Source organism: Thermostichus sp. MS-CIW-36 (assembly GCF_054059035.1).
Window position 1 is genome coordinate 1 of sequence record NZ_JBSSBR010000008.1, and the last position, 55835, is coordinate 55835.

Annotated in this window: 54 protein-coding genes, 1 tRNA gene and 2 pseudogenes (1 of these 57 running past the window's edge); 27 read left to right on the forward strand and 30 right to left on the reverse strand. The window is 58.4% G+C overall.

All coding sequences use genetic code 11. The features are described 5' to 3' along the window. Positions 1-344: 344 nt before the first annotated feature. Both ACVWVQ_RS05260 and ACVWVQ_RS05265 read right to left on the reverse strand, forming a co-directional pair. Positions 345-1409: a Gfo/Idh/MocA family oxidoreductase gene (locus ACVWVQ_RS05260; protein ID WP_457507274.1), complete on the reverse strand. Its 1065-nt coding sequence runs from the start codon at positions 1407-1409 to the stop codon at positions 345-347. Between the two features lie 109 nt (positions 1410-1518). Next, positions 1519-3096, reverse strand: coding sequence for a phospholipid carrier-dependent glycosyltransferase (locus ACVWVQ_RS05265; RefSeq protein WP_457507276.1), 1578 nt, complete (start codon positions 3094-3096; stop codon positions 1519-1521). A 212-nt stretch (positions 3097-3308) separates the two neighbouring features. Here ACVWVQ_RS05265 and ilvB point away from each other — a divergent pair. Further along, positions 3309-5108: pseudogene (ilvB, locus tag ACVWVQ_RS05270) on the forward strand (biosynthetic-type acetolactate synthase large subunit); the annotation flags it as partial. Positions 5109-5342: 234 nt separating this feature from the next. Here ilvB and ACVWVQ_RS05275 read toward each other — a convergent pair. The 4 genes from ACVWVQ_RS05275 to ACVWVQ_RS05290 all read right to left on the reverse strand — a co-directional run bounded on the left by ACVWVQ_RS05275 (position 5343) and on the right by ACVWVQ_RS05290 (position 10000). Next, on the reverse strand, positions 5343-6950 hold the full coding sequence (locus ACVWVQ_RS05275) for a glycoside hydrolase family 57 protein (RefSeq protein WP_457507278.1): 1608 nt from the start codon (positions 6948-6950) through the stop codon (positions 5343-5345). Positions 6951-7107: 157 nt separating this feature from the next. Further along, complete coding sequence (glgA, locus tag ACVWVQ_RS05280) at positions 7108-8583, reverse strand: glycogen synthase GlgA (protein ID WP_457507279.1); 1476 nt, start codon at positions 8581-8583, stop codon at positions 7108-7110. A 545-nt stretch (positions 8584-9128) separates the two neighbouring features. After that, the gene (locus ACVWVQ_RS05285) at positions 9129-9554 is read right to left on the reverse strand and encodes a DUF2996 domain-containing protein (protein WP_457507281.1); all 426 of its coding nucleotides are present in this window, start codon (positions 9552-9554) and stop codon (positions 9129-9131) included. A gap of 80 nt (positions 9555-9634) precedes the next feature. Beyond that, entirely contained in the window at positions 9635-10000 is a 366-nt protein-coding gene (locus ACVWVQ_RS05290) for an NAD(P)H-quinone oxidoreductase subunit M (RefSeq protein WP_011432289.1), read from the reverse strand. Between the two features lie 101 nt (positions 10001-10101). On the opposite strand from ACVWVQ_RS05290, the gene ACVWVQ_RS05295 reads away from it, so the two are divergent. Continuing rightward, entirely contained in the window at positions 10102-11190 is a 1089-nt protein-coding gene (locus ACVWVQ_RS05295) for a radical SAM/SPASM domain-containing protein (protein WP_457507283.1), read from the forward strand. A gap of 78 nt (positions 11191-11268) precedes the next feature. On the opposite strand, the gene ylqF is transcribed toward ACVWVQ_RS05295, so the two are convergent. Further along, a complete protein-coding gene (gene ylqF, locus ACVWVQ_RS05300) occupies positions 11269-12120 on the reverse strand; it encodes a ribosome biogenesis GTPase YlqF (RefSeq protein ID WP_457507285.1) in 852 nt (283 codons plus the stop codon). A 175-nt stretch (positions 12121-12295) separates the two neighbouring features. Here ylqF and ACVWVQ_RS05305 point away from each other — a divergent pair, with 175 nt between their 5' ends. Further along, entirely contained in the window at positions 12296-12781 is a 486-nt protein-coding gene (locus ACVWVQ_RS05305) for a 2Fe-2S iron-sulfur cluster-binding protein (RefSeq protein ID WP_457507287.1), read from the forward strand. A gap of 165 nt (positions 12782-12946) precedes the next feature. Further along, a complete protein-coding gene (locus tag ACVWVQ_RS05310) occupies positions 12947-14332 on the forward strand; it encodes an FGGY-family carbohydrate kinase (RefSeq protein WP_457507289.1) in 1386 nt (461 codons plus the stop codon). 436 nt (positions 14333-14768) lie between these two features. Here ACVWVQ_RS05310 and ACVWVQ_RS05315 read toward each other — a convergent pair whose 3' ends face one another. Next, positions 14769-15650 carry a Tab2 family RNA-binding protein gene (locus ACVWVQ_RS05315; RefSeq protein WP_457507291.1) on the reverse strand — a complete coding sequence of 294 codons (882 nt, stop codon included), beginning with the start codon at positions 15648-15650 and terminating at the stop codon, positions 14769-14771. An 18-nt stretch (positions 15651-15668) separates the two neighbouring features. After that, on the reverse strand, positions 15669-16145 hold the full coding sequence (locus tag ACVWVQ_RS05320; RefSeq protein WP_414382198.1) for a VOC family protein: 477 nt from the start codon (positions 16143-16145) through the stop codon (positions 15669-15671). A gap of 299 nt (positions 16146-16444) precedes the next feature. On the opposite strand from ACVWVQ_RS05320, the gene ACVWVQ_RS05325 reads away from it, so the two are divergent. Beyond that, positions 16445-17578: an energy transducer TonB gene (locus ACVWVQ_RS05325; protein ID WP_457507293.1), complete on the forward strand. Its 1134-nt coding sequence runs from the start codon at positions 16445-16447 to the stop codon at positions 17576-17578. 46 nt (positions 17579-17624) lie between these two features. Here the strand turns inward: ACVWVQ_RS05325 and ACVWVQ_RS05330 are convergent, their stop codons facing one another. The 6 genes from ACVWVQ_RS05330 to thrC all read right to left on the reverse strand — a co-directional run bounded on the left by ACVWVQ_RS05330 (position 17625) and on the right by thrC (position 24176). Beyond that, the gene (locus ACVWVQ_RS05330) at positions 17625-19574 is read right to left on the reverse strand and encodes an NHL repeat-containing protein (protein WP_457507295.1); all 1950 of its coding nucleotides are present in this window, start codon (positions 19572-19574) and stop codon (positions 17625-17627) included. A 322-nt stretch (positions 19575-19896) separates the two neighbouring features. Next, positions 19897-21129 (reverse strand): peptidase C39 family protein, encoded by a 1233-nt coding sequence (locus ACVWVQ_RS05335; RefSeq protein WP_457507297.1) that lies wholly within the window; start codon positions 21127-21129, stop codon positions 19897-19899. Positions 21130-21292: 163 nt separating this feature from the next. After that, a complete protein-coding gene (locus ACVWVQ_RS05340) occupies positions 21293-21871 on the reverse strand; it encodes a DNA-3-methyladenine glycosylase (protein ID WP_011434357.1) in 579 nt (192 codons plus the stop codon). A 26-nt stretch (positions 21872-21897) separates the two neighbouring features. Then, on the reverse strand, positions 21898-22173 hold the full coding sequence (locus ACVWVQ_RS05345; protein ID WP_011434358.1) for a ubiquitin-like small modifier protein 1: 276 nt from the start codon (positions 22171-22173) through the stop codon (positions 21898-21900). Positions 22174-22209: 36 nt separating this feature from the next. After that, positions 22210-22731, reverse strand: a complete 522-nt coding sequence (locus ACVWVQ_RS05350) for a fasciclin domain-containing protein (protein WP_011434359.1) — start codon at positions 22729-22731, stop codon at positions 22210-22212. Between the two features lie 104 nt (positions 22732-22835). Further along, the gene (gene thrC, locus ACVWVQ_RS05355) at positions 22836-24176 is read right to left on the reverse strand and encodes a threonine synthase (protein ID WP_457507299.1); all 1341 of its coding nucleotides are present in this window, start codon (positions 24174-24176) and stop codon (positions 22836-22838) included. A 497-nt stretch (positions 24177-24673) separates the two neighbouring features. Between thrC and mnmG the strand changes: the two genes are divergently transcribed. Then, complete coding sequence (mnmG, locus tag ACVWVQ_RS05360) at positions 24674-26605, forward strand: tRNA uridine-5-carboxymethylaminomethyl(34) synthesis enzyme MnmG (protein WP_011434362.1); 1932 nt, start codon at positions 24674-24676, stop codon at positions 26603-26605. Here the strand turns inward: mnmG and tsaD are convergent. After that, positions 26569-27663, reverse strand: coding sequence for a tRNA (adenosine(37)-N6)-threonylcarbamoyltransferase complex transferase subunit TsaD (gene tsaD / locus ACVWVQ_RS05365; RefSeq protein ID WP_457507301.1), 1095 nt, complete (start codon positions 27661-27663; stop codon positions 26569-26571). The two genes, mnmG and tsaD, sit on opposite strands and share 37 nt — an antisense overlap. Positions 27664-27859: 196 nt before the next feature. Between tsaD and ACVWVQ_RS05370 the strand changes: the two genes are divergently transcribed. The 3 genes from ACVWVQ_RS05370 (at position 27860) to ACVWVQ_RS05380 (ending at position 29165) form a co-directional block, all read left to right on the forward strand. Then, positions 27860-28405, forward strand: coding sequence for a Photosystem I reaction center subunit III (locus tag ACVWVQ_RS05370; RefSeq protein ID WP_414342216.1), 546 nt, complete (start codon positions 27860-27862; stop codon positions 28403-28405). A 52-nt stretch (positions 28406-28457) separates the two neighbouring features. Then, positions 28458-28577: a photosystem I reaction center subunit IX gene (locus ACVWVQ_RS05375; RefSeq protein WP_011434365.1), complete on the forward strand. Its 120-nt coding sequence runs from the start codon at positions 28458-28460 to the stop codon at positions 28575-28577. 99 nt (positions 28578-28676) lie between these two features. Next, positions 28677-29165: a photosystem I reaction center protein subunit XI gene (locus ACVWVQ_RS05380; protein WP_457466516.1), complete on the forward strand. Its 489-nt coding sequence runs from the start codon at positions 28677-28679 to the stop codon at positions 29163-29165. Positions 29166-29171: 6 nt separating this feature from the next. Here the strand turns inward: ACVWVQ_RS05380 and ACVWVQ_RS05385 are convergent, their stop codons facing one another. Further along, on the reverse strand, positions 29172-29372 hold the full coding sequence (locus tag ACVWVQ_RS05385; RefSeq protein ID WP_457502999.1) for a CsbD family protein: 201 nt from the start codon (positions 29370-29372) through the stop codon (positions 29172-29174). A 207-nt stretch (positions 29373-29579) separates the two neighbouring features. Here ACVWVQ_RS05385 and ACVWVQ_RS05390 point away from each other — a divergent pair, with 207 nt between their 5' ends. The 7 genes from ACVWVQ_RS05390 (at position 29580) to ACVWVQ_RS05420 (ending at position 34122) form a co-directional block, all read left to right on the forward strand. After that, complete coding sequence (locus ACVWVQ_RS05390; RefSeq protein ID WP_414427940.1) at positions 29580-30011, forward strand: ribonuclease III domain-containing protein; 432 nt, start codon at positions 29580-29582, stop codon at positions 30009-30011. 33 nt (positions 30012-30044) lie between these two features. Continuing rightward, positions 30045-31187 carry a 23S rRNA (guanosine(2251)-2'-O)-methyltransferase RlmB gene (rlmB, locus tag ACVWVQ_RS05395; RefSeq protein ID WP_457466515.1) on the forward strand — a complete coding sequence of 381 codons (1143 nt, stop codon included), beginning with the start codon at positions 30045-30047 and terminating at the stop codon, positions 31185-31187. A gap of 16 nt (positions 31188-31203) precedes the next feature. Next, positions 31204-31461, forward strand: a complete 258-nt coding sequence (locus tag ACVWVQ_RS05400; RefSeq protein ID WP_011434370.1) for a DUF1816 domain-containing protein — start codon at positions 31204-31206, stop codon at positions 31459-31461. Then, on the forward strand, positions 31461-31778 hold the full coding sequence (locus tag ACVWVQ_RS05405; protein ID WP_011434371.1) for a 2Fe-2S iron-sulfur cluster-binding protein: 318 nt from the start codon (positions 31461-31463) through the stop codon (positions 31776-31778). Before ACVWVQ_RS05400 ends, ACVWVQ_RS05405 begins: the two co-directional genes overlap by 1 nt. A gap of 516 nt (positions 31779-32294) precedes the next feature. Beyond that, on the forward strand, positions 32295-32489 hold the full coding sequence (locus tag ACVWVQ_RS05410) for a hypothetical protein (protein WP_457507303.1): 195 nt from the start codon (positions 32295-32297) through the stop codon (positions 32487-32489). A gap of 173 nt (positions 32490-32662) precedes the next feature. Then, complete coding sequence (thiD, locus tag ACVWVQ_RS05415; RefSeq protein ID WP_457507305.1) at positions 32663-33529, forward strand: bifunctional hydroxymethylpyrimidine kinase/phosphomethylpyrimidine kinase; 867 nt, start codon at positions 32663-32665, stop codon at positions 33527-33529. A 26-nt stretch (positions 33530-33555) separates the two neighbouring features. Beyond that, positions 33556-34122: a GDYXXLXY domain-containing protein gene (locus tag ACVWVQ_RS05420; protein ID WP_457507307.1), complete on the forward strand. Its 567-nt coding sequence runs from the start codon at positions 33556-33558 to the stop codon at positions 34120-34122. Positions 34123-34348: 226 nt separating this feature from the next. On the opposite strand, the gene ACVWVQ_RS05425 is transcribed toward ACVWVQ_RS05420, so the two are convergent. The 3 genes from ACVWVQ_RS05425 to ACVWVQ_RS05435 form a co-directional block, all read right to left on the reverse strand. Continuing rightward, complete coding sequence (locus ACVWVQ_RS05425; protein WP_457507309.1) at positions 34349-35044, reverse strand: alpha/beta hydrolase; 696 nt, start codon at positions 35042-35044, stop codon at positions 34349-34351. A gap of 39 nt (positions 35045-35083) precedes the next feature. After that, positions 35084-36097 carry an oxygen-dependent coproporphyrinogen oxidase gene (hemF, locus tag ACVWVQ_RS05430; protein ID WP_457507382.1) on the reverse strand — a complete coding sequence of 338 codons (1014 nt, stop codon included), beginning with the start codon at positions 36095-36097 and terminating at the stop codon, positions 35084-35086. 146 nt (positions 36098-36243) lie between these two features. After that, entirely contained in the window at positions 36244-36486 is a 243-nt protein-coding gene (locus ACVWVQ_RS05435; protein WP_414358294.1) for a Ycf34 family protein, read from the reverse strand. 214 nt (positions 36487-36700) lie between these two features. On the opposite strand from ACVWVQ_RS05435, the gene ACVWVQ_RS05440 reads away from it, so the two are divergent. Together ACVWVQ_RS05440 and ACVWVQ_RS05445 are read left to right on the forward strand one after the other, a co-directional pair. Further along, positions 36701-36997 (forward strand): hypothetical protein, encoded by a 297-nt coding sequence (locus tag ACVWVQ_RS05440; protein ID WP_414348680.1) that lies wholly within the window; start codon positions 36701-36703, stop codon positions 36995-36997. 601 nt (positions 36998-37598) lie between these two features. Beyond that, on the forward strand, positions 37599-38870 hold the full coding sequence (locus ACVWVQ_RS05445; RefSeq protein WP_457507311.1) for an MDR family MFS transporter: 1272 nt from the start codon (positions 37599-37601) through the stop codon (positions 38868-38870). Between the two features lie 106 nt (positions 38871-38976). Here ACVWVQ_RS05445 and ACVWVQ_RS05450 read toward each other — a convergent pair whose 3' ends face one another. Next, complete coding sequence (locus ACVWVQ_RS05450; protein ID WP_414374683.1) at positions 38977-40299, reverse strand: dihydroorotase; 1323 nt, start codon at positions 40297-40299, stop codon at positions 38977-38979. A gap of 139 nt (positions 40300-40438) precedes the next feature. Here ACVWVQ_RS05450 and ACVWVQ_RS05455 point away from each other — a divergent pair. After that, positions 40439-40512, forward strand: a tRNA-Arg gene (locus ACVWVQ_RS05455). A gap of 33 nt (positions 40513-40545) precedes the next feature. Here ACVWVQ_RS05455 and ACVWVQ_RS05460 read toward each other — a convergent pair. The 3 genes from ACVWVQ_RS05460 to ACVWVQ_RS05470 all read right to left on the reverse strand — a co-directional run bounded on the left by ACVWVQ_RS05460 (position 40546) and on the right by ACVWVQ_RS05470 (position 42742). Next, positions 40546-40980, reverse strand: a complete 435-nt coding sequence (locus tag ACVWVQ_RS05460; protein WP_457507313.1) for a type IV pilin protein — start codon at positions 40978-40980, stop codon at positions 40546-40548. Between the two features lie 428 nt (positions 40981-41408). After that, positions 41409-42221: an FAD binding domain-containing protein gene (locus ACVWVQ_RS05465; protein WP_457507315.1), complete on the reverse strand. Its 813-nt coding sequence runs from the start codon at positions 42219-42221 to the stop codon at positions 41409-41411. A gap of 89 nt (positions 42222-42310) precedes the next feature. Further along, entirely contained in the window at positions 42311-42742 is a 432-nt protein-coding gene (locus tag ACVWVQ_RS05470; protein WP_414358272.1) for a DUF1818 family protein, read from the reverse strand. Between the two features lie 89 nt (positions 42743-42831). Here ACVWVQ_RS05470 and ACVWVQ_RS05475 point away from each other — a divergent pair, with 89 nt between their 5' ends. Continuing rightward, positions 42832-44511, forward strand: coding sequence for a SpoIID/LytB domain-containing protein (locus ACVWVQ_RS05475; protein WP_457507317.1), 1680 nt, complete (start codon positions 42832-42834; stop codon positions 44509-44511). An 85-nt stretch (positions 44512-44596) separates the two neighbouring features. Here the strand turns inward: ACVWVQ_RS05475 and ACVWVQ_RS05480 are convergent. After that, positions 44597-44692: pseudogene (locus ACVWVQ_RS05480) on the reverse strand (IS5-like element ISSoc13 family transposase); the annotation flags it as partial. Positions 44693-44704: 12 nt separating this feature from the next. Beyond that, positions 44705-45982 carry a cysteine desulfurase gene (locus tag ACVWVQ_RS05485; RefSeq protein ID WP_457507319.1) on the reverse strand — a complete coding sequence of 426 codons (1278 nt, stop codon included), beginning with the start codon at positions 45980-45982 and terminating at the stop codon, positions 44705-44707. A gap of 184 nt (positions 45983-46166) precedes the next feature. Between ACVWVQ_RS05485 and ACVWVQ_RS05490 the strand changes: the two genes are divergently transcribed. Together ACVWVQ_RS05490 and psb35 are read left to right on the forward strand one after the other, a co-directional pair. After that, positions 46167-46385 carry a hypothetical protein gene (locus ACVWVQ_RS05490; protein ID WP_414374672.1) on the forward strand — a complete coding sequence of 73 codons (219 nt, stop codon included), beginning with the start codon at positions 46167-46169 and terminating at the stop codon, positions 46383-46385. Between the two features lie 140 nt (positions 46386-46525). Continuing rightward, complete coding sequence (gene psb35 / locus ACVWVQ_RS05495) at positions 46526-46834, forward strand: photosystem II assembly protein Psb35 (protein WP_041437432.1); 309 nt, start codon at positions 46526-46528, stop codon at positions 46832-46834. A 172-nt stretch (positions 46835-47006) separates the two neighbouring features. Here psb35 and ACVWVQ_RS05500 read toward each other — a convergent pair whose 3' ends face one another. Both ACVWVQ_RS05500 and ACVWVQ_RS05505 read right to left on the reverse strand, forming a co-directional pair. Further along, positions 47007-47954: a hypothetical protein gene (locus ACVWVQ_RS05500; RefSeq protein ID WP_457507321.1), complete on the reverse strand. Its 948-nt coding sequence runs from the start codon at positions 47952-47954 to the stop codon at positions 47007-47009. An 85-nt stretch (positions 47955-48039) separates the two neighbouring features. After that, the gene (locus ACVWVQ_RS05505) at positions 48040-48714 is read right to left on the reverse strand and encodes a response regulator transcription factor (RefSeq protein WP_414408845.1); all 675 of its coding nucleotides are present in this window, start codon (positions 48712-48714) and stop codon (positions 48040-48042) included. A 207-nt stretch (positions 48715-48921) separates the two neighbouring features. Between ACVWVQ_RS05505 and ACVWVQ_RS05510 the strand changes: the two genes are divergently transcribed. Both ACVWVQ_RS05510 and ACVWVQ_RS05515 read left to right on the forward strand, forming a co-directional pair. Beyond that, positions 48922-49668, forward strand: a complete 747-nt coding sequence (locus ACVWVQ_RS05510) for a rhomboid family intramembrane serine protease (RefSeq protein WP_457507323.1) — start codon at positions 48922-48924, stop codon at positions 49666-49668. A 65-nt stretch (positions 49669-49733) separates the two neighbouring features. Next, positions 49734-50330 (forward strand): Uma2 family endonuclease, encoded by a 597-nt coding sequence (locus ACVWVQ_RS05515; protein ID WP_457507325.1) that lies wholly within the window; start codon positions 49734-49736, stop codon positions 50328-50330. A gap of 69 nt (positions 50331-50399) precedes the next feature. On the opposite strand, the gene ACVWVQ_RS05520 is transcribed toward ACVWVQ_RS05515, so the two are convergent. Then, complete coding sequence (locus tag ACVWVQ_RS05520; RefSeq protein ID WP_414331642.1) at positions 50400-52004, reverse strand: NAD(P)H-quinone oxidoreductase subunit 4; 1605 nt, start codon at positions 52002-52004, stop codon at positions 50400-50402. A gap of 235 nt (positions 52005-52239) precedes the next feature. Between ACVWVQ_RS05520 and ACVWVQ_RS05525 the strand changes: the two genes are divergently transcribed. The 3 genes from ACVWVQ_RS05525 (at position 52240) to ACVWVQ_RS05535 (ending at position 55265) form a co-directional block, all read left to right on the forward strand. Then, positions 52240-53118, forward strand: coding sequence for an isoaspartyl peptidase/L-asparaginase (locus ACVWVQ_RS05525; protein ID WP_414390902.1), 879 nt, complete (start codon positions 52240-52242; stop codon positions 53116-53118). 116 nt (positions 53119-53234) lie between these two features. After that, on the forward strand, positions 53235-54269 hold the full coding sequence (locus tag ACVWVQ_RS05530) for an adenosine deaminase (protein ID WP_457489334.1): 1035 nt from the start codon (positions 53235-53237) through the stop codon (positions 54267-54269). Between the two features lie 192 nt (positions 54270-54461). Further along, the gene (locus ACVWVQ_RS05535; RefSeq protein WP_457507327.1) at positions 54462-55265 is read left to right on the forward strand and encodes a M55 family metallopeptidase; all 804 of its coding nucleotides are present in this window, start codon (positions 54462-54464) and stop codon (positions 55263-55265) included. Here the strand turns inward: ACVWVQ_RS05535 and mnmH are convergent. Further along, positions 55258-55835: the 3' portion of a tRNA 2-selenouridine(34) synthase MnmH gene (gene mnmH, locus ACVWVQ_RS05540; RefSeq protein ID WP_457507329.1), read on the reverse strand. The gene runs 487 nt beyond the window's last position; 578 of the gene's 1065 nt are visible here — the last part of the coding sequence; its start codon lies beyond the right edge, outside the window; its stop codon occupies positions 55258-55260. The two genes, ACVWVQ_RS05535 and mnmH, sit on opposite strands and share 8 nt — an antisense overlap.

Genomic DNA, 55835 nt, shown 5'->3' on the forward strand with positions numbered 1-55835 from the left:
GTTTTACATACCTAGCCATACCAAGCAGCCATACTGAACATACTGTACATTATTTTCAGTATAGTCCAGCATATCATTGACTAGAGTCATGCTCCACAGTGCCCCAGAATCGGCGGTAGAAGTGCTGAGCCCTGGAGCTCGCAATATTGGCCAAGATAAGCAAACTAAGCTCAAGCTTTACAGTCGGCTTGGGCTACAGGAGTATTGAGTGGTGGACTGGCAACAGCAACAAATAGAGCTGCACTCCGCGGGCGCGAATGTCGCTTTTTCTTCCCCAGCCTGATGCTGGAATGGCTATGGGCCAACAACAGGGCTCTGCCCCCATCTGGGGCTTGCGTTAAAGACTAGGATAGGAGACTACGGCGGGGCTTGGCTTCGCTCCAGGCACATCCATCCAAAGCAATCCGCTCTACCTCCGAGGCCAGCCTCAATGCTTTCAGGGCCTGTTCCCCACCCACAGAAGGTTGGTTGCCCCCCCGCACGCAATTGATGAAGTGCTCCAGTTCGGCATACAGCTTGTCGATGTTGTCGGTGTGGACTTTCTCAATCAAACAATCCCGCTGGTAGGGCATTTGGCCGTAGTCGCTGGTGCTGCCGACGGATCCCTGGCGGTACACCGAGATCTCGTTGTGTAGAAAATCTGCTTCTACCAAGGCATTCTTGCAGTGGACGGCAATTTTGCGCACCTTGCGGTGGGTGACCTTGCTGGCAGTGAGGGTGGCGATGGCACCGTTGGCAAAAGTGAGAGTAGCCGTGACGTAGTCCAGGTAGCCCAGCTTGGAGATGCGGTTGCCGCTGGCGGTAATCTGAGTCACGGGAGATGGGATCAGCTCCAGCAACAGATCGATGTCGTGGATCATCAAGTCGAATACCACCGACACATCGCTGGCGCGGTCGGAATAGGGGCTGAGACGGTGAGCCTCGAAAGCCAGAGGTTCTTCACTTTGCAAGACTTGGCCCAGCTTTTGGAAAACAGGGCTGAAGCGCTCGATGTGCCCCACCTGCAAAATACAATTGCAATCGGCAGCTCGGTTCACCAGCGATTCTGCTTCGCTGATGCTGGCAGCGATGGGCTTTTCGATCAGCACATGTACCCCGGCCTCCAGGCAGGCCATACCCACCTCGTGGTGCAGAACCGTCGGCACGGCAATGGCCACGGCAGCTACATGGGGCAGCAGATCGCGGTAGTCCTCATAGAAATGAACGCGGTGGCGGCTGGCCACATCCAATCCCCGTTCCACGTTGATATCCGCTACCCCCACGACCCGCACATCCTTCATCAGGCTGAAAACGCGGGTGTGGTGCTGGCCCATGTTGCCTACCCCGATCACCCCAACCGGGACAGCTTGCTCTGAATAAGCCAGTGGACGGCGGGGAGAGTTGGCAGAACTCGGGCAAGATCGGGCCATGACGTTTCCACTACCTCCACCACAAGGGTTTCGCGAACCTCGCTCCATCTTTCGGTAACGGAGCGCCGCATTTCACGAAACAAACTTCACAAAGCTTACCATGCCTCCCTTAGATCCAGTTCAAGCCGGGGATGGGCGGCAGGTGCAGCGGGGGCTGTTGGCAGGATTGGGGGCTGAAACAGAACAGCGGCACCGGGCTAGAGCGAAACCACATGCGGGCGTAGAATCCGCTTGGACTGAGGGGCAGGCCAAGCCAAACGGGGAAAAAGAAGACAAAGGACGCCAAAACCAAGGCCACCGCCGTGATGCTCGCCCCGCGCCAAAAGCGGCGATAGCTCTGCCAGCCCAGCAGCACCAACCAAGCCAGGGCTAGGGTGCTAAACGCCAGGGCGCTCATGTAGTGGTAGATAAAAACGCAGCGGCTGACCCTAAACCAAGGCAGGTAATTGGCCGCATAGCCAATCAAAATGAAGGCTTCGAGACCGTGAAAGCGGCGGATCCCCCGCCAGACGAGCACCAAGATGGATCCCGTGCCCAGCCACCACAGCCAAGGATTGCCCAAGCCATGAACAGCTTGCCAGAGGTTGCCCTGACTGCCGAAGTAGTAGGCCACGGGGCGGCCCAGAATTGGCCAGGACCAAGCTCCTGCCGAGGCCAAGGGCGTAGTCAGCCAAGGACGCAAAGCCGGGAACCAAGCCACCAGGGATCGCAAGCTGGTGGAGCAGTAGGGGTGAACAGGGGTCTCTTCGTCCACCACCAGGTGGGCCGCCATGTGTCCGCCGTAGATGGATTGGTTGATGAGTACCAGGGATCGGAAATAATTCTGGATGCCCGTCCAGCTCCAATCCAGAGTTAGTCCCTGTTGGGGATTCAGCTGCAGGTGCGGGATCCACTGAATGGCATAAAAGGCCAGCGGAGCGAGGACGAAGCAGAACGCATAGTGCCACCAGCGCAGATGACGAATCTGGCTCAAAATGCCCAACCGTGGGATCCACTGCGGGCGCAGCCAGACCACCCCCCAGACGAGGATCCCCAACAGAGCAAACATGAAGGTAAACCAGAGGCCATTCCACTTCACCGAAGCTGCCGCCCCCAACAGGATCCCGGAGCAAGCAAAGTGAGCAGCCCGTCGCCAACCTTGGTTTTCTAGACCTCTGAGCAACAGAATGGTCGCTGCCAGCCCAAAGGCTACCAGATACACGTTGATCAGGCCAAAGCGGGATTCCACCAGAAACACCCCATCGGTCAGCAGCAAAACCCCGCTCAACAGAGCAAAGCCTACGTGGTAGGTGAGGCGGTAGGCTAAGCCGGTCAGCAACAGAGGGATCAGGGATCCGCAAAAAGCAGTGGCGAAGCGGAATCCCCACTCGTTGCGGCCAAACACCCGAATGCTGAGGGCAATGAAGTACTTGCCCAAGGGGGGATGCACATCGTAAAAAGGCTTGCCATCCAGGTAGTTCTGGGCAAACTCCGGGAAGTACACCTCATCGAACACAGGTGCCGGGAACTCGTCCAGCCGCCATAGGCGGAGCCCCAGGCCCACCAGAAAGATCCCCAGCGCTCCCCATACCAGCCACTGTCGGGATCCCACAGCACTGTGCGGGGATCCGAGGATGGGCCCAGACAGCAGCAAGCTGCCCTGAGACCGCTCGGGCCCGGAGTCAATGGGTGTTGGCTCTCCAGTCATGGATGGGGCACCTTCAACACATCCGGCCAGGATCCCCAGGGATCCCCAGTGTTACTTTAGCCGACCGTGAAAGTCTAAGCGATTCCAAAGCAAACCACTGCTAGACTGTAGAATTGAATACAAAGTTGGCCAACTTCTGGCCAGTACCCTGTCTGCGCTGGCGCTCCTGAGAGCGGGCGTTTGACGTTCGGTCATCTCAGTGGGGAGGAGACACCGTGGCGACTGGTGGATATGCGTTGGTGGACAGCCTGCACCGGCATGGGGTGCAACACATCTTTGGCTATCCGGGGGGAGCCATCCTCCCCATCTACGACGAGCTGTACAAAGCCGAGTCTCAGGGGCTGCTCAAACATTACCTGGTACGCCACGAACAAGCGGCTGCCCACGCCGCCGACGGATATGCTCGCGCCACTGGCAAGGTGGGGGTGTGTTTTGCTACCTCTGGCCCAGGGGCGACCAACCTGGTGACGGGCATCGCCAACGCCATGATGGACTCTGTACCCATGGTGGTCATCACTGGGCAGGTACCTCGCCATTTGATCGGCACCGACGGCTTCCAGGAGACGGACATCTTTGGCATCACCCTGCCCATTGTGAAGCACTCCTACGTGGTACGGGATCCGCGCCAAATGTCTCGGATCGTGGCAGAGGCTTTTCACATTGCCGGGACAGGGCGGCCCGGGCCGGTGCTGATCGACATCCCCAAAGATGTGGGCCTGGAAGAGTTTGACTATCAACCCGTCAGCGAGATCAACATCCCCGGCTACAAGCCCACCGTGCGAGGCAACCCACGGCAAATCCACACAGCGGCCAAGCTGATCCTGCAGGCCAAGCGGCCCTTGCTGTATGTGGGAGGTGGGGCGATCATCTCCGGTGCCCACGCGGAAATTGCCGAGCTGGCCCACACCTATCGGATCCCGGTGACCACCACCCTCATGGGCAAAGGGGCTTTCGATGAGAACGATCCCCTGTCGGTGGGGATGCTGGGCATGCACGGCACGGCCTATGCCAACTTCGCCGTCACCGAGTGCGACCTGCTCATTGCGGTGGGGGCCCGCTTTGACGATCGCGTGACCGGCAAGCTAGATGAATTTGCCAAGCACGCCAAAGTCATTCACATCGACATCGACCCAGCCGAGGTGGGCAAAAACCGTGCGCCCGATGTGCCGATTGTAGGGGATGTGCGCACTGTTCTGGTGGAGATGCTGGCTCAACTGAGCAAAATGCCTTCTACTCCAGGCCTAACTCAGGCCTGGCTGGATCGGATCGAGCGCTGGAAGCGGGACTATCCCCTGCAGGTGCCCAGCTACGAAGGCGTGATTGCCCCCCAACAGGTGATCGATGCCTTTCGTCGTCATGCTCCCCACGCCTACTACACCACCGATGTTGGCCAGCATCAGATGTGGGCGGCGCAGTTTCTGCGCAACGGGCCGCGCCAATGGATCTCCAGTTCTGGGCTGGGCACCATGGGCTACGGGTTCCCCGCGGCGATGGGAGTCAAGGTAGCCCTGCCTCACGAAGAAGTCATCTGCATCAGTGGCGATGCCAGCTTCCAGATGAACATGCAAGAGCTGGGCACAGTGGCTCAGTACGGCATTGCCACCAAAGTGGCCATCATCAACAACGGCTGGCAGGGCATGGTGCGGCAGTGGCAGCAGGCCTTCCACGGCGAGCGCTACTCCCACTCGGATATGTCTCCCGGAATGCCGGATTTTGTCAAGCTAGCCGAGGCTTTTGGGGTAAAAGGGATCCGCGTCGATCACCCCGATCAACTGGAAGATGCCATCCAGGAGATCCTCAAGCACGAGGGGCCGGTAGTGGCCGACTTTGTGGTCAAGCGGGATGAAAACTGCTACCCGATGGTGCCCGCCGGCAAAGCCAATTATCAGATGATCGGGCTGCCGGAGAAGCGGCAACTGGAGCAGGCAGCGGAGCTGATCTACTGCCCCAATTGCGGCACCAAAAACCCCACCCTGCACAAGTTTTGCGCCGAATGCGGCACCAAGCTCTAGAACCGACGGCCTGAACAAGCCAGATTAAAACGCTCCCTGAGCGCTCTGCGAGGCCAACACGAGCGACTCCTGCCCCTTTCCCAAAAGGAGAGGAAGGTTGGGATCAGCGCAACGAACGGAGGATCCCTCCTGCCCTGGGGTAGTTCGATCCCCTCAAGGAGGGTAGCCGGAAACTTCTGCCTCTGATGTCTCTAGCGGTCGGAAGCAGGCACCCTCCAGACCTGCCCAACCGGCTTAGAGGGGTCGGTAAACCCGGTAGTTGATATTGGGGAAGATGTTGTCCATGTATTCCACCTTGGCCAGCCACTGCTCCTCTTCAGGGGTGGCTTTTTCTCGCCGAAACTGGCCTTCTTTGATCTTTTCGTAGAGGTGATTGAAGCGCAGCAGATGGGACTTGGTGCGGCGCACTGCATAGGGAACCATCGTCCCTGTGCGCATGATAAAAGCCCAGTCAGACGATTGAGCCAGTAGCAATTCTCGCGCCGCCTGGTTCAAGGCCCGCCATTCTAGGTCATCGGCAGGCTCGCGACGGCTCAGCTCGATCATCCGCTCGGTGGCCTTGTGCAGGTGGGGGTAGATCCAGGCGTTGGTGGGGTTGAGCCAGTACTCGTGGAAGCCGCGCGCCCCCCAACTGGACTGGGCAGGTTTGCACACCTGCTGGGTGGGGTTCTCTTTCAGGTACTCCGCCAGGTGAGTCATGCGGTAGGTGTTTTGGTCGAAGTAGCTCTTGCGGATGAGAAAATCCAAAAACCAAGGGCCCTCGTACCACCAGTGGCCGAACAACTCCGCATCGTAGGGGGCCACCACCAGCGGCGGGCGGCCCATGACGCTGTACAAATATTCGATTTGCCGCTGGCGATTGAACATGAAGTTGCCCGCATGTTCTGCCGCTTTTTCCCGCGCCCAGTAGGGGTCGTAAAGCTGCTTTTGCCCCAAATCCAGATTGCGCCCGGTGATGCGGTGGTACTTGATGCCGGTGTTTTTCCGCTGGCCGTTGGGCATGATGTAGGGCTTGATGTACTCGTAGTCGGCCTCATACCCCAGGTCTTTGTAGAACTCGCGGTAAACCGGATCCCCGGGGTAGCCCACTTCCGCCGACCACACCTGCTGCGAGGATTCGTGATCCCGCCCGAAAACGGCGACGCCGGTCTCGGTAAAAATAGGGGCGTACATGCCGTAACGAGGCCGGGGCTTGGCGTAGAGAAGACCATGGGCGTCGGTGATCATGTAGCGCAGGCCGGCATCGGCAATCATCCGCTCCAGCCCTTGGTAGTAGGCGCATTCCGGCAGCCAGATCCCCCGCGGCCATTGGCCAAAGTGCTCGTTGTAGTGCTCACAAGCTACAATCAACTGCGCCCAGACTGCCTGCGGGTACATCTGCATCAAGGGCAGGTAGCCGTGGGTAGCCCCACAGGTGATGATCTCCAGGTTGCCGCTGTCTTGAAACTGCTTAAAAGCTCGCACCAGATCCCGGTCGTAGCGCTCCCAGAGATCCCGCACCATGGCAAACTGCTTGATGTAGTGCTCGGCCAGGTAGCGAATGTGGCCGTTGGTGGTGTTTTTGTCGTACTCCAGTTGGGCCAGTTCTTCTAACTTGGTCAAGTAGTGGTCGTAGCGCTCCTGCAGCAAGGGATCCCGCAGCATCGACACCAAGGGCGGCGTCAGGGACATGGTGAAACGAAAGTCGATGCCATCTCGCTGTAGCCCCTCGAACATGTGCAGCAGCGGCACATAGGTCTCCGTGATGGCTTCGTAGAGCCATTCTTCCTCCAGCACAAAGTCTTGCTCAGGGTGGCGCACAAAGGGCAGGTGCGCGTGGAGTACCAAGGCGAGATAACCCATAGCGGCCAGGGATCCTTAGGTGGGAAAAAATAACGGGGCGAGCCCACCTTCTTCAGCAGCAAATCTGTAGAGAAGGTTAAGCCCCCAATTGCTACCTATCGTCCAGCATTTCATCCGCGGGGTCAAGGGCTGAGATCGCTGGGGATCGCTGTCAGACTCAGCGGTGACGGATGAAGTCGTAGATCTCCAGGTACTCCTTGCCAGGATAGTTCCAGGAGTAGTCGTAGCTCATGCCTTGGATCTGCAGTCGGCGGAACTGGTCGGGAGCGGTGTACCAAAGGTCGATGGCCCGATCCAGAGCCGACTCCAAAGCAGCTGGATCTGTGTGATAAAAGACGTAGCCGTTGCGTTGCTCGGGCAATTTGTGGGGATCGTAGTCGCGGTCGAAGACGGTATCCACCAGGCCGCCCACTCCTCTCACCACCGGAACCGTGCCATATTTCAAGCCAATCATCTGAGTGAGTCCACAGGGTTCGTAGTGGCTGGGCACTACGATGATGTCTGCCCCCGCATAGATAAGGTGGGAAAGTTCTTCGTTAAAGCCCAACTCAATGTGAACATCGGGGTTGTTGTTGAGGTAGCTTTTCTCGTGGGCAAACCAAGCGCCGATCCCTAGCTCCGTAGCGGATCCCAGCAGAACAAATTGGGCATTTTTGAACAGGGAGCGGTAGATGGCATGATGCACCAAATGCACGCCCTTTTGCTCGTCCAATCGCCCGATATAGGCCACGATAGGCTTGTCAACATCCTGCAGTAGCAGCCGATCCCGCAGAGCTTTTTTGTTTTTAGCTTTATTTTCCAGCGTTTGAGCAGTGTAGCGCACGGGAATAAAGCGGTCGATCTCCGGGTTCCAGATGTCGTAATCGATGCCGTTCAAAACGCCGCGAAACTTATGCCGGTGCAGGTAGAGGGTATGGCCCAGTCCATAGCCGTAGTCGCCAAATTGCACCTCCAGCGCGTGATTGGGAGAGACCGTAGTGACAAAGTTGGAAAAAACAATTCCCCCCTTCATAAAGTTGAGAGAAAAGGGGTTGAAGTTATCGCGCAAACGGTCGTAGTGGAAGTAGTAGGGTTCGCGGTTGAGGCCGGTAGCCCAAAGAATCTCTGGGCCGCCAAAGCCTTGGTGTTTGAAGTTGTGAATGGTGTAGCACACCCGCTGGTTTCCCATGCCGTGGTACTTGTAGATCTCAAACAGCAGCACCGGTACCAACCCTGTCTGCCAGTCGTGGCAATGGATGATGTCGGGGCGCTTGTTGCTTTGTAGGAGAAACTCTAGAGCCGCCTTGCTGAAAAAAGCAAAACGCATGTTGTCATCCGGGCAGCCGTAATAACACCCGCGATTGAAGAAGTTATCGCCCGAGTGGGGCTCAATAAAAAAGCAAAGGCGGCCATGCACCCAGCCGCAGTACACCGAGCAGTGAATGGCTCCCCCGTACCAGGGCACCCAGAGATCGCGATAGGCGTCGTGCAAACCCCAGATCTGGTCGTAGCGCATCGTGTCGTACTTGGGCAAAACCAGCTCGACACAGTGGCCCCGCACCTCCAGCTCGCGGCTGAGGCCGTACACCACATCCCCCAGTCCCCCCGCCTTGATAACCGGGGCGCATTCAGACGCAATCTGCACGATGTACATTTCGAGACCTCCCGTAGCACCGCCTTAGCTTTCTTTACAAACGATAATCTTTTTGGCCTCGACAGAACATCCCTCCCAATGGCAAGGGATCCCTGCACTGGGGAACAACCTCTGGGCCGACCGGGTTCGAGCCCCAGCTGCGCCGTTTGCCGGGGAACCTGATCTACGGGAGCAGCCCTCTGGGCAATTATGGGCATTTCGATTCAAACTAGAAACGTTGAATGCACGGGGCCAGAAGGCTTTTCAAGGACTCCGTCCCGCTGGCGCGATCAGTAGCCCAGGCCTCTCACCCTAACCTGAAACGCGACTATGAACGGCTGATCCCGCTGGGGCGGTACCGTTCTTCGAGCCAAGTGCGCAGCTCATCTTCCGGGAAGGCGGCAGCCAAGGTGCCCGTTCTGGGATCGTGGGCATGCCAAAGAACATGGCCGGATGGATCCTGGCTTTACGGTAACTGCAGCCGGCTGCACCTCCCCTCGTCTCTTGCGAGCAGGCTTACTCTCTCCGGCTAGGGGTAGCCAGGGATCCTTCAAGGTCACGCGAACTCAATACCACTGCTGAGCGTAAAGGCGCTGCACCAAATAAAACACGAATAGGTTGACATCCACGCGCCGCTCGTCGATCATAAAAGACTCGATGGTGCTGGCCGGGGATCCTTCGGTGGTACAGCGGAAGAACTTGCGGCCATTCAAGGATCCCTCAGCAAACAGCACGCTAAATTGCTTCTTGCCTCCTGCAAACGCGCCGACCAGCGTCTTGCCTTCCAGGCGCAGCTCCAGATCGCTGACTCCGCGCTTTTGAAAAGCCGCAATGGCTGCCGGGATCACCTCTTCCGTGATCTGTTGCTCGAAGGGCTTTTCTTCCTTAGCAACTTTTTTCACAGCGGCTTTGGGGGAATCCTCAGCAGCAGGCTTGGCAGCTTCAGCGGGTTTCTCGGCAGCAGCGGCCTCGGGGGTGGGTTCTCCAGACATGGGGAAACGCTCCGACAATCAGATGGGTAAAAGCCTTAGATGCAGAACAATCAAAAACTCTGTCCAGAACCGGCAAAGAGCTAGCCCTTGGGTATGTATTGGCCGACAATTTCTTCAGCAGGGATCTGGGGAAAGCCCATGCTGAAGTTGGGGGCACGCCCTTGCAGGTTGTAGGCGATCTCCCCTTGCTTGAGCAGGGAGCGGATGAAATGTTCCAGGTCAGACCCAATGCGGCGGATATTGTACTCGGTCAAGTCTCGCCCCCGGTATTCTTCCACCAACTCTTCGAAACGGGCATAGACCTTTTGCAGGGCAGCATCAGTCCAGACCAGCTCGTTGTCCGGATCCACATCGAGGGTAAACAGGTCGTCGCGGGGCACGAAGTTGTTGTCGGCAGTAACTTCACCGGCAAAGATATGGACGTGACGAGTGGTGCATTTCAGCATTGCAATGGCTCCGCTCCGGATCTAACCTGATAAACAGCGTATCATTACCTAGCGCTTGTGGGGGATCCGCTATTTGCCCTCGACTTGTTCCGGCCCTCTCTATGTCTGCTGTTATTCCCCAACTGGAACGCCTGCACATAGAGGTGACCAACGTTTGCAACTTTAAGTGCGAGTTTTGTCCAGATGGGATCATGCAACGGCGGCGGGGGCACATGGAGCCCGCTCTGCTGGAGCAGATTTTGGAGGAAGTAGCGGCAACAGGGCTGGCCCGCGTGATGGCTTTTCACCTGATGGGGGAGCCGCTGCTCTACCCATACCTTTTCGAGGGTATTCGCAGGGCCGCTGAGCTTGGCCTTCGCCTGCACCTGACCAGCAACGGCAGCACCTTTGCCCTCTGGCCGGAGCACATTGAAAAGCTGAACCGCAGCCCCTTTGCTAAGCTAACCATTGCCCTGCAAACTCCCGATCCAGTCACCTTCAGCATTCGCGGAGCACCTCCCCGCCTCACGCCGGAGCGCTACTTTGCTGGGATTACCCAATTTCTGCAGGTGCACTTGCGCTCCTCCAGCCCTACGCAGGTGCATCTCAAATTCCTGGATACTAGCCCCCACCCGTTTTTGGTGCCGCATAAGGCTCTTTCGGTGATCGATTCTGCACAGCAGATGCGCGCTCAGCTCTCGGCTTGGGCCAGACGAGCTTTGCAAGGGATCCCGGATGCACCGGCTCTCGATTGGGTAGAAGCCCAGATTGCTACTTACCGACCGGGCCGCTGGCAGCAGATCCGCATCCATCCCCGCTTGGTTTTGGAAACGTTTCCCTTGGACAGTTGGGGCAACGTGGAGACAGACCGGGTAATCCCAGCTCGCTGGGGATACTGCAATGGCGCTTCCGGTCAGGCGGGGATCCTCTACGACGGCACGGTGGTGCCCTGTTGCAAGGACTATGAAGGGCAAATCCCGCTGGGGCAAGTGACGCTGGGGGGATCCCTGGCCGAGATTTTGCGGGGCCAACCGGCCTGTGCGCTGCGGCGGGGGTTCAATCGTCTGCAGGTGAACCATCCCGTTTGCCAGCGCTGTATGGGTGGAGACACTTGCATCAAAGCCTTGGCCAGACAAGTGGGTTCCGTTGTCTACTTCAAGGTGTATCGGCCTTGGAAACAGAGGCTGGATCCCGGTTGGGGACAAGTGTAGACAGTTTCGGGAAAAGTCAACGCCCCACAGCAGCGGTTCCCCTGCCCATAGCAACAACGTGACTTTCTTCTAAGGGGCTCAAGCCTTGGGAGGGAGTTCCAAGGCCAGCGGCCCCAGCAAGCCCTTGCGGTAGTCGTTGAGAACTTGCCGTGCCGCCCGCTGGGGATCCCCTTGATACCGCCGCTCGGCCAACTCCTGCACTGCGGCACCACCGGGAGGGATCGGATCCGGCCAACCATAGCGCTTTTGCAAGAGAGATCCGGCTTGGGGCTGCACCCTCAGCACTTGATCCAAAAAGTGGGCCGCCACCCGTTCGGGATCGTAGGCCGCTTCGCCGATGTCATCGCAGATGGCCAATAGAGAGGCCGCCTGTTGATCCGGCAGAGAGGGCGGTAGGATGCCCGGCGAGTCCAACAGATCCAACTCTCCCCCCAGCCGCACCCACCGCAGTTGCCGCGTCACTCCAGGACGTGCTGCGCTCTCGGCTGCCCGCCGCCCCAAAAGCCGATTCAGCAGAGCAGATTTGCCCACATTGGGAAAGCCCACCACCACCGCCCGAACGGCCCGCGGTCGCATGCCCCGCTGTTGACGCCGCGTGTTGACCGATTGCCCCAAGTGCAAGACCGCCTGCTTGAGGCGATTCACCCCTTCTCCTGAGCGGCCATTGGTGGGATAGACAGGGATCCCTTGCCGTAAAAAATACTCCTGCCAAGCTTTCAGATCCCTGGCCTCAATGCAGTCCACCCTGTTCAGAGCCAAAAGACGAGGTTTTTCCCCCAGCCACCGGCCCAGCTCAGGATGACGACTGGCCAACGGGATCCGCGCATCCAACACCTCGATGACTGCATCCACCCGCTGCAACTCTTCCCGCAACTGGCCAATTGCCTTGGCAATATGGCCGGGATACCACTGGATGGCCGGAGAACTCATGCCGCCAGAACCCTAGAAGTGGACAGCAGAAATCAACAGTGGGATCCAATCTAGCCCGATTCCCCAAAAGAGGCTCGACCTGCCGGCTGAAGTAGCCAATAATACAACGTGAGTGCCGCTGGGATCTTTATTTCATGGACAAGCTAATGTTAAGGCGTGTAACAGAGGGAAGGTTATGGTCAAGCGCGTGCGGTTGGATCCCATTGCCCAAGTGTCTGAAATCGCCACCAACAGCAATTTGCTCTCGGTACTGTTGCAGGAAGAGCTGAATGTGTTGAAAGAGTGCGGCGGGCGCGGCCTCTGTGCCACCTGCCATGTGTACGTTAAGGAAGGGATGGAGTCTTTGTCTCCGGTGAGCAAGCGGGAGCAGCGCACCCTGGAGGTGATCACCACCTGCAAGCCCAACTCCCGCCTGGCCTGCCAAGCGCGCGTGCTGGGGGAAGGGGTGGTGGTGGAATTGCCTGCCGGGATGTACATCAATGCTTTTCAGGATATCGAGGCGTTGATCGGTCGGCGGGCCGAACAGCCGCTTTTGCACCCTGTAACCGGCGCCATTTTGGTGCAGGAGGGTAAGCTGATCACCCGCTCGGTGCTGGAATCGGTGAAAGGGCTGGATCTGGATATCCAAGAAGCGTTGGCTCGGAGCAGCCAGGAGTTTTGAAATTGTGATCGCGACAGCGGGCCGGAGTCCTTTCCCATCCTTTAGGCCAGTTTGAGCCACTTGGCCACCCCATCTATACAGAGAGCATTCTTGGGCCTTGGGCACTCCATCATGACAAGGCATTTTCCTTCCTAATGATGAGCTGATGATGAGATGAGTACCCCTATGCCCCCTGTGTTTCTTGGGATCGATCTGGGCACTTCTGGGATGCGGGTGGTGGCCCTCTCAGAACAAGGAGAGGTGGTGGCCAAAAGCGAGCGCCGGTGGGATCCCCCAGAGACCAATCCAGGCCGCTGGTTGCGAACCCTGAAAGCCCTTCTGGGACAACTAACCGCGCAACTGGGGGATCGGTATTCCATTGCCGCTCTGAGTGCGTGCAGCACTTCCGGCACCATTCTGCCGGTGGATGGTCGGGGCATGCCGTTGGAACAGGCGTGGCTGTATTCCGACCCGCGGGGCCAGGCTCAGGCCAAGCAATTGGGGATCCCTGCCAGTTGGGGCCTCAGCCGTTGGCTGTGGTGGGCGGAAGCCCATCCTGATCAGTATCGAGACAGCTACCTGGCCCATCCGGCGGACTTTTTGCTGAGCCAACTGGGGGGGCGCAGGCAGGTGACCGATCACACCCACGCCCTCAAAAGTGGCTTTGACCTGGAGACCTACACCTGGCCTCAGGAGTGGTTGGCGCGGCAGGGCCTTGATCCTAAGCATTTCCCCGAGGTGGTGTCGCCGGGAACGGTTTTGGGAACGGTGCGAGCAGACTGGGGATTGGGGCCGGAAGTGCTGATCGCGGCAGGGATCACGGATGGCTGTGCCGGGCAATTGGCAGCAGGGGCCACCCGCTTAGGTCAGGTTTCCACCAGCTTGGGCACAACCCTCATTTTCAAGGCCAACAGTCCGGATCCCATACAAACCCCAAGCATCTATTCCCATTTGCACCCGGACTGTCCTCCACACCACTGTCGCGAACGAACGGTTTGGTGGCCGGGAGCGGCTTCCTTTTGTGGAGGCGGAGTTTTGCCCCATTACTTCCCTGGCGGCAACTTGCAAGTGCTGGATCAGCAAGCCCAGGCTTATCTGCCCACTGGGCTGGTCAGCTATCCCCTTTGTCAGCCGGGAGAACGTTTTCCCATTGTCGATCCCCGGTTTGCCGGGTTCTTGCCGGAGGCAGAAGAGGGATCCCCCCGTTTTTATGCTGCGTTGTTAGAGGGGGTAGCCATGGTCGAGCGGCTGGGGCTGGAAACGTTGGCGGCTCAAGGGATCCCGGTGTCAGAACAGAGTCCGATGTTCACCACCGGCGGAGGCAGCAAAAGCCCTCTTTGGTTGCGCCTGCGCGCCAGTATCCTTGCCCGTCCCTTGGCCGTGGTGAAACACCCAGAGCCGGCTGTGGGGGCAGCCATCTTGGCTGCTTCTGCCTATTGGTGCTGCTCTGTCCAACAGGCTGCCGATCGATTGGTGCAGGTGGAACGCTATGTTCAACCAGATCCAGAATGGGCGAAGTCTTACGCAGAGATCTACTCAGCCTTTCACAGCCGCCTGAGCAACCTGCTTTGACATGCTCCCTGCCCCACCAGCTTGCTTCCCCGTAGCGCTGGGGTTCTTGCTACGGTCATTTCAACAGTCATTTCGATCCAAACTAGGACACTACGCCCACCTAAAACATGGGCTGCGTCGTCGCATCGTCGCATCAGCGTTGCGGAGCAATCATGCACGAGGTCAGGAAGCTTTTCTCCGTAGCTCGGGCGTCTCACCCTAAGCTGAAAGACTATAGATCAAGGCACTTCTCAACTGCTCCGCGGTGCCGTCCAAACGCTTCACGCCGCTTCCGCGACCATCCCTAGGAAAGGGAGAGAGGAGCCAGGAAGCCATGCAGCGGAACAGTCTCATTCCTCCTTGAATGACTGTAGGTTTTTCCCTCTGAGACAGCGATGATGATCTCCCCAGTTGTTCGGGCTGCACTCTGCTCTTGCAAACGACTGATATTCATAGTTCATAGGGGATGTTGCATCAGCCAGAAGCCGGCGAAGGACTGGGCCTTGAAATCGGTTTGAATGGCGAGAAAGTGGATCCCTTGGGCCTGCTGCTGGCGCTGGGCAAAGACTTCTGCCTCTGTTCGCAGTTTTTCATCTCTCAGTTGCGCAAATAGGTAGCAATCGTTGAGGCCTGCCTCGAACAGGAGCCGTCCGTCTGCCACACTCAAGTAAGCGGGCTCCATACCGCTCATCCAGGCCGCCATCGGTAAAGCCCGCTGGGAGGCGATCACCAAGCCGGGAATGAGGGTGCTCCGTACCGCTGGCGCGAATGGGTCGGGCGTCAAAGTGTCCCAGGCAACCGGAAAAAGCTCGCCAAATTCCATTGGCCAAGCGTCGGCTTCCCGCAGATCCTCAGCTCGCAAGGTCACGAAAGCCCAGCGTTCTCCCTGCAACTTGTCCGGCAGACGGATAGGATCCGGCGGATCCGGATCCACAGGAGGTTCGGGGCTGTAGGTAAACTGAGTCTCTTGAGGGTAAACCTGCTCTGCCCGTTCTCGCATCCAAGCTTTGAGGGTGTAAACGCGACGACTGGGCAGCATCGGGATCCCAACCGCATCGCAGGCCCGTTGCAGGATGGAACTCATGCGGGCTCGAAACACACGAATGGCCGAGGGAGGCTGGGGAGCCGCTTCGAGGTAGCTCCGCAACTGTCGTGCCACCCAGGTGCTATTCACCTCTTGGTTACTGCAATACTGCGCTTGGCGAAACCGGCCGGTGGGATCGCATACCAACAGCTCCCAAACCCGTCGGTTCTGCTCATCCCGCAGGGGGACGGCGTTGAAATCCATCTGCCAGATAGGGCCGCGCGCAGGGCCAGAACGCAGGGGTTGAGTGGCCAAAGGTTCCTCCTGTTTGCACTACATGCCACTTGAGCGGGCCGGGGATCGTTCGCGCGAGCGGTGGGAAGCACTGTCCCCGACCAAGGCCAACTCCCGCTCCCCGAAAATGGCGGAAGCGTTGCGGTAGTACTTAAACTCCAGCAGGTTATGGAAGGGATCCTGCAAAAAGAAGGTGCCATGCTCCAAGGGGGTGCCAACAAAGCGCCAGCGCGGCTCTTGATAAAAGGGCAAGGCCCGCGCCAAGGCACGGTCGGCCAGCGCCTGCCAATCCCCTTGGGTAGGGAAGATCAGGCCAAAATGACGAGGGTAGATGCCCCGCTGGGGCGTCAGCTCTTCGTGGGTGAGGTGGGCCACCAGTTGATGGCCGTACAGGTTAAAAATAACGGCAGCAGAGGTTTCTCGACCGATCTCACAGCCCAAGCCATCGCCGTAGTAGGCCTTGGCCAAGGCAATATCGGCAACTGGAAAGGCCAGATGAAAGCGGATGGGTTCCATAACGTCGCTCCTAAAAAGCCACCAAAACTGCCCCACCAGCCAACATCAGAGCCAGCACCCCGAGCTGTGGGGCTTTTCCCCGGCTAATGGGATCCCCGCTCTTTTCAAGGTAGGCGATCTTAGAGCTGCTGCAAGGTGGGATCCCTTCTCAAGCCCGAGATAGACTATACGCCTTTGCGCAGGAGTGCTAACTGCTCGGATGCTATAACACTAGCTAGTGTGTTACCCCCGTGGCCGAGTCTGCAACAGACAACTCGGTGTGTTGAGAGCGTTGAAGACGCAAGAGGGCGATCTTGGCCATGACCAGCATCTGGATTGAGCAGCGCCGCCGCGAGGATGAATCTCGCAACTTTTTTTGGATGGTGGCGCTGTCGCTGCTGCTGCACGTGCTGGTGCTGCTGGGATTGCTCCACTTGGGGCGGCTTTGGCTCACTCGCGAGCCAGAACAAGAAGCCATTGAGTTTATCCTTCTGGATCCAGAAGATCTGCAGCCCCCAGAGGAAGCGGAGCTGGTTTCAGAAGTTGATTCCCGCGATGGGGGTGAGCGGGTAGAAGCTCCTCCTTCTCAAGGCAGTCCACCCCAATCCCAGGCCGCCCCTCCCCAGGAGGCCCCTGCTCCTCCTCCGCCAAGACCCCAACCACCGCCACCGCCTGCCCCTGTTCCACCACCACCTGCCCCGGCTGCAGCTGCTCTGGCAACCCCAACTCCAACCCCTCCACCCACGCCTACCCCAACCCCCGCTCCCCCTCAGCCCACCGCGACCCCGACTGCGGCACCGCCACCTTCCACGCCTGCCCCCAGACCTACTCCGACCCAAACTCCACCGCCCGTGGCGGCTGCTCCCTCCCCAAGGCCCACTCCCCCGCCAACTGCGGAGCCCTTGCCCATACAGCCAAGCGAGCGGGTTTCGGATCCCAGCCAATTGGCTCCCGTTCCGCCCGCTCCGCAACCGGTGACAGAGGTTCTTCCCGCCCAGCGGCCCTCTGACTCTTCCCAGTTGGGGCCTCCGGTCAGTGCCTCTGCTCCCAGCAATGGAGCCGGGATCCAGGGCAGTGGAGCTAGTGGATTGGCCAACCCCACCCAATCCGCTCCCAATCCCCCCAGTGTGGCAGCGCGGGCCGATGTGGATTGGGGCCCCTGGCTGGCCGCTTTGCAGCGGAAAGTGGAGCAAAATTGGATCCCTGGGCAGACCGGTACCTCGCGCCGCACAGTGGTGATCTTTACAGTGGGTCGAGCTGGCGATCTGCAGAGCATTCGCCTGGGGCGCACGTCTGGCAGCCAACAAACAGACGATGCAGCGCTGACGGCTATCCAGAGGGCAGCCCCCTTCCTGCCCCTGCCTGAGGCTTATGAGGGCAACTCGGTGACGATTAATTTCACCTTTGATATCAACGTGCTGGGCCAGTTGACTGTAGGGGGATCCGCCAACTGAGGAGGGGATCCCTGCGAAACCCAAAAGACGGCGGCCTGGCAAGAGCCTACAGGGATCCCCCAGGGGTTGGGGTGACAGGCCCAGAGGCAACGCGGCTTATGCGACGCAAGCCCGGCAAGCCGGCATCCACCACCACCACACTGCCATCCGCTAAGACTGCCAAGCCGGCAGGCTGCTCAAACCGGGCTGCCGAGGTGGGGCCATCCTGCCAACCGCGCTGATTCTGTCCGGCCAAGGTGGAAACTTGTCCCCCAGGCTGAAGACGACGAATGCGATGGTTATCTCGGTCGGCCACCCAGAGGTTGCCTGCCGCATCGAAGGCCAGCCCCCCCAGGGTTTGAAAACGGGCCTCTGCCAGGGGGCCATCCCGATAGCCTGGCTCTGCCCCGGAGAGGGTGGTCACTCGTCCGCCAGCAGAGAGCCGGCGCAGGCGATGTCCATCGGCAATCCAGAGGTTCCCCTCCTTATCCACCGCCAGAGCCGTGGGCTGCAGGAGCTGGGCCTGTTCTGCTGGGCCATCGACGGATCCCGGCTGGCCGGTGCCGGCAACCGTGGTCACTTCACCTGCAGGGGTGATGCGGCGGATGCGGCGATTGGCGCGGTCGGCAACGTAGAGGCTGCCATCTGAACCCAAAGCCAGCCCAGATGGCTCCCGGAACTGAGCTCGGTCAAGCCCCCCATCTCGGTATCCGGCTATACAAGTGCCGGCAAAGGTGCTCACCTGTCGTTGCAGGTTGATATAGCGCAGGCAATGGTTGCCGCTGTCGGCCACCCACAATCCCCCCTTGGGATCCCAGAGCAGCCCCTGTGGGGAGTCAAACTGAGCTTGATTGGCTGCTCCGTCGCGGCGGCCTGCTTGGCCTGTGCCGGCCCAAACTTCCAATTCCCCCTCTGGAGACAGCCGGAAGATGCGGTGCTGGGCTCTATCGGCTAAATAGAAGGCTCCTTCAGGATCCACAGCAATGCCGCTGATTTGCTGCAGGTAGATCCTGGACTCGGTGCCGGTGTTATCAGGGGCGTTGCCGACAGGATCTGCCGCGGGCGAGGTGCGGCCATCCAGCAAAGTTTCCACCACCCAGGCCGATGCTGCCGGAGCAGTGGGGGTGGGAGAGGGGCTGGGGGAAGGAGTAGCGGCAGGCCAATCGTAGACCAGAGTGCCCAACCCTTGCCCGGAAGCATCCGCAACAGCAACCCAAACTGAGCCGGAAAGAGAAGAAGGCGGCATCACCACCAAACGGTCACCGCTGCGGGAGCGAATTTCCCCCCTCAGGATGCGCTCGGGATTGGCTGCTGCAGCAAAGAGAACCGTTTCCACCCGCTCCAAATTTTCCCCTGAGAGCAGCAACGGCTGGCCAAGGGTGGGCGCTGCCGAGCTACTGTGCAGCAGCGGCACCCCCACCTCAGAGAGCACCAACATCGAAAGGCGGCGCTGGCGCTCTGTGTCTTGGGGAGGACGGTTAGCACCGCCAGAACCCCCAGAGCGGACAGAAAGGGTCAGGGATCCCTTCCCTTGCGCCAGAGTGGTGGATCCCCGATAGGCAATGGCGCTGAGCTCCGCTTCTCCGGCGGGGGGGTTGGTAAAGGTGAAGGTGGCCGGTTGCCCCGGGCGCAGAGGGGCAGTGGCGGTTTGGCGATAAGTGCCCAGGGTAATGCTCAGGTCGATCCCTTCCACCCCCGGCCAGGTGGGAGTGCGAGCCAGCCAGCGATCCACCTCTGAGGCCGGTAGCTGGGCCACCAGATCGGATCCCTGTTCCTGGAGCAGCAGAACGATGCGGTTGCTGGGCACCGACAAGCCGGACTGGCGGGCTTGCTCGAAAGTCAGAGAAAGCGGGGAGGGAGGGAGAGGAGTTGGAGTTAAAACCGGCTGTAGGGCCGCAGGGGGAACAACGCTGGGAGACAGACTAGAAGAAGAAAGCTCGCCACAGCCCGAGAGAGCCAGCACCAAGGCACTCAGCGCAGGCCAAGATAGCGGTCTCAGGGAAGCCCGTCGTGGCATGATGCAGCTCATCCCCTCCCACAAACTGGGAAATGGCGGAAACCCAAACCCCCACGCTTACCTTCATCAGCGTACAAACCGGCGAGAATTGCCCAGCACCCTCTCTGCCGCAGGAGCCACCTCGACCAATGCCTTGGCCCCTGAACCGCATTCCTATTCATGACCAACCATCCTCACCCGCAGGTGAGTCGCACTCCTCACTCCATCTATCCTTACTCAAATCCCCACCGAAAGACCAGATAGCAGTTTCAGCGGCCAGGAAATCATCCAGGCCATAGCGGTAGCGCTGTAAGTCGATGCTGCCCGCGTTCGCCCGGTTCGGCTATAGAGTGGGGACAGGCCACTCTCGCGGATGAATCAAGTAGACGGTACCCCCGGAGTGCTCCAGCCACAACGACTCTAGCTGTTCGCGGCGGTAGGTACGGCGAACCTCTTCGTTGGTTTTGGCCGCCGGATCGTGGAGGATGGGATCCCCATGGCTAAACTGCTCCGCACCGCTGCCGCGAGCAAACCCCACCAGCACCGCCAGATGGCCGTTGCTTCTGGGAATTGGCGCCCCTTCCAGTTCTCCCTCACCCCAAGCATAGCTGAGGATCACCGGAACCCCTGCCGCGATCCAGGCTTCTGCTTGAGCCAAGCTCTCCAGCCGCGCCACCACGCCGGACAAACCTTGCTCGGCAGCATGGGCGACGTTGAAAGCCCAGTTGCCATGGCCCTGGTAAACCCGGTCATACACACCGGCCACTGCTGCGCGCACCAACACCTCACAGGGGCGGGGATCCCGCTTCCAGTAGGCCATCACCATCGCCAAAGAGGTGGGGCTACACCAGACCTCTCCCCCATCGGGGTACACCATCTGGGAGCACCAAGGCAGATCCAAGATTTTGCCCCAGCGGCTGGGATCCCCAGGGGATAGGCGGCTGGGCCTGACCGGCTCGTTGGAAATGGCAACTGCCACCTGATCCACAACGGCAGAACGGCCTGGCTCTTGCGTGAACAGGCGCACCCTGACCTGGAAGGCTTCTGCTCCGTTGAGGGTATCCTTGAGCACCAGCAAGTCCGTGTACAGGTTGCCATCCTCATCCCCTTGTCCTTGCACTGAGTGGCTGGCCAGAGTCAAGGGATCCGCAGCCCATACCCCGCCGTGATACCACTTTGTCCAGCGGTCTGAAAGCTTGGCCCGAATCCACAGTTCCAACCAGGTGCCGGGGGGCGTGGTGGCATTCCAGGAAGCGATTGCCCCGACCATAGGGAAGCTGGTGGGGACTGCTGGGCTGGTGGCTTCTCCCACCCAGTAGGGGCCAAGGGGATAGAAAGGGCGCCCCCGTTCGCGTAAGCGGTGCGGAGCATTATCGCGTAAGCGGGACGGAGTCCTTAGCGCCACCTCAGGCTCTTCAAGGCTGACTTCTTGCCGCCAGCCCTCTGGATCCAAGACCAATTGCCCTTGGGCGTTCAGGCGGATCCCTTGGGTTGACCAGTGCTGAAACCCCTGAGCTTCTCCCGCCCGCCAGCGCTGAAACCCGGTGCGATAGGTGGAGTGGGTCTGGGCTTGCATCGTCAAGAGTCCTGGAGAAGTTGGGACAGGCTGGGCCAACGTGGGCAACCCCAGCAAGAGCAGCACAACCCCGCTGACCAGCCCAGGCAGCCCCTGCCGTTCGCGTAAGCGGGACGGAGTCCTTTAGCCACTGCCTTCTGCGAGCATTGTCCGCCTGCCCCCACTAATAGCGCGACACCGCCGGATGTCCACCAATGTACCAGCGCCAGGGGATCTCGGCTCCTTGGGTGATGCCGATGCGGGTGGTTTGGACGATGGACAACTGCGTTTGCCAAGAGGGGGATCCCTCCAGCCAAATGCCTTCCTGGCCGGCTTCCGCCCGCTCTAGCCGCCAGCCGTTGTGGGATCCGTCGATGCGCAGTGCTTGACAGAGCAGGCCCGGCCCCGCCGCCGCCCGTGCTGGCTGATTCTGTTTGTTGGCCGGGATCCAGTCTGGCAGGCGATCCAACTGAGCTGCCCGGATCAGAACCGCCGCCGGGATCCCTTCTGGCTCGGTAACGATATTTAGACAGTGGTAGAGGCCGTAGATGCGATAGATGTAGAGATGCCCTGGCGGGCCAAACATGACCTGGTTGCGTTGGGTCTTGCGGCGGTAGGCATGGCAGGCCGGATCCCCAGCCGTGTAGGCCTCCGTCTCTACGATCTGGGCCCGCACCTGCAGCCCATCGGCAAATTGCCGCACCAGAACCATGCCCAGCAAGGCAGGTGCCACCAGCGGGGCCGGCTGGCTCAACCACTCCACAGCGTCCACGGCAGGCTTGGCAGCCCTCAGCCCCCAGCAACGGCAGGGACGATGCTCACCTCATCCCCATCTTGCAGAGGGGTGTCACATCCCTTGAGGAAGCGAATGTCTTCGCTGTTCACATAAAAGTTGACGAAGCGGCGCAATTCCCCCTTCTCATCGCACAGCCGCGCCTTAATCCCCGGACAGCGTTGTTCCAAAGCATCCAACAATTCGCGGATGGTGGATCCCTCGCAATTCACCACCCCCTGATCCTGGGTGAGCGCCCGCAGCGTGTTGGGAATCAGCACCTTGACTGCCATAGCCCAATGCCTCGTCCATTAACCAACATCAAAAAACTAGGGTAGCAGCACCCCATCGATGCCGTGAATCACGCCGTTGGAAACTGGAATATCCGCCAGGTTCACGTTAGCCCCGTTGACCCGGATGCTGCCATCGGATCCCACCTGCACCTGCAGCGGCAGCCCTGCCAAGGTGGTCAGAGTGGTCGATTGGCCGGGCCGCAGGTCAAACGAGGTAATCCGCCCCGGCACCACATGATACGTGAGAATGCGGGTGAGCTGAGCCCGGCTGGCCGGCTGCAACAGCGTCTCCACCGTACCCGGCGGCAGTTGCCCAAAGGCCACATCGGAAGGGGCAAAGACCGTGAACGGCCCCGGCCCTGCCAACGCCGTATTCAGGCCCGTCGCCCGCAAAGCTGCCGCCAGCGTCGAGTAGCTGCTGGGCAAAGTTTCCAGCTCAACGGCAATGGTGTTTAGCCCTTGAGGCTGGGCCGCAGGAGCAAAGACAAGCGGGGCCACTACAGCCGCCAACGGGATCCAACGGCGAACAAGGCGTTGAACAGAAGGAAAGATAGGCATTGTGCAAAGCTCCTGAGCCAATAGGTCTACGCCAGGGATCTTAACAGTTCTTCATTAAGATTCTGTTAAGAGGCAATGGAGAGGGTCTTCCCTGCAAACCGAGTTCATACTGATGCCTCCTGCCAGTCCAGCCGCTCCAGGGTGCGGGCCCGCTCCAAAGCCTGTTCAAAGCTCTCCAGCCTGGGCGAGATCACCAGCGGATGGCCTACGTGGGCTTGAACCGCCTCCTGGGTCTTCAGACCGTTGCCGGTAATGTAGGCTACTGTAACCGCCTCCGGATCGATTTGACCGGATTCTGCCAGGTGTTTGAGCACGGCAATGGTGGTGCCGCCGGCAGTCTCGGTGAAGATGCCTTCGGTCTCGGCCAGGAGCTTAATGCCGGCGATGATCTCGGGATCCGTGGCCGTTGCGATCTGCCCACCGGTTCTGCGGGCAATGTCCAGGGCGTAGATCCCGTCGGCAGGGTTGCCGATGGCGATGGACTTGGCGATGGTATTGGGCTTAACCGGAGTGACAAAATCCCGTCCCTCGCGGAAGGCTTGGGCAATGGGCGAACATCCCTGCGCCTGTGCGCCGTGGAAGGCGACCGGCTTATCCGCCACCAGCCCCACCTTCACAAACTCCTGGAAGCCTTTATAAACCTTGGTGTACAGGGATCCCGAGGCCAGCGGGATCACCACCTGATCCGGCAGTTGCCAACCCAATTGCTCCGCCACCTCGTAGGCCAGGGTTTTGGAGCCTTCCGAGTAGTAGGGGCGCAGGTTGATATTGACGAAGCCCCAGCCGTAGCGATCCGCCACCTCGGCGCAGAGGCGGTTCACCTGGTCGTAGTTGCCCTCCACCGCCATGACGGTGGGGTTGTAAATCAGGGATCCCAGCACTTTGCCCGCTTCTAAGTCCGCCGGGATGAAGATGGTGCAGTCCAGGCCGGCATGGGCGGCAATGGCAGCGGTGGAGTTGGCCAGATTGCCAGTGCTGGCGCAAGAGACGGTGGTAAAGCCCAGCTCCTTGGCACGGGTCAGCGCCACCGACACCACCCGATCCTTGAAGCTAAGGGTGGGCATGTTGACGGCATCGTTCTTGATGTAAAGATTTTTCAATCCCAGCCGCCGACCCAGCCGCTCCGCTTTGATCAGAGGGGTCAGGCCCGTGCCCACATCAATGGGCTTCTCAGAAGTCACCGGCAGAAAAGGCCGATAGCGCCAGATGGAATGCGGCCCGGCCTGGATGCTCTGACGGCTAACCGTGCGCTTCAGCCAGTCGTAGTCATAAGCCACTTCGAGGGGGCCGAAACACAGCTCACAAACATGCTTGGCGACCGGCTCATACTCGGCGCCACACTCCCGACAGCGCAAACGGCTGAAGCCCACCTTGGAGCTGTGCAAGGCAGAGGCCAACGGGGAATCGGCAGGGCTGAGCGGGCGTTCGGAAAGAGTTTGGGACATGGGCAGCCTCAAGGTGAAGGAAAGGGTGGGCGCTGGATTGAACTTACCTATCGTTGGGGGGAATCTTATCACCCGCAATCTGCCGCGTCAACTAAACCCGACTAAAATAGTCTGGATTAGATCCGGTTGAGGATAATGGAATCGGTGCTTGGCTCTCTCAGGCGGGCTGTCTGGTGTTTGTATGAGCCGCAACATCCCTTGGGCGACTCTGCCCTTTCCTCTGGGATCCCCTGCTATCGGCAGCCTTGGGGGAGCTGATCCCAGCGCCCTGAGGTCTCTTCAACTCTTCAATCAGGTGACTTAGGCTGGGAACTGAGCCTCTACCCAACTTTATTTCCCAGGGCAACAGAAAACTTTCCCTACTGCTCTGCCTGCCTCAGGCCGGTCGCAAATAACCCTATCCGTTGCCGCCATCGCTAAGCTGGATAAGCGAGCTGAAATAACCTGAAAATTAAAAGACCGGGGATCCCGGCTATTCATTTTGGAATTGCCACCCTATGCTCAGAGTTGGACGGGACAGCATTGATTTTCTCGATCACTACGATGTGGTGGTGGTCGGCGGGGGGCACTCCGGCTGTGAGGCAGCGTTGGCGGCAGCGCGGCTGGGCTGTAACACCCTCATGCTGACATTGAATCTGGACAAGATCGCCTGGCAACCCTGTAACCCCGCCGTCGGCGGCCCGGCCAAATCGCAACTGGTACACGAAATCGATGCCCTCGGCGGCGAGATGGGCAAAGTTACCGACCGCACCTATTTGCAAAAGCGGGTGCTCAACCGTTCGCGGGGGCCGGCGGTGTGGGCGCTGCGGGCGCAAACCGACAAAAGGGAATATGCGCGGGTGATGCGCTCGGTGGTGGAAAACCAGCCTAACCTGACGATTCGCGAGGGCACTGTCACCGATTTGGTGTTGGGGCGCAACGACGAGGTGGTGGGCGTGGTCACCCATTTCGGCACCATCTTCGGCTGTCGGGCGGTGATCCTGACCACCGGTACGTTTTTGGGGGGGCGCATCTGGATTGGTCGCCACTGGCAAGCTGCCGGACGGGCAGGGGAATTTGCCGTGGAAGGGCTGACCGACACCCTGCGCCAACTGGGCTTTGAAACGGGCCGGCTGAAAACCGGCACCCCTGCCCGCGTGGATCGGCGCAGCGTGGATTTTTCGGTCATGGAGCGGCAACCGGGGGATCCCGATGTGCGCTGGTTTAGCTTCGACCCCGAGGTGTGGGTGCCAAGGGAGCAGATGGATTGCTACTTGACCCGCACCACCCCAGAGACCCACCGCATCATCCGGGAAAATCTCCACGAAACCCCTGTCTATGGCGGCTGGGTGGAGGCCAAAGGGCCCCGCTACTGCCCCAGCATCGAAGACAAGATTGTCCGCTTTGCCGACAAGGAAAGCCATCAGATTTTTATTGAGCCGGAAGGGCGGGATCTGCCGGAGCTCTACATCCAGGGGTTCTCCACGGGGATGCCTGAGAAAATCCAGATCCAGATGTTGCGCTCCTTGCCTGGCCTGGAGCGGTGCGTCATGCTGCGGCCTGCCTATGCGGTGGAATACGACTATCTGCCGGCCACCCAGCTCTACCCCACTCTGATGACCAAAAAGGTGCAGGGGTTGTTTTGCGCCGGCCAGATCAACGGCACCACCGGCTACGAAGAGGCGGCAGCTCAGGGGCTCATAGCCGGGATCAACGCCGCCCGCCTGGTTCAAGGCAAGCCCCTGGTCACCCTGCCGCGGGAGTCCAGCTACATCGGCACCCTCATCGACGATCTCTGCACCAAAGAACTGCGGGAGCCCTACCGCATGCTCACCAGCCGCTCCGAATACCGCCTCATCCTGCGCTCCGACAATGCCGACCAACGGCTCACCCCCCTGGGGCGAGAATGGGGCTTGATCGATGACCGGCGCTGGGCCCTGTTCCAAGCCAAGCAAGCGCGCATTGCCGCAGAAATCGAGCGCCTGGAAACGCAGCGGGTGAAGGCCCACGACCTGGCCGGCATCCAACTAAGCCAACTGACGGGGCAGGGGATCAAGGGATCCGCCACCCTGGCCGAGATCTTGCGCCGCAACCAGATTCACTACTCCGATCTCCTGGAACTGGGGCTGGGGGATGCGGAGCTGGATCCCTTTGAGCAGGAAGCAGCGGAAATTGCCGTCAAATACAGCGGCTACATCCAGCGGCAGCAAAGCCAAATTGAGCAGGTGAGCAAGCAGTACCACCGCCCTCTGCCCCCCGATCTGGACTACCACTCCATCCCCACCCTCTCCAAAGAGTCGCGGGATAAGCTCTCGGCGGTGCGCCCGCTAACCGTGGGCCAGGCGGCCCGCATCGGCGGTGTCAACCCCGCCGACATCAACGCGCTGCTCATCTACCTTGAGGTGAGGCAACGTCAGAGGGCGGCGGATCCCGTCTGTTCTTCTCTGTGAGCTCCGCCCCCATCCATGTAGAGGGAAGGGATCCCTTCTAGGGGCATGCGCGAGGCTACCCCCAGCTCCAGCGGCGAGACCTCCCCCCGCAGCCAGTGGCAGAGCCCAGCTGCCCCAATCATGGCCGCATTGTCGGTACAAAGGGCAATCGGCGGGATCACCACCCGCAACCCCTTTTGCCGGGCTGCTTCCCTGAGGCGGGCCCTCAGCTCTCGATTGGCAGCCACCCCTCCGGTCAGCAGCAGTGTCGAGAGGCCCAGCGCTTCGGCACAGGCCACCGCTTTTTGGGCAAGTGCACCGGTCAGGCGGGCCTGGAAGCTGGCGGCAATGTCGGCAATGGGCAACTCCTGGCCTTGCTGCTGCAACTGCTGGACTAGGCGCAACACCGCCGTTTTCAGGCCGCTGAAGCTTGTGTCGTAGGGATGCTCCACTTTGCCCTCGGGCAGGGGAAAGCGCTGCGGATCCCCCTGCTGAGCCCAGCGGTCAATCTGCGGTCCCCCCGGATAGCCCAGCCCCAGCAGCCGCGCCACCTTATCAAATGCCTCGCCGGCAGCATCGTCGCGGGTGCGGCCCACCGTCTGGTAGTCCCCGTAGTCCTTCATCCAAATCAGGCTGGTATGGCCTCCCGATACCAAAAGGCATAGGCAGGGGGGGCGCAAATCGGGCTCTGCCAAGAAGCCGCTAAAGAGATGGCCCTCCAGATGGTGCACCCCGATCAGGGGCTTGTCGTAAAGCAAAGCCAGGGTCTTGGCCCCCATCAGCCCCACCAGCAGGGATCCCACCAGGCCCGGCGCACAGGTTACGGCAATGGCATCTACCTCGGCCACCTCCAATCCTGCCTGTTGCAGAGCCCTCTCCAGCACAAAGGGCAAGGTTTCCACATGCTGCCGTGAGGCCACCTCCGGCACCACGCCCCCGTAGGCCGCATGGAGGTCGATTTGGCTGGCCACCACCGAGCTGAGCTGCCGCGGGGCAAACCCCGGCCAGGCCACATCCGCCGCCACCACAGCCACAGCCGTTTCGTCACAACTGGTTTCGATGGCAAGGACGCAGGGCATGGGAGAGCAGGCTGGGCAAAAGGGATAGGAGAGCTTTGGGATACTTGAATTAAGAATTGTGTGAGCTAAAACCCGGGATCCGTCGGGGCGAGGCGCTCAGGAGTATGATACTAACCGTTTGGTGCCTGTTGCTGCACTTAGCATCCCTTAGCATTTGGACAGATCTTAGACCCCTACCTCAAGGACACATCCTGCTATGCGAACCTTTTTAAGCCTTCTTTTGGCCCTTTGCATTGCGCTTGGCCTCGCCCAATCTGTGCAGGCAGAGCCCTTGATTGGTCTGAAACCTTGCAGCGAAGTTCCCGCCTTTCAGGCCCTGATGAACGAACGCCTGAGCAGCCTAGAGGAGAAGATCCTCAACGCCAGCCCTGCTATGGCCCCTGTTTACCAGCAAAAGCTGGCCCAAACCAGCAAGCGCTTTGAGCGCTACAGCAAGCTGCTCTGCGGCGAAGAGGGCCTGCCCCACCTGGTTACGGATGGTCGGTTGAACCATGCGGGCGAGTTTCTCATCCCCGGTCTGCTTTTCCTCTATATCGCCGGTTGGCTGGGCTGGGCGGGGCGTTCTTACCTGATCGCGGTTCGGGATGAGGATAGCCCCGAAATGAAAGAAAGCCTGATCGATGTACCGCTGGCGCTGCGGTGCTTCCTCACGGCTTTGGCTTGGCCCGCTGCTGCTTTTAAGGAGATTGCCAGTGGCGAAATTCGAGAGCCGGAAGCGGCTGTGCCCATCTCCCCCCGCTGAGGAGCTGAGCCCGGCTTTCTAACTCGATCTGTTCAATCTTTGAGAGGCATCTATGGCTGACTTCACCAAGTTTCTCACCACTGCTCCGGTGGCGTTTATCCTGTTTTCCAGCTTCGTTTTTGCCCTGTTCATCGAGATCAATCGCTTCTTCCCCGACATTTTGACGTTCTGAGTGTAGGCCAGGGATCCCCAGTGCAACCATGCCCGACGGGATCCCTGCTTTTTTGAGCTTTTTTCCATCCTCTCTTGAACCAGACACAGAGTTGCTGAAATGGTCGAACCCAATGCCGAGCCTGCTCCGTTGAATAGGTTGAATATGGATGAGGGATGTGTCACCGTCCCTGAGGGAGATCCGCAAATTGGCGATCTCTGGACACCGATCAACCACACACCTGTTGTCCGGCTGTTGATCGACTGGCTGCCCATCAACCGACCGGGATTGAGTTCCATTTGGCGGGGCTTGGAAATCGGTATGGCCCACGGCTATTGGCTGGTCGGCCCCTTTGCCAAGCTGGGGCCGCTGCGCAACGAGCCCATCGGTCTGCTGAGCGGCTTTTTGGGAGCCTGTGGCCTGATCCTGATCCTGACGGCGGCCCTTTCTCTCTACGGCTCTGTCACCTCGCAGCGCAACACAGGGCCGGTAAAGGGATCCCAATCTTGGAGCGAATTGGCTGCCGGCTTCTTGGTAGGGGGCATGGGGGGGGCGATCGTCGCCTACCTGCTTTTGCTGAATGCAGATCTCCTTGTCCCCGCATCTTAACTGGAGCTATTGGCCATCCGTTGGATCATCCACAACGTCTTTAATCGCTTCTCGAGCATCCTCGACTCCAGGGTGGGTGGCTGCCTTTGTTTGCTCGGCCTTACCTTCCAGCCTTTCACGCTGATCGCTGGCCAGCTCACCCACAATTTCCTGGATTTTGCTCTCCAGATTCTTGGCAGTGGCTCCAACTTGCTTTTCAAGGCTCATAACATCGGCCCCTTCACCGGCTTTGCCCTGTCTACTCGATAGCACCTTTTCTCTTTGGGCCTCGTGATCCAAATCACCTGCAAGGCAGCAAAGAGGGTGGGTCGGGCTGGCAGACCAGAGGAAGCTTGTCTTAGCATGGACTGAATTCTGCAATGAGCCGATAACAGCGGTTCTAGAGATTTTTCTGCCTATCTTTCGTGAGCTGCTGTGAACGATCTGCTGTCCGAACCCACTTCTGAAAGGCTCTCCTTGGCCGAGATTCGCCGCCTATCGCCCGCAGCCTTGGCCTACCTGGGAGACGCCATTTACGAACTGCACGTGCGGCGGCAACGGCTATTTCCTCCGGATCGACTGGAGCGCTATCATCAGCAGGTGGTGAGGCGGGTACGCGGCTCGGCTCAGGCCAAGTTGCTGTTGGCCCTGTTGCCCCATCTCAGCCCCGAGGAGCAGGAAATTGTCCGCTGGGGTCGCAATGGCTGCGGTCGCCCACCCCGACATCTGCCTCTGGCCGACTACCAAAACGCCAGCGGCCTGGAAACGGTTCTGGGCTATCTCTACCTGGCCAATCCCGAACGGCTGCGCCATATCCTCGCCCTCACTGATGTTTTGGCTGAGACCCTGGGCGAGTGGGAAGGTTAGGATAGTCTTTCCGTCTTTCCATCTTCCACGCCCATGCCCAAGACTTCTCAGCGCAAACCTGCTTCACGGCTGTCTCGCTCGGGCAAACTGCAGCCGCGAAGGGCAGGGCAATCCGTTAGCAAGCGGGTACAGCGGCCCAAACGCCGAGACGGGGATCCCAAGCTTGCCCTCCGAGAGGCTCCAGTGAAGCCCATCCGTCGCGACGCGCAACGGCAGTGGCCCCAAGGCAAGATGGCTCCTCAACCAGTAGGCGAGCTGGATCCCGGCCTCTCCACTGGCGAGACAGGGATCTTGCCAGGGGAAGTTCAGCCTCAGGCCGACGGGAATCCGGAGACCGAGCTGGAGCAAGAGATCATCTACGGTCGCCAGACGGTACTGGCCGCCCTGAGAAGTCAAGCCACCCTCAACCGGGTTTGGATCCTGCCGAGGTTGCGCTACAGCCCCCAATTTTTGTCTCTGTTGGAAGAAGCCAAAGCGCGGGGCACTGTTATCGACGAAGTCTCTCCAAAGCGGCTGAACGCCCTCACGGCTGGCGCCAACCACCAGGGTATCGCTGCCCAAGCCACGCCTTATCAGTACATGGATCTGGAGGATTTGGTGGAAAGAAGCCGGCAGGCCAGCCCCAATCCGGTGCTGGTAGTCCTAGACGGGATCCAGGATCCCCATAACTTGGGAGCCATTGCCCGTAGTGTGGAGGCTTTTGGCATGCAGGGGATGGTGATCCCCCAGCGGCGGGCAGCAGGGGTAACCTCGACGGTGATGAAGGTAGCGGCGGGAGCCCTCTCCACCTTGCCGGTGGCGCGGGTGGTGAATTTGAATCGGGCTTTGGAATACCTCAAAGAGCAGGGGTTTTGGGTTTATGGCACCACCAGCCGAGGGGCTGACCCCATCTATAGCGCCGATTTTCAGCGGCCCATTGCTTTGGTAGTGGGATCCGAGGGGGAAGGGATTAGCCTGCTCACACAACGCCATTGTGACCAACTGCTGTCCATTCCCTTGGCAGGCCGCACTGAAAGCTTGAATGCTTCTGTGGCCACTGGCATTGCCCTCTACGAAATCCACCGGCAGCGCTCTCCCCACCACCTCAAACGTGCCGAGATTGATACATTCCTCAACAAATCGTCAATAAAAGCAGTAGAATCTAGGGGATTGCAGAAAATATCCAATGATCGTTAGCACTTGTTAATGGGGGATGGATCCCGTGAGCAACCCTTTGGTCAGTCTGTTGGATAAGCTGCGCGGCCTGTCGGTCTGGATCGAGATCACCACCGAGGACTGCACCTACTACTACGGCCCCTTCTCCGATGAAGCTGAGGCGGAGCGGCTCAAAGGCCACTACATCGCCGACCTGCAAAAGGAAGGAGCCAAAAAGATCCAGGCTCTGGTGAAGAAAATGCGCCAGCCACAGTCTCTGACGGTGACCCGTACTCCGTCGGGAGCCCGTTCCTGATGTCTGCTACGGCTTATCAAGTAACCCTTCATCACCGCGGCCAAACCTACCGCTTCCCTGCCTCTGCGGATCAGACGGTTTTACAAGCTGCTCTTGAACACGGGATAGAGCTACCTTCCTCTTGTCAGGCGGGGGTTTGCACCACCTGTGCGGGGCGGCTGAAGTCGGGATCTGTGACTCAGACAGAGGCAATGGGGATTGGGCCAGAACTGCAGGCCCAAGGGTTTGTGCTGCTGTGTGTAGCCTATGCTACCTCCGATTTGGAGGTGGAGACCGATCAAGAGGAAGAGGTTTACCGTTTGCAGTTTGGCTCCTAACCGTGCCGGATTTCTGTTCAGGTCTACTTGTTAGCTTATGGGGGTGTGGGGGTAGCTAAGCCCCGCACTGTACCCGTAGGGTCATTGCCGGGATACAGATACCCCCACATGGTGTATGATAGGAGTAGTTGCACAAAATGGCTTTTGCCGGAATCTGGTGCAACTACGCGGTAGGACATTCCGTGTCTGCTCGTGGATGGTTCTTGCGTAGGCTCCCCGATGAAGCGAGAAGCCCGCTCCGTACTGCCAGCAGTCGGGGTCGGGAGTATGTCACTAGGTGTTGTAGTCATTTCGATTCAAACTAGGACACTGTACCCACAACTAAAACCTTGGTCGCGTCAGCGTTGCGGAGCAATAATGCAGGGGCCCAAAAGGTTTTTCTCAGTAGCCCGGCTGTCTCAGCCTAATCTGAAAATACTACATTAGTTTATATTGTTGGATTCTTAGTGTTAGAAGTTATCGAAAGTAAGTCTGTTTCCTTGGCGAGATCAGTTCTCGACTCCTGTGAAGTTGCATTTGTTGCACCTATCTCTGCCGTTGAGCTCGCCTCTCTCTGCCCCGCAACTGGAGCAATCCCTCTGTCAGCAAGTTGACCGGGAGCTGGGCCAGCCGGCTCGGCTTCTGCGCTGGAGCTTGACGGCGGTGGAGGGGGATAGAGCCTGGGTTGAGGTGGTCGCCACCACTGATGAGGACTACTCGGATTTAGACTAGGACAACTCACTCTTAGTCAGCTTCTTGACAGACGTCTGCAAGAGTTTTCCCAATACCCCAGTGGTCTCAGATCAATCGAGAACCAACAGTTTCATTGCTACGTTAAAGAGATGGTTCATATTGATTGATGGAAATGGCTATCGGTACCCTTGCCCATTTTTGTCGTTTGGCCAATGTCTGTCTCTGCATCTGAACCAACTCCGGCTCCACTGCTGGCCGAGCAGCACCCCCCTGTCGCCCTCACCATCGCTGGATCCGACAGTGGTGGGGGAGCAGGGATCCAAGCGGATCTGCGCACCTTTGCTTTCCAACGGGTACACGGTACCTCTGCCCTGACCTGCGTGACTGCCCAGAATACCCTTGGGGTGAGCCGGGTGGATGCGCTGCCCCCCGAAGCCGTAGCCGCCCAAATCGAGGCTGTGGTGCAGGACATCGGGGTGCAAGGGATCAAGACGGGCATGTTGCTGAATGCCGAGATCGTGCTGGAGGTAGCCCGTCAGGTGGAGCGCTGGGCGTTGCGGCCTCTGGTGGTGGATCCGGTGATGGTGTCCCGCACGGGAGCGAAGTTGCTGGCAGATGAAGCCATTCAGGCCATCCGCGAGCGGCTGATCCCCTTGGCCCAGGTGCTGACCCCCAATCGCTATGAGGCGCAAATTTTAACGGGGCTGGAGCTGCAGTCCCTGGCGGATATGCAAACGGCGGCTCAGCAGATTCGCACCCTGGGCTGTGGAGCGGTGTTGGTCAAAGGTGGGGGTATGCCGGGGGAACTGCAGGGGGTGGATGTGTGGTTCGATGGCGAGCGACTGGAAGTGCTGAAAACAGAGCGGATCCCCACCCGCCACACCCACGGCACCGGCTGCACCCTCTCGGCGGCCATTGCGGCGCAGATGGCCTGGGGCAGGGATCCCTTGGCGGCCACGGTGGCGGCCAAAGCCTATGTAACAGAAGCGCTGCGACATCCTTTGGCCATCGGGTCAGGTCAGGGGCCAGTGGGGCACTTCTACCCGCTTCTGTCCGGGATTGGCAAACCTGTGCCATAAGAGAGAGGTCACTCTCTCTGGCTGCTATGGCTAGCCCGTCGAATCTTTCTCAGAAGGGATCCCTGCCCAAATGGCGGTTTTGGCTACCCCTCCTGTTGCAGCTGGGTATCGTTCTGCTGATACCGGCTCGGCAAGCGCTGACTCTTGCTGTCGGAACCACGATCTACCTGCAAACGGCCCCTGTGGATCCCTATGACCTTTTGCGGGGCCGGTACGTGACCTTGGGCTACGTCGTCGCTCGACGCTCCACCCTAGAGCAACTGCCGGGTTGGTCACCTGAATTGGAGACCCCAGGGATCCTTTATCTGCGCTTAGCTCCCCCCGAAGGGGATCCCACTCAACCTTGGCAAGCAATCGGTGTCAGCCGGGAGATGCCCAAAGATTTGCAGCCTGAAGAGAAAGTACTGCGAGGCTGGTTTGACGGGTGGCAGCTCAAGTTGGGAATCGAAGAATTTTTTATTCCCGAAGCAGCTGGAGATGCCTTGGAAGAGGATATTCGGCGTTACCCTGAAGCCACGCGGGCAGAAGTGAAAGTGGATCCCTGGGGCAAGGCAGCATTGGTCGGCCTCTGGGTAGGGGAGCATCGGTACTAAGTGCTCATTCTGCCCGGCTTTAACGCTTTAACAATTAATCACTATATTCTGACATCCGAGCCCGAAGGAGAGCCGGAAAACTGAATGGGGCAGGGATCCCTATCACTTGCCCCTCGAAACCCTGAAGATGGCGAGAACCGAAGCTGTGCCATTGAGGAGCTTGCTAAGTGCTGCACAGCCTTGCCCAACACCTGAATTAGAGTCATCCCAATTGGGTCAAACTTCTTCAGGTTTTCACTTCCGAATCTCTCCTATCCAACAGGTTTTGCAACCACACCTGAATATCCCGCAGGCTCTCCGGGGAAACTTCATGGCCCATCTCGTACTCGCGATAGGTAAAGTTCAGTGGCAGCGGGGCAAAATAATCCCGGATCTGACGGCCAAAAGCAATCGGCAAAACAGCATCAGCAGTGCCATGAACCACCAGGATGGCCAGGTGTTTCATCCGCTCCGGCTCCACCGCCTCGGCCAGGATCTCTGGAGATAGGCGCCCACTCATTGCCACCACCCCCGCCAGCTTCTCCGGCTGGGTCAGAGCCAAGTACAGGCTCATGATCGCCCCCTGGCTAAACCCCAGCAAATACACCTGCCTGGGATCCAAGGCAATACCCGGGATCCCACTGGGCAGCGCCTGTTCCAGAAAGCGGCTCAGGAGCTGGAGGCTATTGCGCGCTTGCTGGGGATCCCCCACCAGCCCTTCTGGCGTCCAGGCCATTTCAAACCAGGCAAACCCGCCCACACTCCAAGGAATAGGGGCTCTCAAGCTAATCACCGCCAACCGGGGATCCAGATAGGGGGCCAACTGGAACAAATCCCCCTCGTGGCTGCCGATCCCGTGCAGCATTACCAACGCAGGCGCGGGTCCTAAGCCGCCCTGTCGGGGGGGCTGAACGCGGTAGGTGAGGGGGAAAGGAGAAAACACGCCACGGATCCTCAGAAGCAGAGACGGGGTATGGCCGGCCTACGCCCAATCCTGGGGCTGGCAGAGCACCTGGTAGAGCTTAGCTTCCCACGTGTCCGGCTGGGGCTCGTAGCCATATTCCCAGCGCACCAATGGCGGCAAAGACATCAAGATCGACTCGGTGCGGCCCTGGGTCTGGAGTCCAAAGATCGTGCCCCGGTCGTAGACCAAGTTGAACTCCACGTAGCGCCCGCGACGATAGAGCTGGAATTGCCGTTCTCTCTCCCCCCATTCCATCCCCTGCCGCCGCTCCACAATCGGCACATAGGCCGGCAAGAAGGCGTCGCCACAGGTTTGCACCAACTGGAAAAGATGTTCCCAACTTCGGGATCCCACCCGCACCTGTAACGATGGTGGCTCAGAAGCCAGTTGTTCGGGATCCCCTTCCGCCTGGCCTTCAGGCCGATAGAGCAGCCCAGGGCGTTCATCCTGATAGTCGAAGAAAATGCCGCCAACGCCGCGCGCCTCGCCGCGATGAGGTAGGAAAAAGTAGCGATCGCACCAGATCTTGAAAACTGGGTAGTAGACGGGATCCAAGCGGTCACAGGCTGCCTTGAGGGTGCGGTGAAAATGGGCCGCATCCTCCTCAAACAGGTAATAGGGGGTGAGATCCATCCCGCCCCCAAACCACCAAACCGGCCCCGCCTCGAAATAGCGATAGTTCAGGTGTACCGTCGGCACATAGGGGTTGCGAGGATGCAACACCATAGAGGTGCCTGTGGCGTAGAAAGGATGCCCTGCCGCTTCTGGACGCTGTTTCAGAATCGAAGGGGGCAGATGGGATCCGAACACCTCGGAAAAATTGACTCCCCCCTGCTCAAACACGTCTCCCTGCTGAATGACCCGCGAGCGCCCGCCCCCTCCTCCAGGGCGTTCCCAACGGTCTTCCCGAAACTTGGCTTTTCCGTCTAGGGCCTCCAGACGGGCACAGATGTCATCTTGTAGGCGCTGCATGAATTGGCTCACCTGTTGACGGGCATCCACTGGCAGCGCTGCGGGGCTTGAGGCCAGCATCATAGTCTTCCAATCTCTCGAAACTCGACAAAAACCTCTCCAGCCCCCATCAAACCTCTCAGACTGGGAGAGCCGAACTGCCAAACTGAAGAGTTCTAACCTGGCCGGGCAAGAAACTCCCTGGAAATCCAGGCCGCTCTTGGATCTTACGTGGGAACCACCTCGTAGGGACGGAGCCGCGCCCACTTGTTCCGTTCCTCGCGAAAGCTCTGGCAGCCCACCACATCCCATTCCATCTCGGTGCCCCCATTGCGGATATTGACATTGATCTGGGGGCCCTGCGGCTCAAAATCCGGCGTCAGTGTGAGATGAGGTTGCTGATGCTGCGCTTCCACGGCATGGTAGGTGGTACAGCGATCCACGTAGTAGCAGTGAATACAAATACACATGGCTGCTGCCTGCAAGAAACGGTTCCCAATCTTGAGGGTAGCATCCTGCCTCCTTCCAGACGGCGGATCCCCTCTTTCTCAGCCGATTCTTGAGATATTTCTTAGCAAAGAGAGGCATCTCCTCGTCTCTCGTCTAAAATCTCGACATATTTCTCAGGATGGGGCTTGATCTGTCCTTAGGATCGAACCATCCAGGCTATCCAGAGGAACTGCCATGAACACCCACACCCGCTACCGCTTCACCTGCACCCTCTCCTTTGGAGATATCTACGGCCAGATCATCATTTGGCTGATTGTCATCTTTGCCAGCTTGGCCGCTGCCCTCTCCCTGATGAATAGCCCCCTCTACGCTTTTCTCACCATTGCCCTGATTTTGGTGATTTCTCTGCCTTTCCTGCTCTTCGCCTTCGTGACCACCCTGCTCAACCACATCGAGTTTGCCGTTGTCCCTCCTGAGGAAGAGGAAAATCGCGCTGCTGCTGCCGCTAAGTCGCCCGTGGCCGTCAGTTAGAAACAACTGGCAGTCGGTTGGCGCTTGTCGGATGGATCCCTTGCCCCAAAGACACCTGTGCTGAGTTAAAAAAACCTTGGCTCTCTTGGTCTAGCGCTTGGGTTGGCTCCTGCAAGGCAAGCAGGTGGATGACTTTTTATTTGCAATTGTTTTACGATTGTTAATGTTAGGACTGTAAGGCACAGCTTTTTCCAGCCTTGTCCAGGTCTGTGGCTGAGCTACAGGCACCCTGTTGTGGGCAAAAGGGAGCTACGGCTCGGCTGTGGCGAGGCAGGGACTGGCTTCCTGCTCAGCAAGTTTTGGGAAAAGCGTTGAGTCGGCTTAGAAGAGGACTGGGTGTTTTGGGGCAGATGAAAAGTAGCTTGGTGCAGCTCGATTATCGAGTTTATAAGTTGGCGCGGCTGTTGAGCGAATATCTGGAGTTGGGGGAATGGGTTGCCCTGTCTGCTGGTTCGCTGGGTGAAGAGCCTTCCGGTAACGAACATCAGGCTTGGCTTGGCAGATTTTCAGCTTACCTGTCAGAGTCGGAGCAGGGTTCTTGCCCTGGCGTCGGTGAACGGGATCCCGTAGGCTAGGTAAGCCCTCCCCCACTGCACCCAACATGCGGATCCCTTCTTGGTGGCCGAAGCTCAGTTTTCAGGTTTGGCTAATCTTTGTCGGTCGGCTGCTTTCCCAAACCGGAACCGGCTTTACCCTGTTTTATGCCACCCTCTTTTTTGTCAATCAGGTAGGGCTGACCGCCACCCAAGTGGGCTTGGGGCTGGGCATTATGGCTTTTGCCGGGGTGTTTGGCCGCATCCTGGGCGGCTCGATGGCCGATGGAGCTTGGGGGCGCCGCTCCACTTTGATCCTCTCCCTGGCCATTTCCAGCTTGGGGTCGTTTGGGTTTGCGCTCTCCCATAACTTCTGGAGTTTTGCTCTGGCCAATGTGGCTGCAGGTTTGGGGCAGGGGTTGTACTGGCCGCCTGCAGAAGCGATTGTAGCGGATCTAACCACCCGCGAGCAGCGCAACGAAGCCTACGCCCTCAACCGTCTGGGGGACAACTTGGGCCTCAGCCTTGGGGTGGCTATGGCCAGCACGCTGGTGGCTCTGACGGGGGCCTATCGGCTCTTGTTTGTGATCGATGGTGTCACTTTTCTGATCTTTCTGGCGGTGCTTTGGTTTTTTATCCGGGAAACTCGGGCGACTTGTCCGGCAGCAGAGCCGGTGTTGGCAGGTTGGAAAACCGCTCTCAGGGATCGCTCCCTCTTGGTGTTTGGCCTGTCGAATATCCTGTTCACCACCTATGTCGCTCAGCTCAGCAGCAGCATGCCCCTCTACTTCCGCAATGGGGTAGGGATCCCAGAGGTGCAAATCGGCATTTTGTTTGCCTTACATGGGACCTTGGTTGCTCTGCTGCAGATGCCGGTGGCCCGTTGGCTGAATCGCCGGACGCGCATTCAAGGGTTGCAGGGATCTGCCCTGATGTGGGGGGTAGGATTTCTCTTGGTTTGGCTTAGCGGTCTGGCGGCGGGATTGGGGTCGGTGGTGGCAGTCTTGGCGCTGGCGGTGCTCTCTTTGGCGTTGGTGAGCTACAACCCCTCTGCCTCTGCTTTGGTGGCGGATTTGGCACCGGATCACTTGCGGGGAGTGTATCTGTCGGTCAACTCTCTTTGTTGGTCGGCGGGGTTTGCCCTTGGCCCGATGATTGGGGGGATGGCCTTGGACTTGCCGCAACCGTGGGCAAGCGGGCTGTGGATCTTTTGGGTGATCACCGTCAGTTGGGTTTGGGGGATCCTCGGCTTTCTAAACCGCATTCTGCCCTGCAAGGTGAATAGAACCGCAGCGCCTCTGGTGATGGAGCCCGCTCCCCTCGGTGATGCGGAACGCTAGAGCCTAGAAAGGAGACAGATCTCGGGATCCCAATCTTGGCCAACAGTTTGCCAGGGTATGGATGATGACTTTTAGATGGAATAGATAGAACGCCAGGGATCCCTGGCTAGCGCTGAAATTGCAGGGCCTTTCCCCGCACCGAGGGATCCACACGGCCATTTTGAAAGGCGATCTGCCCGCCCACGAGGGTTAGCAGTGGCCAGCCTACCAGCTCCCACCCTTCAAAGGGGCTCCAGCGGCATTTGGTCAACAGTTCTTCTCGCCGCACCGGTTTGGGTGTGTGGCGATCCACCAGCACCAGGTCGGCGTCGTAGCCCACCTGCAGCCGCCCTTTGTTAGGGATCCCGTAGAGGCGGGCCGGCGCCTCACACATCCACCGCACCACCTGCGCCAGCGTACAACGCCCCTGCTGGGCTGCCGTCAACATCAGAGGCAAAGCGGTTTCCACGCCGGGCATACCGGAAGGGGAGTGGGGATAGGGCTGAGCCTTTTCTTCCAAAGTATGAGGGGCATGGTCGGTGGCAATGCAATCCAGGATCCCGTCGTGCAGCCCCTGCCACAGTTGGGCCAGGTTAGCGGGATCCCGCAGGGGGGGGTTCATCTGGGCCAGGGATCCCAGACGAGCGTAATCGGCGGTGCTGAGCAGTAGGTGTTGGGGGGTCACCTCTGCCGTCACCCAAGCTGGCTTGTGCTGGCGCAGCAGCTCGACCTCTAGACCGGTGGAAAGGTGCAAAATGTGTAGGCGATGGCGGTAGCGGGTGGCCAAGTCCAAAGCCCGCCGTGAGGCGATCAGGGCCGATTCCTCGTCCTGAATTTGCGAGTGAACAGCTACGTCTGTGCGTCCGGCAAACAGGGCCTTACGAGCTGTGATGCGAGACAAATCTTCGGCATGGACGGCAATTAAAAAGTTGGGATCCGTTTCCCCGAAAATCCGTTCTAGCGCCGCCTGATCATCCACCAAGAGGGGGCCATGCATGGATCCCATGAAGATTTTGATGCCACAGGCTCCCTGCACCGTTTGCAGCTCTTTTAGGTTATCGGCAGTGGCCCCGATAAAAAAGCCGTAATTGACTACACACTTGCTGGCCGCACGGGCCAGCTTGTCATCCAGCGTCGCTTGGTCAATCGTCAGGGGGTCGGTGTTGGGCATCTCCAAAAAGCTGGTCACCCCGCCCCGGGCACAGGCCCAGGATCCCGTCTGCAGGTCTTCTTTGTGCTCGCGGCCAGGCTCGCGAAAGTGAACTTGGGGATCGATAACCCCCGGCATCAGGGTATGGCCCTCAGCGTCAATGATCCTTGCCACCCCTTCTGGCGAGAGGTTTGGGCCGATTTGGGCAATGCGCCCCTCCCGCACCAGCACATCTCCCCGCCAGGGATCCCCTTCCGGCACCAGCAGCTCAGCATTTCGGATCAGCAAATCGCCAGACAAAGCTCCGCCCTCCCTCAAAGGCGCTCTCAGAATAACACCAACCCCAGTCGGAGCGCGTTAAGAATTGGCTGAGCACCACTTCATCTGCAAAAGGGCTGTAATCTGGGATGGGGGCTAAGATCGGTAGGATGTCCGACAAGGGGCTGTAGCTCAGATGGATAGAGCAAGCGCCTCCTAAGCGCTAGGTCGGCGGTTCAAGTCCGCCCAGTCCCGTCTCCTCAAGCCGCCAAATCTCGCCCAGGCAAGTCAATGATAAAGGTTGCAGGAGTTGTGCAGGTCGTAGCCAGAGACCAGAACCTCTTGCTGGCGATCCCCGAGGCCAATGTCACAGCGCAGGGGATCCCCACCAGCAGCTGTGTAGGTGTGAGACTCCGTCATCCAACGCATGCCAGCTGGGCCAGGAGTGGGAGGAACAACTTCGGGGAGACGATAGTTGGGGGCTTGCCAGGGATCTTGCAGATAACGATCCCCGTGGATCCCTCCGAATTGAATATCGGCGTAGCTGGAAGGATAAACCGTAAAATCCATGCGGAAGATTTCCGAAGCACGGCCAACGGTCGCCAAAGCTGTTTGGGCTTCAGCAACTCTGGAGCGGCGAATGTGGTTGAGCAGGTTGGGAATGGCCACCGCGCAGAGAGTACCGACAATCACGATGACCACCAGCAACTCGATCAATGTCATGCCACGAGGAGCCGCAGTGGCCAGACGAAAGAGGATTCTCCGGAGATACACTTCATGAGGGGAAAACCGACTCATAGCAGTTCCAGTCCCGCTTCGGGAGAAATCAGGCACTTAGCTAAACCCAAAGGAGCTTGCCCCAGTATTCCAGCCTTTCCTTGGTTTCAGGTTACCCTTTGCGGATCCAAAACTTTCCCTGTCAAATCACGCGAACTCCTGAATCCAAAACCTCACTGGCTATCAACTGTGGGTAAGTTTTTTATAAACTGGCCTCAAGTTTTAAGCTCAGATAAAGCTGGGTTCACTGTGAACTATTTTCGCGGTTGTCTGTGGGGTGGCACTTGCTGCCGCCGCGGACTCTCATGGGTCATTCGTTTTTGGGAGCTCAGCAGATGAATTTATCCTCTCTCATTTGGTCAGGGAGGTCAGGCTTACTCTCGGAGCAAGATTGCCAGACAGCGGCGAATCAATACCTCGCTCATGCGTTGGCGGTAAAGGGCGCTGGCCCGAAAATCCGCGATCCAGCCGTGGGCTTGCTCTGCCAAAAGTTGGGGAAGATGTTCTGGATCGGGCCGGGATCCCAGCCGCACCAGTTGTGGGGGTGAAAGGGCGGCATTGAGCCCGAAGCGATAGTTGCCTGAGTCGGGATCGCGCGATCCAGCGACGATCACCAAGGCGGGATCCGTTTGGGTGATGCCGAGCCGCTGAAAGGTGCTGGGGCCGCGCAGCCGTTGGGCCGGGATCCAGATGGATCGCAAGGCTTCCCCCGGCTGCAGCAGAGTTTGTTGGGGGCCGGTTTGAAAGTCCTGAGCGGGGATGTGGCGCAGGGATCCCTGCAGATCGATCAGCGTGTAGGTGGCCTCAAGGGCGATCAACACGGGCGCTACGACACCGACACTCAGGGCCAGACAGAGATTTCCCCCTATCGTTGCCAGGTGGGCCACTTTGAAAGAGGCCAGAGATGCCATTCCCTCGCACAGGGCGCGGATCCCCGGCCAATGGGGCGGCCAAGGGTATTGCAGCAGTTGCTGGAAGGTACAGGTTGCCCCCAGTTTTAGCCCTTCTGCGCTGATTTCCAGCTCATTCCAGCCCAGAGGATGCAAATCGACCAGTCCCCGCAGGTGGGGTTGCGGCTGGGAGAAGAGCCAAGTCCCCCCGGCCAGCCAGTTCCAGCCGGGATCCCAGGCGGTCAAGTCCTCAAGCTGTCGGGGACGAATGTAGGTGTGCAGATGGTGCAGATCCATCGGTTCTCTCAGGCGCTGAAGGGAATCAAGGGGTTGTAGCTTCGCCCCAAAAACCCTGGGCAGGGATCCAGACTGCAGGCTTCAGGGGGCTAGAGAGCTTCCTCAAAGCATTGGGCGAGGGCCTGGCACAGCTCAGGGACAACATCAGCAGGCCAAAAACCTTCTCCGCGCCGGCCTTGATGCAATTGCACATAGAGACCCCAGGCAGTGGCGCTGCCGCTGGCTATCAGGGTCAAAGCAGGGAAAGTCTGCTCCAGCGTAATGCTCTCCTCCGCCATCAGTTGGGATGCGATGGCCTCCATATCCTGCTGCAGGCGCTGCACCCCCTGCACAAACGCTTGCCACTCCTCCTGAGTGAGCTCCAGCGCCCAGGTTTCTCCCCCCACCAGGGCAACAAAAGGGGAACGGGTGGGATCCCAGCCCAGCCGCCAGCCGGATCCCTTGTGCAAAGAGGGGCGGCGTCCCGCCGTGGCGATTGGGAACCCGTCGTCGGGAACAGACATGCGAGGAAAAGCATCCATGGTGCTCCGCACCGCTAACGCGACCACTGCAGGTGGGCCAGAAAAGATGCGGGTAAAATCGACAGGGTGTGTTTTAGGATAAAGCGGCCATGGCCAGTTGTCAGCCTCCCACTGCCAAACCTCGCCGGTTTTCAAGGACTTCGTCCTGCAAGCAGAGCACCCTCATTTCCGGCTTGGGCCTGTTGCTGACGGCCTTGGCGCTCCATGCCGCCGACGCGACCGGCGTTGGCGAAGAGACCTTTGCCACGGCGGCCACCCCCGAAAACCCAATCCTGCACATAGGCATTGTGCAACGCTTTGGCCGTTCTGAGACGGATCAGGTGGAGCTGGCAGCGCCGACGGGATCCCTTCTCACCCTGGAATTTGCCCAAGCAGACGGCAGCACCCAAACGCAGCGAACGCCTCGGGTCAGCATTGGCATTGTCAATCGCGCCCTGACCTCCCCGGAAACCGTATATCGTCTAATTCTCAGCAGCCACAAAAGCTTTGAGAGTGCCGAGGCCAATGCCAACCATTGGCAGTCTCTGGGCATCAGCACCGAGATCGCCCAGCCGCAAGAATGGCAGGTGTGGGCCAGCCGCGCCTACACCCCGCAACAACTGGCCCAGATTCAGCAGTATGCCCAGAAAGAAGGGATCCCCCATGTGCGGCTCGAGGTGCAGGAGCGGCGAGAACGGGCGGAGCTGAGCTGGATCCATGAACACTTTCGCTACCACCGCACCCGCCTCAGGGTGACCTCTGATGCCGGCTATCTACGGGTGAACGACCACTACTATGCCGGATCCATCACCTTTCAGCCCAATGCCTACGGCAGCTACACTGTGGTCAATGCCGTGCCTCTGGAAACCTATTTGCGGGGGGTAGTTCCCCACGAGGTGGGGCCAGGGGCCCCTTTTGCCGCGATGGCCGCCCAGGCGATTTTGGCGCGCACCTACGCCCTCAAGAACCTCCACCGCTTTCAGGTTGACGATTATCAGCTCTGTGCCAATACCCACTGCCAGGTTTACAAGGGGTTGACCGGAACTCACCCACGGGCAGACGAAGCCATTCGCCAAACCAGTGGCCTGGTGCTCACCTACAATGGCGAGCTGGTGGATGCTGTCTATTCCTCTACCAATGGCGGCATCTCGGCGGCCTTTGAAGATGTTTGGGACGGGGATCCGCGCCCCTACCTGCGCCGGCAAGCGGATATTGCCCATCAACCGGGTAAGCCCTTGGATTTGCGGCAGGAGAGCAGCTTCCAGGCGTTTTTGGCCCAACGAGAGGGCTTCAACGAAGCAGGGGTATCCCGCCTATTCCGCTGGGAGTTCTCCCTATCTCTGGAGGAGCTGAACACCCAGTTGCGCGCCGGCCAAGACTACCTGGGGATCCCCATGCCCACTTGGAGCAGCATCGCGGGGATACAGATCCTGGAGCGCTCCGCCAGTGGCCGGGTGCAGGTGATGCAATTGGACTTGCAGACGGCAGAAGGGATCCACTCCATTCTTTTGCGCAAAGATCAGGTGCGCTTGGCTTTTCCTCGCCTGTACAGCACCCTGTTTCGGATAGAGCCTCTGAAACAAGGGGAGCGATTGGCAGGCTATCGCTTCATCGGTGGCGGCTTTGGCCATGGGGTGGGCCTGAGCCAGTATGGCTCCTATACCCTGGCTCGGCAGGGGTTTAACGCGGCACAAATCCTGGCTTTCTACTACCCCGGCACCACCTTGGCCCCGCTGGGATCCCTCTCCCTGCAGTTGCCTGCCGTCTCAGCAGCCTACTCCGTCCGCTAGAGATTCAGCTAGAAGCCACAGGAGCCCTGCCCTCTGCCCACAGGGCGAGGGTCGGGAGGAATGCAAGGTTGTGTTGATCTTTATATTTGAGCCAAAAGAGAGCACTGACGAGATAGAGAAAACTCAAGAAGTTTCTTGCCAATTTGTCAAAACGAGAAAATAGATGTCGGTACTGCTTTAAGATCAACACGACCTAGCTTAGGGCAGCGCCGAAGAACTCCACCGCTTCTGCCAACACGTCTAAAAAGCGATCCACCTCCGCCAACGTGTTGTACAGGTAAACACTGGCTCGGGCAGTGGATTGTACTCCCAAATAGCAATGGAGAGGCTGAGTGCAGTGGTGCCCCGCTCGAACGGCAATGCCTTGCTCATCCAGCAAAGTAGACAGGTCATGGGGATGGACAGCCTCCACCGAAAAGCTAACCAGCCCTGCCCGTCGCGCCGGATCCTTGGGGCCATAAACCGTAATACCCGCTATGCGCTGGATCCCGTCCAACAGGTGGGTAATCAACCTTTGTTCATGGGCATGAACCCGCTCCAGACCGATCTGGCTCAAGTAATCTACGGCTGCCCCCAGCCCCACCGCCTGGGCAATCGCCGGCGTACCAGCCTCAAATTTGTGGGGGATATCCGCATAGGTGGCGTGATCCCAGTACACATCGGCGATCATCTCTCCCCCACCCAAAAAAGGGGGCATCGCTCGCAGCAGCTCCCGCCTGCCGTAGAGGACGCCAATCCCCGTTGGGCCACACATCTTGTGCCCCGAAAAGGCCAGCCAATCGCAATCCAGCGCCTGGACATCCACAGGCATGTGGGGCACGCTCTGGCAGGCATCCAGCAAAACCTTGGCTCCGTAACGATGGGCCAGTTCAGTAATCTCCTGAACGGGGTTGATGGATCCCAGCATGTTGGAGACCTGGGTTACCGCCACCAAGCGGGTGCGGTCGCTGAGCAAAGACCGGCAGTGCTCCAGATCCAGCTCTCCCTCTGGCGTGATCTGGATGAACTTGAGGTGGGCTCCCGTCTTCTGGGCCACCCATTGCCACGGGATCAGGTTGCTGTGATGCTCCATCACCGAGAGGACGATCTCATCCCCCCGCTCCAGATGGCTCAAGCCCCAACTGTAGGCCACCAGATTGATGGCTTCGCTGGCATTGCGGGTGTAGATGATCTCCTGAGGAGAAGGCGCGTTCACAAACCGAGCGATCTTTTCCCGCGCCCCCTCATAGGCATCTGTGGCTTCGTTGCTCAGCGTATGGACCCCACGATGCACGTTGGCGTTGCAGTGTCGATAGTAATGATCCATCGCCTGCATAACCGCCAGTGGCTTTTGAGAAGTGGCGGCATTGTCAAAGTAGATTAGCGGGTGGCCGTTGACCTGGCGCTGCAAAATCGGAAAATCTGACCGCACCTGGGCAGCCAGATCGAAAGAATGATCAAGCTTGAGAGAAGAAAGGGGGGATACCGCCATGGTCTGCGAAAAAAGCCTGCTTCCCTCAGTATGACATCGCTTCCGGCCAGCCTTCGGCAAACCCATCCGCCCAATCCCTTCCGGCATCCAGGGATCCCTTCCTCCCTGACCTGAAAGCGAAGCTTGTCACAAAATGTAACTTTGTGTTAAGTTTGGTTACAGCAACCAATACGAGGTATTAGCAATGCAATCGTCTCCCAGAATCCCTTCTCGTCTGGACTCCGCTTCTGTTGCCCAGTACTACGACACCACCAACGACTGGATTCCGGGCTGGACGGAGCAAGCAGAGCGTTGGAATGGACGCTTGGCCATGTTGGGCTTGGTGATCAGCATCGCTACGGAAGCGGCGTTGGGCCACAGTGTTTTTGCCAGCACTCTCGCCCAGTGGCTAGGTCTGCAATAACCTGCAATAATCTGTCAAAGAACTTTTCGGTAGAGCCACATCGGGCATCTCAGAGAGTTTCTCTTCGGCTTTGAGATGTTATGGCTCTACCCTTTCATCCAGCTCTTTCACCCTCCTTCAATCCCTATCTTGACAATCCAATGATGCTTGACAATCCCTTCCTCCCCTACATTGCCGTAATGGTGGCCGGGTTGGTGGCTGCTGTTGTGATTGGTTCGATGGCTTTCTTCAACTCCAAGCGCCCTGCCGGTTGGGAGAGTGCCAGTCGCCCGCGGTATGTGCCGCAGTACGGTCAAGATGGCGATACCCCGCCGGAGTGGGAGATTGGCTGGACGGAGAAGGCCGAGCGATGGAACGGACGGCTGGCCATGCTGGGGTTTGCCATCAGTGTTGTGGTAGAGGCCATAGTGGGCCACAGCGTGTTTGCCTCTGCACTGGGGATCCACTGATCCAAGTTGAAAGCTGTCCGGCGCCCAGTCGTCTCGAGGAAATAAAGGCGGAAGCTATGGAAGCCTGCTTTTTCCTCATGCGTGCTCTTTGTCTTTGCCGTGCAGTACTACCTCGCTTATCTCCTGGAAAGGCTGTACCCAAAGATCGGTGCCTCCTCCATTCGGTTGGTGTCTAGCCATCTGTTGCCTGTCTAATATGATTCTCAAAGGTGAGACGTGCTGGAAGCTCAGAAAGGTTCATAGGGATACCCACAAGCTTGAGTGTCTTGAAAAATAGATGGAAGTTATCTACCTTGTCACAGCGGAAGTAACAATCAGAGCTCTTTGTTGACCTAGACCCTGAGATAAACTCCAGGCGGAATACGTAACCATCCTCACTATCAATGCACAGCTTAATCTCTTTGATAGCCTGGATCCTAAATAACAATCGCTCTGAAGAACCGAAATCCTTGACTCTAACGTACTCCCTACTTATGGCAACGCATCCAAATGAAACCTCTTGTCCACGCTCAATTGCTTCTCTCATGCCTTTCCAGCGCGTGGAGCAAATGTAGCTGGCTACATACCTCATCAAAGGCAAAGACGGGGAAGATATAGATACGACAGGATTTCCTTGGCAATTGATGTAGTAGCTGTAGTATGGGTAGCATTCTGATTTGACAAAACCGACACTCTTCTTACTGAAGTCCACGTTCACTGAGACAATTTCGTTATACCTATAGGCAAGTCTGTTCTGCTTTCCTAGGATGTCACGATAGATGTCATGATAAATGAAGCCATTGCTCAAAATAACAACCCTAGATTTATAGGGTTGATTTGAGTACCAATAGTACCAAAGAAGCATCGATAAACCACCCAACAATCCAGAAAAAGCCATAGCAATAGGAGGTATGCCACTGGCCAAAGTGCTAGGGATCCATGTCCCTAAGGCAGAAAGTATTGCCGATAGAACTGCGAAGATAGGAAGTCCAATAAGTAGCAATGTAGATAAAGATACCGACACAACACGCATCAGCAAAGTAAAAGGGCTCCATTTCTCGATTGGCGTTTCTTCTGTTGTTACGAGGTATCCCAGTGACTTATCCCGTACCAGCTTTGTCTCGGCCTCTAATAACATCACTTATCCCCCCTCACTTCTTGGATAAGCTCCATTGGCAATCTATGCCAAAGTAGTGTTTAGAGACAAACTCATAATCTATTCTGTTTCACCACTGGATAATCTTTTTCTGAACGGCTGTCATACACATGGCAACGCGAGCATTGATCTCATCCTCAGAGCCGAAAATATCCAACTTTTCTTTGAGCCTCTGGATACAGTTTTGTACGGTCTTCTTGCTGGTGTGAATGCGATCTGCGATGGCCTGATCGGTGAGGGCTTCTTTGCAGAGCAAGTTCAAGACCTCAATTTCTCGTTCTGTCAGCTTCGTAAGACCGCGCAACTCCCGCGGCATGCGCAATTCTCCATTGAGGGCACTTTTGGCCCCCTCCAAAAACACGGTGCGCCGTTCCATTTTGTTGACCGCGGCAAACCCACCCTGGTGTTTGCTGATCAGGCCCACCAATGGAGTGAGCAGCAGCGGCTCGCTGGAATAGGCCATCACATTCAAGGTGGGGTAGTTCTCAAAGATATGGCGCAGGAACTCTAGGCCAGGCTCGGCAGACTGCTCTCCGCTGGTTTGACCATAGAGCAGATCGGCTACAACCAAGTCTGGTTGTTCCCGCTGCAGGCGCAGGATGGCGTCCATGGGATTGGTGACCGTAATGCACTGAGCATCGGCTGCAATCCGTTGCAGCCACTCACAGTTGTTCTGGGCCACCTCTGGATGATCTTCGACGATCAAAAACTTGAGCGGGGCAGTGGGGCTTTCAACCTCGGGCATCAATCCACTCCTCTAAATCCTTATCTTGTAGTCCATTCTCTGCCGAGCGAGCTTGGCCGAGATGCGTTCGTCGGCAAGGGATCCGTCTGCAAGCATAGCTCCCAGCCGACTACCCCAGTGTAGCCTCAGGTAGGGGTTTAGAGGTGAACCTGGGGGGGCAGAAAAGAACAGGCTAGGCTAGAGGGTGACGTCGACTGGATCTTAACTGTGGTACCCCTGCAAGATCGCAACCCAACCACCCGCACAGCCTATGTCACTTATGCCCTGGTGATCGTTAACATCTTAATTTTTCTGTACCAGCTAACCCTGTCGCCACAAGAGCTGGCAGCTTTTTTCCGGGAGTGGGCAGTGGTACCGATAGAGTTGACGGCCAGTTTTCGAGGGGAGATCACCTCTTCGTCGCGTCCAGAATGGGTAACCCTATTCACCTCACAATTTCTGCATGGGGGCTTTCTCCACATTGGCGGGAACATGCTTTTTTTGTGGGTTTTCGGCAACAACGTTGAGGATCGCTTGGGCCATGTGCGCTACCTCATCTTTTACCTGGCTTGCGGAGCTTTGGCTGCATTAACGCAGTGGTTTTTCGACATGGGATCCCCCATTCCTTCACTGGGGGCAAGTGGTGCCATTGCCGGCGTATTGGGAGCGTATATTTTGCGCTTTCCACGGGCCGAGATCCTAACCTTGGTGCCCTTGGGTACTTTTATCACAACCCTCTACATTCCAGCTTGGGTGTTCCTGGGCTTTTGGTTCATCCAGCAAGCTTTCTACGGCATTGCCAGCCTACAGACGCCTACCAACATCGGTATGCAGGGTGGGGGGATTGCCTATTGGGCCCATGCGGGCGGTTTTGTGTTTGGGGCCATTTTGGGGCCGCTGATGGGGTTGTTTTCCGGCAAAAGCCCTTATGACCGCCAAATGACTTGGCAACAACGTGACAGGGATCTGTTTTGATTTGATCAGCTTTGATACTTTCTCAGTCTATTGTTAATCGGATAGCAGCGTGATCGGAGAAAGCCATGGTCAGTCTATCTGCCAAGCCTCTAACTCTGGAAGACTTTCTACAACAGCCGGAAACTCAGCCCGCCAGCGAGTTCATCGAGGGAGAAATTATCCAGAAGCCCATGCCACAGGGAAAACATAGCCGTCTCCAACTAAAACTGGGTAGCTTCATTAACGAGATGTTGGAGCCTTCTCAACTGGGAATGGCATTTCCAGAGCTGCGCTGCACCTTCGCCGGATACGCGATTGTGCCCGATATTTCTGTGATCCCCTGGGATCGGATCCCTGTGGATGAAGATGGCACCATTCAAAATCTCATCCCCTTTTGCCCGGATTGGATGATCGAGATTCTCTCTCCCGATCAAAATCCAATGAAGCTGGTCAAAAAAATCTTGATCGGCCTGGATCACGGCTGCCAAATGGGGTGGGTGGTGGATCCCGAAGAAAGGGTTGTTTTCGCCTACCCTGCCGGGCAGCAGCCGACAGTACATGAGGATCCCCAAGAGGTGATCCCCGCTCCCGCCTTCGCCTCAGGGATCCAACTGACAATTGCAACTTTGTTTGGCTGGATGCAAGTTCAAGCTGGTGAGGGCCGCAAGCCCAATAGGGGATAGAAAGGGAGTGGATCCCTTTCCGACCCTCAGTTCTCATCTCAATTCAACATTATTATTCAACATTACTATTCAGTTGTTGTAGAGGGCAGGAGCTTGGGCAACCGTCTCACCAGTTTGAGGCAGCTCCTGCCGCAGCAGCGCCACCAAAGCGTTAGTGGATTGGTCGTAGAGGCTGGTCACCAGCTTGGGGTAGAGCCCAATGCCGATGATGGGGATCAACAGGCAGGCGATGATGAACACCTCGCGTGGCTCAGCATCTACCAATTCTTCGTGTTCGGTGAGCTCTTTGTTCTCTGGGCCAAAGAAAATCTGCCGCAACATCGACAGCAGGTAGATGGGGGTCAGGATCACCCCAACTGCTGCCAGGAAAACCACCACCAACCGGAAGGGGAGAGAGTAGGCATCGGTGGTGGCCATGCCGATAAACACCATGATCTCGGCCACAAAGCCGCTCATGCCGGGTAGGGCTAGCGAAGCCAGGGAGCAGGCGGTGAACATGGAGAAGATCTTGGGCATCTTCAGGCCAACGCCGCCCATTTCCTCCAGCTCCAGCGTATGGGTGCGGTCGTAGGTGGCCCCCACCAAAAAGAACAGGCTGGCCCCGATCAGCCCGTGGGAGATCATCTGCAGCATGGCGCCGCTCATGCCGATCTCCGTCAGGGATCCGATACCGATGAGCACGAAGCCCATGTGGCTGATGGAAGAGTAGGCGATCTTCCGTTTCAGGTTGCGCTGGGCAAAAGAGGTGAGGGCGGCAAAGATGATGTTCACCACCCCCAACACGATCAGCACTGGCGCAAAGTAAAGATGAGCATCCGGCAGCATGCCCGCATTCATGCGCATCAGGGCATAGCCCCCCATCTTGAGCAGGATCCCGGCCAGCAACATGTGCACCGGCGCAGTGGCCTCGCCGTGGGCATCGGGCAGCCAAGTGTGCAAGGGGAAAATGGGCAGCTTCACCCCATAGGCAATGAGGAAGGCCCCATACATCAGCAGTTGGAAGGTGAGTGGATAGGTCTTGTGGGCCAGATCCGTCATGTCAAAGCTGATGGGATCCCCGTAGAAGGCCATAGCCAGACCTGCCACCAGGATAAACAGGGAGCTGAGGGCCGTGTAGAGGATGAACTTGGTGGCCGCATAGAGGCGGTTTGCCCCACCCCAAATGGAGAGGAGCAAGTACACCGGGATCAGCTCCAATTCCCACATCAGGAAGAAAAGCAACATGTCCTGCACGGCAAACACCCCGATCTGCCCGCCGTACATGGCCAACATCAAAAAGTAGAAGAGGCGAGGCTTGAGGGTGACCGGCCAAGCGGCCAAGATGGCTAGGGTAGTGATAAACGCCGTGAGCAGGATCAGGGGCATGGAGAGGCCATCAGCCCCCACCGACCAACTCAAGCCCACTTGGGGTACCCAGGTGTAGCGCTCCAGCAGTTGCAAACCTGTCTGGCCGGGATCGTAGCCGACATAGAAGCCGGCCAGCAGAATCAGCAGATCCGTGACCGCAATGAACAAAGCAAACCAGCGGATCCGCTCGGCCAACTTTTGTGCGTAGGCGCGGGTACTGGGATCCCCAGCCGGTGCTGGGATCAGGGGAATAAATAGGGCGGCCAACACAGGGTAAGCGATGACCGTGGTCAGCCAAGGAAACTCGTGCAAGCTGGGCAGCGCCATGGATGTAACCTCGCTTGTGCCATACCATCAGGGGGATCCCTGCCGGCTGCAATCCGACAGCCCTTTACCAGAATCGCCCTTGAGTATCTATGCTTAGCAAATCTACAGGATTATCTTAAGGCTCCCTCTCCCTTTGCGTTGGGATCCCTGGGATGGAGCAGATGCATGGGTGGATGTTGTACCCGAAAATCGAAATATAGTCTTCCACTGTTCTCACAAGGTAACCGATCTCATCATGCCTCAGCCCAAACTGATCATCCACGGCGGAGCCGGCAGCGCCCTGGAAGGGGAAAGCAGCCTGGAAAAAGTGAGGGGATCCCTGCAGCAGGTGGTGGAGAGCACCTACGAGCTGCTGTTGGCTGGGCAGAGTGCCGAGGCGGCGGTGATGCATGCCTGCCAGTTGCTGGAGGATGATCCGCTCTACAATGCCGGGACGGGGTCGGTCTTGCAATCGGATGGGCAAATCCGCATGAGCGCCGCTCTCATGAACGGGGCCACCCAGTCTTTTAGCGGGGTGATCAACGTCAGCCGAGTTCAGCATCCCATCCTCATGGCCCAGGCTCTGCAATCAAGCCCGGATCGCGTGGTGGCCGAACAAGGGGCAGCGGAGCTGGCGCGGGAACTGAAGTTGCCGGTCTATGATCCGGCCACTCTCAAGCGGGTTCAAGAGTGGGTGCAGTTGCGTCAAACCCATCCCCCGACCAGGGTTCTCACCGCTCTGGCCATGGGCACGGTGGGGGCGGTGGCCCTGGATCAACAGGGGCAAATCTGTGCCGGCACCTCCACCGGCGGGCGGGGGTTTGAACGGGTGGGGCGAGTAAGCGATTCGGCCACTCCGGCGGGAACCTATGCCAGTGCGGCGGCGGGGGTCAGTTGTACTGGTGTCGGGGAAGATATTTTGGATGAGAGCTTGGCGGCGCGGATTGTGATTCGAGTGGAAGATGGCCTCAGCCTGAAAGCGGCCATGGCCAAGTCTTTTCAAGAGGCCCGCCAACGTCGCCGCTCCTTTGGGGCCATTGCTCTATCGCGCTCGGGCGAGATTGCTTGGGATACCACCACCGACCTACTGCTGGCCGCCTATCACGATGGGCAGGGGATCGGCTTGACGATCTAGGCTGCCAACCGGGCTTGCGGGCTTAGACCTGGACAAGCCTGAGGCGGTTGGATAAGAGTAGAGATAGTACTTAAACAAACCAAGTCTGCCCCCTGGCGGGCCACTGTAGAGCGTTTATGGCACTTCACGCGGAGTTGCACCGTCATTTGGGCGGTTCGGTTGTCCCCCGAATTCTGTGGCGCTATTTTCACCGCCAGGGATCCCCTTTGGCAGAGCGCTTTCCCACCTATGCCGAGTTTGAGGAGTTCTACACCCGCCCGCGCAACACCCTCGAGGATTACCTGGAGCTGCACACGCTGGTGGAACAGGTGCAGACCCTGGAAACCCTGCCCTATTTTATCTACCGCCTGCTGCGGGGAGCCTACATCTTTGAGGATCTGGCCTACCTAGAGATTCGCTACACCCCCTACCTGCGCACGGATCCCAGCCTGGATGAGGCGGAGCGCCTCAAGCAGATGCGCCAGGTAATCGAGACGGTAGGACAAGCCAGTCAACAGCGAGAGTATCCCATCGTCACCACCCAGATCGTCTGTTTGCACTCGCGCTTGCCCAGCCACATCAACCGAGCCATGGTGGAAGCTGCCGCCGAGTCGGAGTATGTGTGTGCCATCGACCTGGCCGGAGGAGACAAGCCCTACGGTGAACGGATGGACGAGTGGATTGAGCTGTTCAAGTATGCGCTGGCCCGGGGCCTGAAAACCACTGCCCACCTGTACGAAACTTTGGATGGCTGCTACCCGCAGTTACTGCCCTATGTCTCGCGGATCGGCCACGGCATTCAGATCCCCCTCCACTATCCAGAATTGCTGCCGGAGCTGGCGCGGCGAGGACAATGCCTAGAAGTTTGTCCCACCACCTATCTAAAAACGGGAACCCTGCCCAGTTTGGAGCCCCTCAAGGTTGTGTTTGACCGCTGCTTTGAGGCGGGGGTGGATATCGCCATCTGCACCGACAACGCCGGCTTGCACAATGTACGCCTGCCGTTTGAGTACGAGAACCTGCTGACCCACGACATCATCGATTTCGAGCAGCTCAAACACTGCCAGGAAGCAGCCTTTCGTCACGCTTTTGCCTGGCCCTACAAGGGGCGTCCGGCCTCATTGTTGTCGGAGTTACAGCAGGGGGTATCTGCTTCTTTGGTGGCTCTCTGATCCCCTCAGCGGGACGGAGTCTTTATTCTTCATCCGAGCTTCTTGAGAATAGGGAAGGGATCCGTAACAGAGACAGGGGCAGCTTTCGCAAGGGAAATAACCGCTTGGATCCCTTGCCCGGAGCGATGCTGAGGGGCATCCGAGGGTGGATGAAGCCCAACAGAATCCAATGCTGAGTCTACTGAGCCAAGCATGAAGGTCTATATCAGTGCCGATATTGAAGGGATCGCCGGCATCAGCCATTGGGATGAGGCCACCATCGGCCAGCCGGGTTACGAGCCATTCCGAGAGCAGATGACCCGAGAAGTGATCGCGGCTTGTGAGGGATCCCTGGCTGCCGGAGCCACGCAGATCACAGTCAAAGATGCCCATGACTCCGGGCGGAACCTCATCCCCGAACGGTTGCCGGAGCCGGTGCAACTCATCCGCGGCTGGAGCGGCCACCCCTACTGTATGGTGCAAGAGTTGGATCGCAGTTACGATGCCCTGCTCCTAATCGGCTACCATGCCCGCGCCGGATCTGCTGCCAACCCCCTCGCCCACACCTACACCACCGAAGTTAGCCAAATCCGGCTGAACGGCCAGGCCATCGCCGAGTTTCACCTGGTCAGCCTCACGGCTGCCTATGAGGGAGTCCCAGTTGTGTTTGTAGCCGGAGATGCGGAGGTGTGTGCCGCAGCGAAAGCTTATGACGCCCACATCGAGACGGTGGTCACCCACAAAGGGATAGGCCAGTCGGTCATTACGCCACATCCGCAGCAGGTTCTACAGGCCATCCGCCAAGGTGTAGAGGGATCCCTGAGGCGGCTGTCGGCCTACCGTCCTCGCCCACTGCCGGATCACTTTCAATTGGAAGTGGACTACAAGGATCCCGCTCGCGCCTACCGCAAGTCTTTTTATCCCGGCTGCCGGTGGATTGCCGATTCCACGGTTCGGCTGGAAGTTTCCGAGTGGTTTGAGGTGTTGCGGGCTTTGGAGTTTATCGTGCTCACCTAGCCAGGGATCCAAGCGGCATCTCGATGAGGCGAGCAGCAGCTTCCCTGAGGCTGGTCTCGGAAAGGTCAGACAGCTCAATCCGGGCCCGAAGGCGATTGAAGTTTTGCTGCAGCCCGTGTCGATAGGTGGGGTCGTAGTGCTGCTCCAGCAACTCCTGCACAAACTGCGGCCAGTCTTGGGCGTCGATCAGCTCAAACCAACGCTGCAGGCGGGCCTGGCCAAGACGGGACTTCAGAGGCAGCAATTTTTCCTTCAGCGCTTGGGGGTGAGCAATCCAGTGGGGATAGTGGGCGATTAACCCCTTCACCCGCTCCTCTAGAGGCAACTGCACTTCGACACAGTCGGCTTGGGTAAGGGCTTGCCAAAGGGCAGGCGGCAGATGGAGCTGGCCCACTTTGGCACTCTCAGCTTCTACCCAGACTGGCTTGGCGGGATCCCACCGGAGAAAAACCTGCACCAGTTGACTCTCAAAGCTCTTCTGGCTGGGCTGCGGCACCCCCCACTCGGCCCCCAGGAGGGATCCCCGGTGACAGGCCAGCTTTTCCAGATCGAGAACTTGGGATCCCTGTT

Coding starts and splice junctions, on each gene's coding strand:
- hemF (WP_457507382.1), bottom strand. CDS start 36,097: ATGCTGGCCTCAAGCCCCGCAGCGCTGCCAGTGGATGCCCGTCAACAG.
- ACVWVQ_RS05470 (WP_414358272.1), bottom strand. CDS start 42,742: ATGGATGCTTTTCCTCGCATGTCTGTTCCCGACGACGGGTTCCCAATC.
- ACVWVQ_RS05325 (WP_457507293.1), top strand. CDS start 16,445: ATGACCAGCATCTGGATTGAGCAGCGCCGCCGCGAGGATGAATCTCGC.
- ACVWVQ_RS05460 (WP_457507313.1), bottom strand. CDS start 40,980: ATGACATTGATCGAGTTGCTGGTGGTCATCGTGATTGTCGGTACTCTC.
- ACVWVQ_RS05260 (WP_457507274.1), bottom strand. CDS start 1,409: ATGGCCCGATCTTGCCCGAGTTCTGCCAACTCTCCCCGCCGTCCACTG.
- ACVWVQ_RS05335 (WP_457507297.1), bottom strand. CDS start 21,129: ATGCAAGCCCAGACCCACTCCACCTATCGCACCGGGTTTCAGCGCTGG.
- ACVWVQ_RS05400 (WP_011434370.1), top strand. CDS start 31,204: ATGGATCCCGTGAGCAACCCTTTGGTCAGTCTGTTGGATAAGCTGCGC.
- ACVWVQ_RS05485 (WP_457507319.1), bottom strand. CDS start 45,982: ATGGCGGTATCCCCCCTTTCTTCTCTCAAGCTTGATCATTCTTTCGAT.
- ACVWVQ_RS05440 (WP_414348680.1), top strand. CDS start 36,701: ATGAACACCCACACCCGCTACCGCTTCACCTGCACCCTCTCCTTTGGA.
- glgA (WP_457507279.1), bottom strand. CDS start 8,583: ATGTACATCGTGCAGATTGCGTCTGAATGCGCCCCGGTTATCAAGGCG.
- ACVWVQ_RS05290 (WP_011432289.1), bottom strand. CDS start 10,000: ATGCTGAAATGCACCACTCGTCACGTCCATATCTTTGCCGGTGAAGTT.
- ACVWVQ_RS05420 (WP_457507307.1), top strand. CDS start 33,556: ATGGCTAGCCCGTCGAATCTTTCTCAGAAGGGATCCCTGCCCAAATGG.
- ACVWVQ_RS05345 (WP_011434358.1), bottom strand. CDS start 22,173: ATGGCAGTCAAGGTGCTGATTCCCAACACGCTGCGGGCGCTCACCCAG.
- thiD (WP_457507305.1), top strand. CDS start 32,663: ATGTCTGTCTCTGCATCTGAACCAACTCCGGCTCCACTGCTGGCCGAG.
- ACVWVQ_RS05465 (WP_457507315.1), bottom strand. CDS start 42,221: ATGGATCTGCACCATCTGCACACCTACATTCGTCCCCGACAGCTTGAG.
- ACVWVQ_RS05265 (WP_457507276.1), bottom strand. CDS start 3,096: ATGACTGGAGAGCCAACACCCATTGACTCCGGGCCCGAGCGGTCTCAG.
- rlmB (WP_457466515.1), top strand. CDS start 30,045: ATGCCCAAGACTTCTCAGCGCAAACCTGCTTCACGGCTGTCTCGCTCG.
- ACVWVQ_RS05435 (WP_414358294.1), bottom strand. CDS start 36,486: ATGTGTATTTGTATTCACTGCTACTACGTGGATCGCTGTACCACCTAC.
- ACVWVQ_RS05505 (WP_414408845.1), bottom strand. CDS start 48,714: ATGCCCGAGGTTGAAAGCCCCACTGCCCCGCTCAAGTTTTTGATCGTC.
- ACVWVQ_RS05295 (WP_457507283.1), top strand. CDS start 10,102: ATGTCTGCTGTTATTCCCCAACTGGAACGCCTGCACATAGAGGTGACC.
- thrC (WP_457507299.1), bottom strand. CDS start 24,176: ATGTCCCAAACTCTTTCCGAACGCCCGCTCAGCCCTGCCGATTCCCCG.
- ACVWVQ_RS05530 (WP_457489334.1), top strand. CDS start 53,235: ATGGCACTTCACGCGGAGTTGCACCGTCATTTGGGCGGTTCGGTTGTC.
- ACVWVQ_RS05380 (WP_457466516.1), top strand. CDS start 28,677: ATGGTCGAACCCAATGCCGAGCCTGCTCCGTTGAATAGGTTGAATATG.
- mnmG (WP_011434362.1), top strand. CDS start 24,674: ATGCTCAGAGTTGGACGGGACAGCATTGATTTTCTCGATCACTACGAT.
- ACVWVQ_RS05475 (WP_457507317.1), top strand. CDS start 42,832: ATGGCCAGTTGTCAGCCTCCCACTGCCAAACCTCGCCGGTTTTCAAGG.
- psb35 (WP_041437432.1), top strand. CDS start 46,526: ATGATGCTTGACAATCCCTTCCTCCCCTACATTGCCGTAATGGTGGCC.
- ACVWVQ_RS05405 (WP_011434371.1), top strand. CDS start 31,461: ATGTCTGCTACGGCTTATCAAGTAACCCTTCATCACCGCGGCCAAACC.
- ACVWVQ_RS05490 (WP_414374672.1), top strand. CDS start 46,167: ATGCAATCGTCTCCCAGAATCCCTTCTCGTCTGGACTCCGCTTCTGTT.
- ACVWVQ_RS05535 (WP_457507327.1), top strand. CDS start 54,462: ATGAAGGTCTATATCAGTGCCGATATTGAAGGGATCGCCGGCATCAGC.
- ACVWVQ_RS05350 (WP_011434359.1), bottom strand. CDS start 22,731: ATGCCTATCTTTCCTTCTGTTCAACGCCTTGTTCGCCGTTGGATCCCG.
- ACVWVQ_RS05445 (WP_457507311.1), top strand. CDS start 37,599: ATGCGGATCCCTTCTTGGTGGCCGAAGCTCAGTTTTCAGGTTTGGCTA.
- ACVWVQ_RS05285 (WP_457507281.1), bottom strand. CDS start 9,554: ATGTCTGGAGAACCCACCCCCGAGGCCGCTGCTGCCGAGAAACCCGCT.
- ACVWVQ_RS05320 (WP_414382198.1), bottom strand. CDS start 16,145: ATGGAACCCATCCGCTTTCATCTGGCCTTTCCAGTTGCCGATATTGCC.
- ylqF (WP_457507285.1), bottom strand. CDS start 12,120: ATGAGTTCTCCGGCCATCCAGTGGTATCCCGGCCATATTGCCAAGGCA.
- ACVWVQ_RS05525 (WP_414390902.1), top strand. CDS start 52,240: ATGCCTCAGCCCAAACTGATCATCCACGGCGGAGCCGGCAGCGCCCTG.
- ACVWVQ_RS05385 (WP_457502999.1), bottom strand. CDS start 29,372: ATGAGCCTTGAAAAGCAAGTTGGAGCCACTGCCAAGAATCTGGAGAGC.
- ACVWVQ_RS05330 (WP_457507295.1), bottom strand. CDS start 19,574: ATGCCACGACGGGCTTCCCTGAGACCGCTATCTTGGCCTGCGCTGAGT.
- tsaD (WP_457507301.1), bottom strand. CDS start 27,663: ATGCCCTGCGTCCTTGCCATCGAAACCAGTTGTGACGAAACGGCTGTG.
- ACVWVQ_RS05375 (WP_011434365.1), top strand. CDS start 28,458: ATGGCTGACTTCACCAAGTTTCTCACCACTGCTCCGGTGGCGTTTATC.
- ACVWVQ_RS05275 (WP_457507278.1), bottom strand. CDS start 6,950: ATGGGTTATCTCGCCTTGGTACTCCACGCGCACCTGCCCTTTGTGCGC.
- ACVWVQ_RS05370 (WP_414342216.1), top strand. CDS start 27,860: ATGCGAACCTTTTTAAGCCTTCTTTTGGCCCTTTGCATTGCGCTTGGC.
- ACVWVQ_RS05310 (WP_457507289.1), top strand. CDS start 12,947: ATGCCCCCTGTGTTTCTTGGGATCGATCTGGGCACTTCTGGGATGCGG.
- ACVWVQ_RS05520 (WP_414331642.1), bottom strand. CDS start 52,004: ATGGCGCTGCCCAGCTTGCACGAGTTTCCTTGGCTGACCACGGTCATC.
- ACVWVQ_RS05515 (WP_457507325.1), top strand. CDS start 49,734: ATGGTCAGTCTATCTGCCAAGCCTCTAACTCTGGAAGACTTTCTACAA.
- ACVWVQ_RS05305 (WP_457507287.1), top strand. CDS start 12,296: ATGGTCAAGCGCGTGCGGTTGGATCCCATTGCCCAAGTGTCTGAAATC.